The sequence below is a fragment of the Acinetobacter sp. 24-47-39 genome, from assembly GCF_056783825.1.
The window spans coordinates 115,343-173,013 of sequence record NZ_JBWYIP010000006.1; the positions used below are offsets into that span (position 1 = coordinate 115,343).

At 38.1% G+C, this 57,671-nt stretch carries 51 protein-coding genes and 1 tRNA gene; 29 read left to right on the forward strand and 23 right to left on the reverse strand.

What is annotated here, in order from left to right; translation table 11 throughout:
• Positions 1 to 130: 130 nt before the first annotated feature.
• The gene (locus AC1M9C_RS07315; protein ID WP_481953452.1) at positions 131 to 1,030 is read right to left on the reverse strand and encodes an NADP-dependent oxidoreductase; all 900 of its coding nucleotides are present in this window, start codon (positions 1,028 to 1,030) and stop codon (positions 131 to 133) included.
• Between the two features lie 949 nt (positions 1,031 to 1,979).
• Here AC1M9C_RS07315 and AC1M9C_RS07320 point away from each other — a divergent pair.
• Positions 1,980 to 2,276: a hypothetical protein gene (locus AC1M9C_RS07320; protein ID WP_481953453.1), complete on the forward strand. Its 297-nt coding sequence runs from the start codon at positions 1,980 to 1,982 to the stop codon at positions 2,274 to 2,276.
• Positions 2,273 to 2,572, forward strand: coding sequence for a hypothetical protein (locus tag AC1M9C_RS07325; RefSeq protein ID WP_481953454.1), 300 nt, complete (start codon positions 2,273 to 2,275; stop codon positions 2,570 to 2,572). Before AC1M9C_RS07320 ends, AC1M9C_RS07325 begins: the two co-directional genes overlap by 4 nt.
• 40 nt (positions 2,573 to 2,612) lie before the next feature.
• Here the strand turns inward: AC1M9C_RS07325 and gatB are convergent, their stop codons facing one another.
• The 3 genes from gatB to gatC are packed head-to-tail and all read right to left on the reverse strand — an operon-like array spanning position 2,613 to position 5,926.
• Positions 2,613 to 4,088: an Asp-tRNA(Asn)/Glu-tRNA(Gln) amidotransferase subunit GatB gene (gene gatB, locus AC1M9C_RS07330; RefSeq protein ID WP_180028086.1), complete on the reverse strand. Its 1,476-nt coding sequence runs from the start codon at positions 4,086 to 4,088 to the stop codon at positions 2,613 to 2,615.
• Positions 4,088 to 5,566 carry an Asp-tRNA(Asn)/Glu-tRNA(Gln) amidotransferase subunit GatA gene (gene gatA / locus AC1M9C_RS07335; protein WP_481953455.1) on the reverse strand — a complete coding sequence of 493 codons (1,479 nt, stop codon included), beginning with the start codon at positions 5,564 to 5,566 and terminating at the stop codon, positions 4,088 to 4,090. The genes gatB and gatA overlap by 1 nt, the downstream gene beginning before the upstream one ends.
• A 45-nt stretch (positions 5,567 to 5,611) precedes the next feature.
• The gene (gene gatC / locus AC1M9C_RS07340; RefSeq protein WP_035269791.1) at positions 5,612 to 5,926 is read right to left on the reverse strand and encodes an Asp-tRNA(Asn)/Glu-tRNA(Gln) amidotransferase subunit GatC; all 315 of its coding nucleotides are present in this window, start codon (positions 5,924 to 5,926) and stop codon (positions 5,612 to 5,614) included.
• A 133-nt stretch (positions 5,927 to 6,059) separates the two neighbouring features.
• Here gatC and AC1M9C_RS07345 point away from each other — a divergent pair, with 133 nt between their 5' ends.
• The 6 genes from AC1M9C_RS07345 to AC1M9C_RS07370 all read left to right on the forward strand — a co-directional run bounded on the left by AC1M9C_RS07345 (position 6,060) and on the right by AC1M9C_RS07370 (position 10,839).
• A complete protein-coding gene (locus AC1M9C_RS07345; protein ID WP_035269793.1) occupies positions 6,060 to 7,106 on the forward strand; it encodes a rod shape-determining protein in 1,047 nt (348 codons plus the stop codon).
• 30 nt (positions 7,107 to 7,136) lie between these two features.
• On the forward strand, positions 7,137 to 7,994 hold the full coding sequence (gene mreC / locus AC1M9C_RS07350) for a rod shape-determining protein MreC (protein ID WP_035269796.1): 858 nt from the start codon (positions 7,137 to 7,139) through the stop codon (positions 7,992 to 7,994).
• Positions 7,981 to 8,475 (forward strand): rod shape-determining protein MreD, encoded by a 495-nt coding sequence (gene mreD / locus AC1M9C_RS07355; RefSeq protein ID WP_481591637.1) that lies wholly within the window; start codon positions 7,981 to 7,983, stop codon positions 8,473 to 8,475. The genes mreC and mreD overlap by 14 nt, the downstream gene beginning before the upstream one ends.
• A complete protein-coding gene (locus AC1M9C_RS07360; protein WP_035269801.1) occupies positions 8,463 to 9,029 on the forward strand; it encodes a Maf family nucleotide pyrophosphatase in 567 nt (188 codons plus the stop codon). The genes mreD and AC1M9C_RS07360 overlap by 13 nt, the downstream gene beginning before the upstream one ends.
• A gap of 51 nt (positions 9,030 to 9,080) precedes the next feature.
• On the forward strand, positions 9,081 to 10,535 hold the full coding sequence (gene rng, locus AC1M9C_RS07365; protein ID WP_035269804.1) for a ribonuclease G: 1,455 nt from the start codon (positions 9,081 to 9,083) through the stop codon (positions 10,533 to 10,535).
• Between the two features lie 136 nt (positions 10,536 to 10,671).
• Entirely contained in the window at positions 10,672 to 10,839 is a 168-nt protein-coding gene (locus AC1M9C_RS07370; protein ID WP_171076802.1) for a PA1571 family protein, read from the forward strand.
• Between the two features lie 52 nt (positions 10,840 to 10,891).
• Here the strand turns inward: AC1M9C_RS07370 and AC1M9C_RS07375 are convergent, their stop codons facing one another.
• Together AC1M9C_RS07375 and AC1M9C_RS07380 are read right to left on the reverse strand one after the other, a co-directional pair.
• Positions 10,892 to 12,346, reverse strand: coding sequence for a WS/DGAT/MGAT family O-acyltransferase (locus AC1M9C_RS07375; RefSeq protein ID WP_051586630.1), 1,455 nt, complete (start codon positions 12,344 to 12,346; stop codon positions 10,892 to 10,894).
• 166 nt (positions 12,347 to 12,512) lie between these two features.
• Positions 12,513 to 13,247, reverse strand: coding sequence for a phosphoadenylyl-sulfate reductase (locus AC1M9C_RS07380; RefSeq protein ID WP_035269807.1), 735 nt, complete (start codon positions 13,245 to 13,247; stop codon positions 12,513 to 12,515).
• Positions 13,248 to 13,445: 198 nt separating this feature from the next.
• On the opposite strand from AC1M9C_RS07380, the gene thrH reads away from it, so the two are divergent.
• A complete protein-coding gene (gene thrH, locus AC1M9C_RS07385) occupies positions 13,446 to 14,063 on the forward strand; it encodes a bifunctional phosphoserine phosphatase/homoserine phosphotransferase ThrH (RefSeq protein ID WP_035269809.1) in 618 nt (205 codons plus the stop codon).
• Positions 14,064 to 14,114: 51 nt separating this feature from the next.
• On the opposite strand, the gene AC1M9C_RS07390 is transcribed toward thrH, so the two are convergent.
• The 5 genes from AC1M9C_RS07390 to AC1M9C_RS07410 all read right to left on the reverse strand — a co-directional run bounded on the left by AC1M9C_RS07390 (position 14,115) and on the right by AC1M9C_RS07410 (position 20,271).
• Positions 14,115 to 15,302 (reverse strand): OmpP1/FadL family transporter, encoded by a 1,188-nt coding sequence (locus AC1M9C_RS07390; protein WP_481952223.1) that lies wholly within the window; start codon positions 15,300 to 15,302, stop codon positions 14,115 to 14,117.
• Between the two features lie 293 nt (positions 15,303 to 15,595).
• Entirely contained in the window at positions 15,596 to 16,969 is a 1,374-nt protein-coding gene (locus tag AC1M9C_RS07395) for an OmpP1/FadL family transporter (protein ID WP_481587252.1), read from the reverse strand.
• A gap of 337 nt (positions 16,970 to 17,306) precedes the next feature.
• On the reverse strand, positions 17,307 to 18,557 hold the full coding sequence (locus AC1M9C_RS07400; RefSeq protein ID WP_481587251.1) for an OmpP1/FadL family transporter: 1,251 nt from the start codon (positions 18,555 to 18,557) through the stop codon (positions 17,307 to 17,309).
• Between the two features lie 219 nt (positions 18,558 to 18,776).
• Positions 18,777 to 18,852: transfer RNA gene (locus AC1M9C_RS07405), tRNA-Arg, on the reverse strand.
• A gap of 69 nt (positions 18,853 to 18,921) precedes the next feature.
• The gene (locus tag AC1M9C_RS07410) at positions 18,922 to 20,271 is read right to left on the reverse strand and encodes an amino acid permease (protein WP_092767004.1); all 1,350 of its coding nucleotides are present in this window, start codon (positions 20,269 to 20,271) and stop codon (positions 18,922 to 18,924) included.
• A gap of 322 nt (positions 20,272 to 20,593) precedes the next feature.
• Between AC1M9C_RS07410 and prpF the strand changes: the two genes are divergently transcribed.
• The 3 genes from prpF to AC1M9C_RS07425 all read left to right on the forward strand — a co-directional run bounded on the left by prpF (position 20,594) and on the right by AC1M9C_RS07425 (position 24,026).
• Positions 20,594 to 21,781, forward strand: a complete 1,188-nt coding sequence (gene prpF / locus AC1M9C_RS07415; protein WP_481953456.1) for a 2-methylaconitate cis-trans isomerase PrpF — start codon at positions 20,594 to 20,596, stop codon at positions 21,779 to 21,781.
• Between the two features lie 234 nt (positions 21,782 to 22,015).
• A complete protein-coding gene (locus tag AC1M9C_RS07420; protein WP_481593594.1) occupies positions 22,016 to 22,978 on the forward strand; it encodes a GGDEF domain-containing protein in 963 nt (320 codons plus the stop codon).
• Positions 22,979 to 23,114: 136 nt separating this feature from the next.
• A complete protein-coding gene (locus AC1M9C_RS07425; protein ID WP_481953457.1) occupies positions 23,115 to 24,026 on the forward strand; it encodes a polyprenyl synthetase family protein in 912 nt (303 codons plus the stop codon).
• 33 nt (positions 24,027 to 24,059) lie between these two features.
• Here the strand turns inward: AC1M9C_RS07425 and putP are convergent, their stop codons facing one another.
• From putP to AC1M9C_RS07450, 5 genes are all read right to left on the reverse strand, one after another.
• A complete protein-coding gene (putP, locus tag AC1M9C_RS07430; protein ID WP_481610924.1) occupies positions 24,060 to 25,550 on the reverse strand; it encodes a sodium/proline symporter PutP in 1,491 nt (496 codons plus the stop codon).
• Positions 25,551 to 25,718: 168 nt separating this feature from the next.
• Positions 25,719 to 26,573, reverse strand: a complete 855-nt coding sequence (locus AC1M9C_RS07435) for an SPFH domain-containing protein (protein WP_481587249.1) — start codon at positions 26,571 to 26,573, stop codon at positions 25,719 to 25,721.
• Positions 26,574 to 26,597: 24 nt separating this feature from the next.
• On the reverse strand, positions 26,598 to 27,071 hold the full coding sequence (locus tag AC1M9C_RS07440) for an NfeD family protein (RefSeq protein WP_180028098.1): 474 nt from the start codon (positions 27,069 to 27,071) through the stop codon (positions 26,598 to 26,600).
• A gap of 86 nt (positions 27,072 to 27,157) precedes the next feature.
• Positions 27,158 to 28,087: a patatin-like phospholipase family protein gene (locus tag AC1M9C_RS07445; RefSeq protein ID WP_051586590.1), complete on the reverse strand. Its 930-nt coding sequence runs from the start codon at positions 28,085 to 28,087 to the stop codon at positions 27,158 to 27,160.
• A gap of 74 nt (positions 28,088 to 28,161) precedes the next feature.
• The gene (locus AC1M9C_RS07450) at positions 28,162 to 28,779 is read right to left on the reverse strand and encodes a lysophospholipid acyltransferase family protein (RefSeq protein ID WP_481953458.1); all 618 of its coding nucleotides are present in this window, start codon (positions 28,777 to 28,779) and stop codon (positions 28,162 to 28,164) included.
• A gap of 137 nt (positions 28,780 to 28,916) precedes the next feature.
• On the opposite strand from AC1M9C_RS07450, the gene AC1M9C_RS07455 reads away from it, so the two are divergent.
• From AC1M9C_RS07455 to AC1M9C_RS07510, 12 genes are all read left to right on the forward strand, one after another.
• Complete coding sequence (locus AC1M9C_RS07455; RefSeq protein ID WP_481953459.1) at positions 28,917 to 30,203, forward strand: MFS transporter; 1,287 nt, start codon at positions 28,917 to 28,919, stop codon at positions 30,201 to 30,203.
• A 110-nt stretch (positions 30,204 to 30,313) separates the two neighbouring features.
• Entirely contained in the window at positions 30,314 to 31,033 is a 720-nt protein-coding gene (locus AC1M9C_RS07460) for an HAD family hydrolase (protein WP_481953466.1), read from the forward strand.
• A 140-nt stretch (positions 31,034 to 31,173) separates the two neighbouring features.
• Entirely contained in the window at positions 31,174 to 32,082 is a 909-nt protein-coding gene (locus AC1M9C_RS07465; RefSeq protein WP_481953460.1) for an AEC family transporter, read from the forward strand.
• A gap of 125 nt (positions 32,083 to 32,207) precedes the next feature.
• On the forward strand, positions 32,208 to 32,720 hold the full coding sequence (locus AC1M9C_RS07470) for a hypothetical protein (RefSeq protein WP_179998562.1): 513 nt from the start codon (positions 32,208 to 32,210) through the stop codon (positions 32,718 to 32,720).
• A 244-nt stretch (positions 32,721 to 32,964) separates the two neighbouring features.
• A complete protein-coding gene (tatA, locus tag AC1M9C_RS07475; protein ID WP_481953461.1) occupies positions 32,965 to 33,123 on the forward strand; it encodes a twin-arginine translocase TatA/TatE family subunit in 159 nt (52 codons plus the stop codon).
• Between the two features lie 45 nt (positions 33,124 to 33,168).
• A complete protein-coding gene (gene tatB / locus AC1M9C_RS07480) occupies positions 33,169 to 33,567 on the forward strand; it encodes a Sec-independent protein translocase protein TatB (protein WP_051586589.1) in 399 nt (132 codons plus the stop codon).
• Entirely contained in the window at positions 33,560 to 34,300 is a 741-nt protein-coding gene (gene tatC, locus AC1M9C_RS07485; protein ID WP_481587245.1) for a twin-arginine translocase subunit TatC, read from the forward strand. Before tatB ends, tatC begins: the two co-directional genes overlap by 8 nt.
• Before the next feature lie 142 nt (positions 34,301 to 34,442).
• Entirely contained in the window at positions 34,443 to 34,781 is a 339-nt protein-coding gene (locus tag AC1M9C_RS07490; protein ID WP_035268003.1) for a hypothetical protein, read from the forward strand.
• A gap of 94 nt (positions 34,782 to 34,875) precedes the next feature.
• On the forward strand, positions 34,876 to 36,663 hold the full coding sequence (locus AC1M9C_RS07495; protein ID WP_481587244.1) for a cholesterol oxidase substrate-binding domain-containing protein: 1,788 nt from the start codon (positions 34,876 to 34,878) through the stop codon (positions 36,661 to 36,663).
• A 235-nt stretch (positions 36,664 to 36,898) separates the two neighbouring features.
• A complete protein-coding gene (locus AC1M9C_RS07500) occupies positions 36,899 to 38,167 on the forward strand; it encodes an HlyD family secretion protein (protein ID WP_481587243.1) in 1,269 nt (422 codons plus the stop codon).
• A gap of 11 nt (positions 38,168 to 38,178) precedes the next feature.
• On the forward strand, positions 38,179 to 40,311 hold the full coding sequence (locus AC1M9C_RS07505) for a peptidase domain-containing ABC transporter (protein WP_481587242.1): 2,133 nt from the start codon (positions 38,179 to 38,181) through the stop codon (positions 40,309 to 40,311).
• Entirely contained in the window at positions 40,308 to 41,849 is a 1,542-nt protein-coding gene (locus AC1M9C_RS07510; RefSeq protein WP_481587241.1) for a TolC family protein, read from the forward strand. The genes AC1M9C_RS07505 and AC1M9C_RS07510 overlap by 4 nt, the downstream gene beginning before the upstream one ends.
• 58 nt (positions 41,850 to 41,907) lie before the next feature.
• Here the strand turns inward: AC1M9C_RS07510 and AC1M9C_RS07515 are convergent, their stop codons facing one another.
• From AC1M9C_RS07515 to AC1M9C_RS07525, 3 genes are all read right to left on the reverse strand, one after another.
• On the reverse strand, positions 41,908 to 43,245 hold the full coding sequence (locus AC1M9C_RS07515; protein WP_092767019.1) for a CitMHS family transporter: 1,338 nt from the start codon (positions 43,243 to 43,245) through the stop codon (positions 41,908 to 41,910).
• 337 nt (positions 43,246 to 43,582) lie between these two features.
• On the reverse strand, positions 43,583 to 44,905 hold the full coding sequence (gene paeA / locus AC1M9C_RS07520) for a polyamine export protein PaeA (RefSeq protein ID WP_035267989.1): 1,323 nt from the start codon (positions 44,903 to 44,905) through the stop codon (positions 43,583 to 43,585).
• Positions 44,906 to 45,046: 141 nt separating this feature from the next.
• Entirely contained in the window at positions 45,047 to 46,039 is a 993-nt protein-coding gene (locus AC1M9C_RS07525) for a LysR family transcriptional regulator (RefSeq protein WP_035268043.1), read from the reverse strand.
• Between the two features lie 681 nt (positions 46,040 to 46,720).
• Here AC1M9C_RS07525 and AC1M9C_RS07530 point away from each other — a divergent pair.
• Together AC1M9C_RS07530 and AC1M9C_RS07535 are read left to right on the forward strand one after the other, a co-directional pair.
• On the forward strand, positions 46,721 to 48,322 hold the full coding sequence (locus AC1M9C_RS07530; protein ID WP_481953462.1) for an isocitrate lyase: 1,602 nt from the start codon (positions 46,721 to 46,723) through the stop codon (positions 48,320 to 48,322).
• 194 nt (positions 48,323 to 48,516) lie between these two features.
• Positions 48,517 to 49,104 carry a 1-acyl-sn-glycerol-3-phosphate acyltransferase gene (locus AC1M9C_RS07535; RefSeq protein WP_481953463.1) on the forward strand — a complete coding sequence of 196 codons (588 nt, stop codon included), beginning with the start codon at positions 48,517 to 48,519 and terminating at the stop codon, positions 49,102 to 49,104.
• A gap of 31 nt (positions 49,105 to 49,135) precedes the next feature.
• On the opposite strand, the gene AC1M9C_RS07540 is transcribed toward AC1M9C_RS07535, so the two are convergent.
• The 4 genes from AC1M9C_RS07540 to trpS form a co-directional block, all read right to left on the reverse strand.
• A complete protein-coding gene (locus AC1M9C_RS07540; protein WP_481588071.1) occupies positions 49,136 to 49,873 on the reverse strand; it encodes a sulfite exporter TauE/SafE family protein in 738 nt (245 codons plus the stop codon).
• Positions 49,874 to 50,042: 169 nt separating this feature from the next.
• Positions 50,043 to 51,752, reverse strand: a complete 1,710-nt coding sequence (locus tag AC1M9C_RS07545) for a flotillin family protein (protein WP_481588072.1) — start codon at positions 51,750 to 51,752, stop codon at positions 50,043 to 50,045.
• 18 nt (positions 51,753 to 51,770) lie between these two features.
• Positions 51,771 to 52,409 (reverse strand): YqiJ family protein, encoded by a 639-nt coding sequence (locus AC1M9C_RS07550; RefSeq protein ID WP_481588073.1) that lies wholly within the window; start codon positions 52,407 to 52,409, stop codon positions 51,771 to 51,773.
• A gap of 387 nt (positions 52,410 to 52,796) precedes the next feature.
• Positions 52,797 to 53,810 (reverse strand): tryptophan--tRNA ligase, encoded by a 1,014-nt coding sequence (gene trpS / locus AC1M9C_RS07555; RefSeq protein ID WP_481588074.1) that lies wholly within the window; start codon positions 53,808 to 53,810, stop codon positions 52,797 to 52,799.
• A 202-nt stretch (positions 53,811 to 54,012) separates the two neighbouring features.
• Between trpS and AC1M9C_RS07560 the strand changes: the two genes are divergently transcribed.
• From AC1M9C_RS07560 to AC1M9C_RS07570, 3 genes are all read left to right on the forward strand, one after another.
• Positions 54,013 to 54,936 (forward strand): DUF808 domain-containing protein, encoded by a 924-nt coding sequence (locus tag AC1M9C_RS07560; RefSeq protein ID WP_035270406.1) that lies wholly within the window; start codon positions 54,013 to 54,015, stop codon positions 54,934 to 54,936.
• 56 nt (positions 54,937 to 54,992) lie between these two features.
• A complete protein-coding gene (gene ypfJ / locus AC1M9C_RS07565; RefSeq protein WP_035270407.1) occupies positions 54,993 to 55,892 on the forward strand; it encodes a KPN_02809 family neutral zinc metallopeptidase in 900 nt (299 codons plus the stop codon).
• A 205-nt stretch (positions 55,893 to 56,097) separates the two neighbouring features.
• Positions 56,098 to 57,597 carry a cation:proton antiporter gene (locus AC1M9C_RS07570; protein ID WP_481588075.1) on the forward strand — a complete coding sequence of 500 codons (1,500 nt, stop codon included), beginning with the start codon at positions 56,098 to 56,100 and terminating at the stop codon, positions 57,595 to 57,597.
• Positions 57,598 to 57,671: the final 74 nt, after the last annotated feature.

The window sequence follows — 57,671 nt, forward strand, 5'->3', positions numbered from 1 at the left end:
TTTCAATCAATCGTAAGAATATACATAATTTAGCGATTGATGAATGTAGAGTGGCGTTACTCAACATCATAATTCAAACTAGAAAAAAGGCAGGATGTTGTCCTGCCTTTTCACATTGTACGCACAGAAATTATTTGAATAGCAGCACACTTTTACCTTGCGTATGACCCTCTAAAATGTCTCGATAGGCTTGCTGTGCTTCTTTAAAAGGATATTCACGACTGACTGTCCAATTGAAGGTATTATTTGCAACGCCTTCGACCACGTGTTTTAAGTTGGAAACATTACGTTTAACCCAGACCGCTTGTATTTTAGCAGATGAAAGTTTTCGTCCTGCAATCGTACCCATAAATCCGCCATTTTTCACTGTTGCCAATGAGGCTTGAGTGGCATCTTCGTTGCCTGCCATATCAATTGAAGCATCAAATTGATCTGGATGGACTTGTTTCAGACGCTCAATCAATCCTTTGCCGTACACGACAGGAATCGCCCCTAAACTGCGGATATAGTCTTGGTTTTTTGCTGATGCCGTTGCTACGACGGTAATGCCACGACTCACTGCCAATTGAATGGTGATCGAACCCACACCGCCTGACCCACCATGTACCAATAAGCTTTGCATTGGACCAATTTCATCTAAAATAGTCATGGCAGTTTGAGCTGCTCCTGCAATCGAGCCTGCAATTGACCATTCTAGATTTTTAGGTTTTGCGACTAAATTGGCGAGAGGAACGTCTATCACTGTGGCATGGGTAAATGCACCACCTGAACCCAACACTTCGTCACCGACTTTCCATACACTGTTTTCAGGTACTTCTACGATTACTCCAGCAAATTCAGTTCCAAAGGTTTGTGGGAGTTGAGCATGCTTAAATTCGCCTGTCATGCGACGTGCGTCAATTGGATTAATACCTGAGGCTTTGACTTGGATGCGGGCCATGTCAGGGTTTAATGGTGGGAGTGTGTAGTCTGTAAATTCGAGGACTTCGGATTGTCCGTAGCTTTGGGCGTTGAGTACTGTTGATTTCATGATTTGTTTCATTCTTCTTGATGATGAAATCAGTATAGAAGAGTGAAAGCAGGCAAATGAAGATCGAAAAATAGAACAGTGTTTTCTGATAAGAATTAAAAAAATTAGATTTAGCTGTAATTTAAATATAAGAAATAACTGATAAAAAATAGAAGGATCATGACTGGAAAGTAGATTCTGCCTTTTATCCTGTAGCTTTTTTTTCTTTTCAAAAAGAAGTAGAGACTTATAATGATCAATAAGTAAGGAATGAAATATTTTAGTGAAAAATAAAAAACTATAATCAAGGCAAAATGAATGGGAATTGTTGTCATAAGTTTTAGTTTTATGATTTTTATTGGTTTTTAATGATATAGATAAAATTGCATCGAAGTGTAGAGACTTTATACAGTTTTGATGCTCTCCAAAGTTTATAAATAGTAATAATAAATATTAGAACATCTCCCTAGCCCTCAGTTGCACTAAGTTTTAAATCAGTGCTTTAAAACTTGTTCAGGAGAGGGAACACCGCTTATCTAATTAATCACATGACACAGTCTCTCTTTTTTAAAGGTGAGAAGCAAAGCTTCGCAAGGAGAGGGATTTAGAAGTCACGCATAAAGAAGGACTTTGACCGTTGAACACGTCCTAAGTCTTCAAGTTTGGCAATCGAGGATACTTTTTTAATGGTCATTTGTTTTTCGTGTGAAGTGTTTGATTGATTTTATATTTAAAATTTTGAAAAGTTAAATATTAAGCTAAATATTCATCGAATCGAAGAAGCGTGATAGCCAATTTTAACTTAAGAGGGGAGTTTATTTGTTATAAAAAAATAGATTTATAGGTATTAAAAAAGTAATATTAAATCATAACTTAACATGGTTTCTTATCTATGAACCCTGTAAAACATATATTTCAACATGCGTCATCATATGGGGCAAGGTCATCAATCATTAGTCCTTGGATTTGGATGATCGGTACATTATTAGCAGCATTAAGTACATCTGCTATTTTAGGTGCTGCAACATGGGTGTTAATATTCTTTTCCGTATTGACAACAATTGTATTAATTTGTGCAATGGTTGCATACTTCTTTTGTTTATTTAAAGGTCAGACTGACGCGTTGAGAAGTGAAAATTTTAATTTAGAGAAAATGGCTTTAGAAAAACAGATTTCAAGTGATAGTTTGACTGGTATACAACCTCCGCAAACAAATCAGTTGCGTGATGTAACTCAAGTTGAATCAGTGCAGGATGAGCAAGCATGAAGCGTCGATATATAGTCTGCTTTGATGATTTAACTGCGGAACAAAGTAAACTTATTACTGAAGACTTAAAATCTAAAGGATTAGGTTGGTGGCATTGGATTGATGATGTATGGTTTGTTGTCGATAGTTCTGGAAAGTTTAGTGCTAGTGAAATTCGAGATAGCTTAAAAAAGATCGCTAATCAAAGAATGATAGTTGTTGAAATTAATGAACAAGGCGATACATGGGCTGGTGTTCGAGCTGATGATCCTGAACAAAAGATGTTTAACTGGATTAAAAAGATTTGGAAAAAATAAAAAAACCCGCTGTCGCGGGTTTTTTTCAAAACTGATTAGATCAACCAATCAATTTCTTCATCAATTCATTCACTTGCGCAGGGTTGGCTTTACCTTTCGCTGCTTTCATCACTTGACCAACAAGACCGTTAAAGGCTTTCTCTTTACCAGATTTATACTCTTCAACCATCTTCTCATTCGCAGCAAGAACGTCCTTAATGATCGCTTCAATTGCGCCTGTATCAGTTTCCTGTTTCAGGCCTTTTTCAGCAATGATCTCGTCCGCAGTTTTGCCTTCTTCCCACATAAAGCCGAACACTTGTTTCGCAATCTTACCGTTAATGGTGTTGTCCACAATACGCGCAATCATGCCGCCAAGTTTCTCAGCTGTTACAGGAGAGTCAGCCAATTCTAAGCCTGCTTTGTTTAAAGCACCTGAGAATTCACCCATCACCCAGTTAGCCGCAATCTTACCTTGTGCAGCACCGCCAGCAGCCTTAACCACTTCTTCATAAAACTCTGACATTTCACGCGTTAGCGTTAAAACGTGAGCGTCATACTCAGTTACACCAAAGTCAGCCACGAAACGTGCACGACGTGCAGCAGGAAGCTCAGGCATGGTCGCTTTAATCGCTTCGATTTGTTCATCTGCAATAATCACAGGCAACAAGTCAGGGTCTGGGAAGTAGCGGTAATCGTTCGCTTCTTCTTTCGAACGCATTGAACGCGTTTCCATCTTCACAGGGTCGAACAAACGAGTTTCTTGGTCGATGGTGCCATCCCATTCCAAGATTTCCATTTGACGTTCAATTTCAACATTGATTGCTTGTTCAATGAAACGGAATGAGTTGAGGTTTTTCAATTCACAACGTGTACCAAACGGTTGACCCGGACGGCGTAAAGACACGTTACAGTCAGCACGGAAAGAACCTTCTGCCATGTTACCATCAGAAATACCTAACCAACGCACAAGCGTGTGAATCGCTTTAATGTAGGCAACTGCTTCTTCAACCGAACGCATATCGGGTTCAGATACAATCTCAAGAAGTGGTGTCCCTGCACGGTTTAAGTCGATACCTGACATCCCTTCAAATTGGTCATGAATCGATTTACCTGCATCTTCCTCAAGGTGCGCACGTGTCACGCCAATGCGTTTAACTGTACCATCTTCAAGTTGGATGTCGATATGACCCAAGCCCACAATCGGGTTGTCCATTTGGCTGATTTGGTAGCCTTTTGGAGAGTCAGGGTAGAAATAGTTTTTACGTGCAAATACAGACGCTTGGTCGATGTACGCATCGATCCCCAAACCAAAGCGAATCGCAAGATCAACCACTTCTTTGTTCAATACAGGCAGTACGCCCGGCATTGCCAAATCAACAAGGCTCGCTTGTGTATTTGGGTCTTGACCAAATTCAGTTGAAGAACCTGAGAAGATTTTAGATTTAGTCGCAAGTTGAGTGTGAATCTCAATACCAATAACGACTTCCCAACCATCAATCAAATTTGACTTAGGTTTTGCATTATTCTTCGCCATTATGCATTCTCCTCAGCAATTGCAGCGCGTTTGGTGTGCCAATCAGTTGCTTGTTGGTATTGGTGCACCACAGACAACAATTGAGATTCTGACCAGTAGTTACCAATCAACTGTAAGCCAACAGGTAAATTATTTTGATCAAAACCAACAGGCGCGTTAATCGCAGGAAGACCTGCAAGGTTTACCGCGATGGTATAGATATCGCCCAAGTACATTTCAACTGGAGAAAGGTTTGCACCAATCTTATACGCCGTTGTCGGCGCAGAAGGCGCAGCAATCACGTCAACAGACTCGAATGCTTTTAAGAAATCTTGTTGGATTAAACGACGTACTTTTTGTGCTTTGACATAGTACGCATCGTAATAACCTGCAGACAGCGCATAAGTACCAATCAAAATACGGCGTTGAACTTCAGCACCAAAACCTTCAGAACGAGAACGTTTGTATAGGTCCATGATGTCTTTTGGATCTTCACAGCGATAGCCATAACGTACGCCGTCAAAACGTGACAAGTTAGAAGATGCTTCAGCAGGGGCAATCAGGTAATAGGTTGGAACATATGCCTCAGTCATGTTGAGGTCAATTTCAACAAGCGTTGCGCCCATCTCTTCCAATTTTTTTAGAGATTCTTCAACACGTGCTTTAACGTCAGCAGCTAAACCTTCAACATTAAAGTACTGTTTTGGAATACCAATGCGTAATCCTTTTACAGATGTGCCGTTCAAGTTTGCAACGTAGTCATCAGCATCTTTTTGTACAGATGTTGAATCTTTTGCATCATGGCCTGCCATCACGTTCATAAGGTACGCACAGTCTTCTGCCGAACGTGCCATTGGACCACCTTGGTCAAGTGATGATGCATAAGCAATCATACCGAAACGTGATACACGACCATAGGTTGGTTTTAAGCCTGTAAGACCACAGAACGATGCAGGTTGACGGATTGAACCACCTGTATCTGTACCAGTCGCAAACGGTGCAAGGTCAGCTGCTACAGCCGCAGCAGAACCACCTGATGACCCGCCTGGGACACGATCTAAAGCCCAAGGGTTCGCCGTTGCACCGAAGTAAGATGATTCTGATGTAGAACCCATGGCAAATTCGTCCATGTTCACTTTACCTAAAGTCACTAGGCCCGCAGCTTTACCTTTCGCTACAACGGTTGCGTCGTACGGAGAGATAAAGTTGTCTAGCATTTTAGAACCAGCCGTGGTTTTAATGCCTTGCGTACAGAAAATATCTTTATGCGCAATAGGCAAACCCGTCAAAGCGGTCGCTGTACCTGCTTTGATCGCTGCATCAGCTGCGTCTGCTTGAGCCAATGCTTGTTCAGCAGTCACAGTGACATAAGATTTGACTTGCGCATCAATTTTTTCAATACGGTTTAAATAATGTTGCGTCAATTCACGTGAAGAGAATTTAGCGGTTGCTAAACCATCGATAAGTTCACGAACCGATAAGCGATGTAAATCTGTCATGAGAAAAATTCTTAACTAAAATTTAAATAGGGCAAAACTGAACAATTATTCAATTACACGTGGAACAAGATACAAACCGTCTTGCACAGCTGGTGCAACGGCTTGATAGTCATCACGATGGTTTTGTTCAGACACAGCGTCTTCACGTAATGGCTGCGGATGGTCAAATGGACTCTTAAGTGGCTCAACACCTTCGGTATCAATGCCTTTCAAGGTTTCCATCATTCCTAAAATTTTATTCAAACTTTGAGCATATTCAGCAGATTGAGTGTCATCCAAAGACAAGCGTGCTAAGTGTGCAATGCTTGAAACGGTTTGTGCATTTAAATCTGCAGATTGCTGAGCATCTGATGCTGACATGCTGTCTCACCTAATCAGTAATAAAAATATTCAAAATATCATGCGTTATAATAAGCGATTGACTTGTCCAAAGCATCACATTTAGTTAAAGTTGCCATCTTACGTCTATATAACGTTGAACTGAGAACGACCCGTGATTCTAAAACGACTAATTGGCTTGTTTTCGCCAGATCTAGCCATAGATTTAGGCACCGCTAATACACTAATTTATGCGCCAGGACGGGGCATTATATTAAATGAACCGACTGTTGTGGCAATTCGTCACAGTGGTTCACAAAAAATAGTTGCCGCTGTTGGCTTGGATGCTAAGCAAATGCTTGGTCGTACCCCTGCGAATATTTCTGCAATTCGTCCAATGAAAGATGGCGTGATTGCGGATTTCGAAGTCACTGAGACCATGTTAAACCAATTTATTGGTAAAGTGCATGAAAAGCGTCTTTTCCCACCAGCGCCACGTGTTGTGGTGTGTGTGCCATGTAAATCAACTTTGGTTGAACGTCGTGCGATTCGTGAGGCTGTATTCAATGCAGGCGCACGTGATGTACGTTTAATCGAAGAGCCAATGGCAGCAGCGATTGGTGCAGGCATGCCAGTTGAGCAAGCATGTGGTTCGATGGTCGTAGACGTGGGTGGTGGTACAACTGAAATTGCAATCATTTCATTGCAAGGTTGTGTCTATGCAGATTCATTGCGCATTGGTGGTGATGTTTTTGACGAACAAATTATTCATTATGTTCGTAAAGCACACGGTTGCGTCATTGGTGAAACAACGGCTGAAACCATTAAGAAAGAAGTGGGTATGGCGCTTCCTGATGAAGATGGCAAAGTGTTAGAAATCGAAGTTCGCGGTCGTAACTTGGCGGAAGGTGTTCCGCGCGCAATTACGGTGACTTCTGATGAAATTACTCAAGCAATCACTGATCCATTGCAAAGCATTGTATCTGCAGTGAAATCTGCGCTTGAACAAACACCTCCTGAGTTGTCATCAGATATCGCGGAGCGCGGTATTGTATTGACTGGTGGTGGTGCGTTATTACGTAACTTAGACAAGTTATTGTCACAAGAAACAGGTTTGCCAGTAGTAGTTGCTGAAGATCCACTTTCTTGCGTAACACGTGGTGGTGGTAAAGTCTTAGAACTCTTTGACAACCCGAACCATGACATGCTGTTTGTTGGTTAATTTTCTGTAATTTAATTTAAGGACGAGGCGGTGCAACCGAATCTGTTTTCAAGACAACCGCCATCTTTTCGCTCTTTCATCATTGCAGTCATCGTGTGTTTGTTCGTGTTAATGTTTAATTGGCGTGCTCCACACTTGATTCAACCAGCAAGAGATGTCTTGTACGCGGCATACAATCCCATTTATGCCATTGCAAGTTATCCCGTTTTATCGAAAGAATGGCTCAGTCAACAAACCAAGTCTGAAGCGCAATTGCGTCGTGAGAATACTGCGATGCAGGCAGAGCTGCTTCAGGCTCAGGTTCGCCTTCAAAAACTCTCAGAACTCTCCGCTGAAAATACGCGCTTACGTGGATTATTGGATACGCCTTTGATCATTGACGGTCGTATGGAAATCTCTGAGGTGATCGGCACAGATGCTGATCCATTACGTCATATCATTATCATTAACCGCGGTGCTGCGAGCCAACTGCGTGTCGGGCAAACGGTGTTGGATGATAACGGTATCATGGGGCAGATCATCAATGTTTATCCGCACAGTAGCCGTGTCATGTTATTGTCTGATAAAGAACACTCCCTATCAGTACGTCTTGAAAACTCTGGCATGCGTGCCATTGTGTCAGGCACTGGTGATTTAGGTCGTCTGAAAATGGAATATGTACCGACCAGCGCTAACGTCAAAGTCGGGGACAAGGTGTATAGTTCAGGTTTAGGACAACATTTTCCTGCGGGTTATTTGGTCGGAACAGTGTCCAAAGTTAAGCGTGAAAATACCGGTGAGTTTGCGCAGATAGACGTGAAACCTGCAGCTCAGTTGGCCGGTGGACACCATGTAGTGGTACTGTTCTCAGACTCATTAGCCATGGAGCAACCTCATGCTCAGCGCTAAAAAAATATCATCAGTTAAAACACGTGATCCTCTATGGATCATCGTGCTTTCAATCATTATTGGTTCAGTCTTGGTGGTGTATCCGCTGTCTTATTCATTGGCAGGATGGCGACCGCTGATCATGCTGATGATTACGATGTATTGGATCTTGCTTCAACCGACATGGTGTGGTGTTTGGTTTGCTTTTGCAGTCGGATTATTTACCGATTTACTGCTTGATGCACCCCTTGGATTACATGCGTTAAGCTTCGTTTTACTAACATTTAGCATCCGTTGGTTTGTGCGTGAACGCCGTTTAATGACGTTTGGAAATACTTGGGCAATCGCTAGTGTTGCTATATTGGCACATTTGATTTACGTCCTTTTTGCACAAATTATTTCCGATATGCAATTTTCGATAACTCGTCATTGGCAGCCACTAATGAGCAGTATTTTAACTTGGCCCATCTTGTATTATTTGCTTAGAAAATGGCGAATTTAATCCTGGCGTCGAGCTCGCCTCGGCGTAAAGAACTGCTTGCACAGCTTGGACTTAAATTTGATATTTTTAGTCCAGAAATCGATGAGTCTGTACATGATGGTGAGCAAGCACATGATTATGTTCGACGTTTGGCAGAACAAAAAGCTCAGGTTGTTTTAGCACAATTTCCAGATGCGGTGGTCATTGCTGCAGATACAAGCCTCAGTTTAGATGGGCAAATTATTGGCAAACCTGACTCGAAGCAACATGCGTTTGAAATTTGGCAATCCTTGTCAGGGCGTCAGCATGAAGTTCTCAGTGGCCTTTGTGTGGCTTCACAACATAAAACAATAAGTACGGTAGTGAGCACAAAGGTTGATTTTCAATCACTCAGTCATCATGATATGGAAGAATATTGGTCAACTGGGGAACCTGTAGGAAAAGCAGGGGCTTACGCAATACAAGGAATCGCCGCAAAGTTCGTTCCTCGTATTGAAGGTAGCTACACCAATGTGGTGGGTTTACCTTTACATGAAACATCACAGTTACTGAATCAAATATTGAAAAGTGGTTAAGGCACTAAATTAACCTTTTAAAAAATTTTTATAATGTTTTGAGTGTTTTTTATGTCTGACGAGTTGTTGATTAACGTCACACCAATGGAGTGTCGGGTGGCGTTAGTTGAAAATGGGACGGTCAACGAACTATTTGTTGAACGCAACGCTAAACGTGGTTTAGTCGGGAATATTTATAAAGCCAAAGTTGTACGTGTATTGCCTGGTATGCAAGCGGCATTTGTAGACATTGGCTTATCTCGTACTGCTTTTTTACATATCAATGACATGATTTGGCCTCGTAATCAACCGACGCCAAATGTATTTGATCTTCTGCAACCGGGTCAGATTCTGACAGTGCAGGTGATGAAAGATATGTTAGGCACGAAAGGTGCGCGTTTAAGTACTGATCTTTCCATTCCTTCTCGCTATTTGGTAATGATGCCTTATGGACATCATACTGGCGTGTCTCAGCGAATCGAATCAGAAGAAGAGCGTGATCGTTTACGTTCGATCATTGAGCGGATTCAAGCTGAACATAAGTTACCCGGTTCTGTCATTGTGCGAACTGCAGCAGAGGGGATCGAAGAAGCCGCTATTGCGCAAGATATGGCGTATTTGGCAAAACTTTGGGAATTTATTCAGCGCAAACAAAAAAGTGTCGTGGTTCCATCACTTATTTTTGAAGAGCTGCCACTTCCTCAACGCATCATCCGTGATCTTGCAAATGAAGATACGGTAAAAATTCAAGTCGATTCAAGAGAAGTGTTTGGCAAGCTACAAGAGTTCGTGGCTGAGTTTGTACCAAATATGGTTGATCGTCTGAAACACTACCCCGGTGAGTGTCCGATATTCGACTTATACAATGTTGAAACGGATATTCAAAAAGCATTGCAAACACGTGTTGCTTTAAAGTCTGGTGGTTATCTCATGATTGATCAGACGGAAGCTATGACCACTATTGACGTCAATACAGGCTCATATGTAGGTGGACGCTCTCTTGAGGACACCGTCTTTAAGACCAACATGGAAGCGACACAAGTCATTGTGCGTCAACTCAGACTGCGCAACTTAGGTGGAATTATCATTATTGACTTCATTGATATGCAAGAGGCCTCACACCGTGATGAAGTGCTTAAGCAATTTGAAAAAGTCTTAGAACGTGACCATGCAAAAACTAAAATCACCCAAGTGTCTGAGCTTGGCTTAGTAGAAATGACGCGTAAACGGACGCGTGAATCACTTGAGCATTTGTTATGTGAGTCTTGTCCAACGTGTCAGGGACGTGGTTATGTAAAAAGTGCCGAGACTGTTTGTTACGAAATCTTTCGAGAGATATTAAGATATGCTCGAGATTTTGAGTCTCAGACTGACTTTACTGTCGTTGCGCATCCATCGGTTGTGGATCGATTATTAACCGTAGAAGCCGCGGCCGTCTCTGATTTAGAGCATTTTGTGAAACGTGTCATTAAGTTCCAAGTCGAAAATTTATACACGCAAGAGCAATACGATATCATTTTGAATTGAAATTGTAACAGAATATCGTTAAACACTTGTTACAACTGAGATTTTACATTCGATCTCGATTTCTCAATACTTAAGAAATCAAATCGAATAGCCAAAGACAGCGATGTTGTCTTAGCAAAGTGAGGTCAAAGTGGGTATGAATTTAACGGAACAATTAGCGGGTAGTCATCGTCAAATTGTGGATTCAAACAAAAGCGCTTGCTTGATGCTCAATGATCAAGGTCAAGAAGTTCGAGTTACACAAGCGATGGTCGTTTCTCTCTGTCAGCAATTAATCAAGCAGTGTCGTAATATTAAAAATTAAGGGGCCTTTTTAAAGCCCCTTAATTTTTTTGTAAATATCGAAATATACAGCCTTAAGCTGGTTTTTCATTTGCAATTTCTATATCCGCTACTACTTGTTTCTTTGCTGCACTACGCTTAGTAGCCTTTTTCATAATCTGCGGTTTTTCATCTTCAGGTAGACCCACAATTTTTTCAAATCGTTGAATCTCATCTTCTAAATGGGTCAATAAATTTTGCATCTTAGGCAAAGCATTTCGACATGCGGTTAAACCGACTTCTAATTTATCCATATAACTGGTCATTGTGATATTCAACGCTTGACCATCAAGTACGATAGAAGCAGGGTAAAGTGCGTCCAAACGTGCTCCGTTCCAATATAGCGGCTCTTTAGGTCCTGGTACGTTAGAAATAACGAGGTTAAATGCCTGACGTTTAGGTGCTAAACCAGAGATGATATTTAAACCTGCAGGACCATATACGAAGGCACTATAGTTGAGAATCTGATCTGAAGTCATGCGTTTGAATTTTTGTTTCGCATTCATTACGCTACGACGAATAAGATCGAGTCGTTCTAATGGATCGGCTTTATGTGTCGCTAAGTTCGCCAGAATCATCGTAATACGATTTGACATATCAGAATCATCCGTACGAACGGAGACAGGAACCATAGCGATTAATGGTTTTTCTGGTAAAGCACTTTGACTGATTAAATATTCACGTAAAGCACCAGAACAAATCGCAAGCACAATATCGTTAATGGTCACACCCAGTGATTTTGAAATATGGTTGAGACGCTTAAACTCATATGACTGAGCAGCGAAACGACGTGATGAGCTGACTTTTTGATTCAGAATACTACTTGGGGCTTGAAAACTTGATACATAGTCCGGATTACGTCCCATATCTTTAAAGACAGTTTCAGACAGCACTTTGAATACACCCGGTGTAGACTGCACTTGACCTTTCAAATTAGACAATATTTGTTTTGCACGGCTTACTTTAGGTGTTTTAAGTCGCTTAGCACGCGGACCTTCGACACACCATGGCGGAACGATACTTCTTGCATTTGGATCATGAGAGAGTGATTTTTCAATTAAACGCATGCCTGCAATACCATCGACCATCCCATGATGTATTTTGAAATACATGGCGAAACGATTGCCTTCAATGCCCTCAATGATATGACACATCCATAATGGCTTAGCTCGATCAATTAATGAACTGTGCTCTTGGGAAATGTAGGTGAGTAGCTCACGAATACGACCAGGATGTGGTAGAGCAATATGTCTGAAGTGATGATCAAGATCGAATTCAGTGTCTGTGTCCCAAAACAGTCCGTTTAATTTATTATTAAACGGTGGAATTGGAATAGATTTTGAGTTGCGAATATCTGCCACTAAATCTTGAATAAAGGTTGGTGGCGCATCTTCTGGAATTTCAAATAAAAATAATCCGCCAACATGCATGGGCTGTTGTCTTTTTTCCAAAGATAAGAAAATAAAATCAAGCGGGTGTAATGGGCGCATAGTCTAGGTTTGCCTCACTGCAAATTTCTAAAATCGTTTTTTAGAATTATCAATCCAAGAGATCAGTATAGACGTATTTGTTGGAGGGGGCATAAATTTTTTTAATGAATGGTCAGTACAAAAAAGCCACTTTAAATCAGTGGCTTAAAACTTTGTGAGACAGTTTTTACTTTTTTAAATTACCTGAATGTAAACCACATTCTTTATGCGTTGCTTCTTCCCACCACCAACGACCTTCACGCTCGTGCTGATTTGGAAGTACTGGACGCGTGCATGGTTCACATCCAATTGAAATAAAACCTTTTTCATGCAATGGATTATATGGAATTTCCATCATGCGAATATAATTCCAAACGTCAGCACTCGTCCAATTCGCTAAAGGGTTGTATTTAATGAGTTGTTTACCTTCACCTGAAAAACCTAGATCAGCTTGAATCACTGGAATTTCAGTACGTGTACCCGGACTTTGATCTTTACGTTGACCCGTGATCCAACCATCAAGTGTTGCTAACTTTTTACGAAGAGGTTGAACCTTACGGATACCACAACACTCTTTATGATCATCTTGATAAAAGCTAAACAGTCCTTTTTCGTTGACCAGATTCTGAACAGCTTCAGCTTCAGGGAAACATATTTCAATATTGATATTATAGTGCTTACGAACAGTCTCAATAAATTGATAAGTTTCTGAATGCAAGCGACCTGTATCAAGACTAAACACGCGAAAAGGTTTACCTAAATTTGCAGCCATATCAATCAATACAACATCTTCAGCACCTGAAAATGAAATGGCAATTTCACCTGTTTGATTTAAAGCTAAGGCTATAATTTCCGAAGGGGATTTATCTTCATACTCTGATGCAAGTGCATCAATTAAATCTATGCTTGGAATGGTAGTCATGAGAATCCTGGCGATATAGGCTTGGAAACAACAAGTCCTATATTAAAATATTTGATGTATATTTTAGTTGAATTCAGAGATTTATCTTATGAAATAAAAATAAATACTTATGAATAAAATAGATTTAAAAAATTACATCGAAATTCAACAATCTTCGGCTATGATATTGCAAATTTTATTAATGCTGAGGGCAGTATCATGGAAATCGTTTGTCTAGATCTTGAAGGCGTTTTGGTTCCTGAAATTTGGATTAATTTTGCAAAAAAAACAGGAATTAAAGAGCTTGAAGCAACAACTCGAGATATTCCAGACTACGATGTGCTCATGACTCAGCGTTTAAATATTCTTAAACAGCATGGTTTAGGTTTAAATGACATTCAAGCTGTTATTGCAGATATGGGGCCGTTTGAAGGCGCTAAGGAGTTTGTCGAGTGGGTACGTACTCATTTCCAACTCATCATTTTATCAGACACATTCTATGAATTTGCTCATCCATTGATGAAGCAGTTAGGTTGGCCTACGATTTTCTGTCACAAATTAGAAACTGACGAAAATGGTATGATTACAAATTATAAACTACGTCAACCTGATCAAAAACGTAAAGCAGTGCAAGCTTTACACGGTTTAAATTTCCGTGTAATTGCTGCTGGCGACTCGTACAACGATACTACGATGCTCGGTGAAGCAGATCAAGGTTTCTTATTTGATGCGCCGGATAATGTAATTGCAGAATTCCCACAATTTCCTGCGATTAATGGTTATGCTGCATTGAAAGAAGCGATCCGCAACGCTTCTGTACGTGATATTCCAGCCTAAGTTATTACTTTGAAAAAAGGACGCTTTAGCGTCCTTTTCTTATAACAATTGTTAGAATCGATACCCGATTTTCATGCCATAACCTAATGCATAATTGTTGCTGAATTCTCCAACATTTATGCCACCCGTTTGTGCAGTTGCATCGCCTAACCAGAAATATTTAACACCAGCTTGAATAAAGCTTTGCTGTGATGGGTTGAATTGACCACCTAAGCCTACACTCCAATAACCTTCAGTTGGACCTAAAGTGGTTACAGGGTTTCCAGCTCCAGAGTCATAGCCTACAGTTGTGGTTGCTGCCCATTGATCATTAAATTTATGTGCAACACCTAAGGTTGCAGAGTACTGATCATCGGAATACGAAATGAGGTCCTGTCCAACTAATCCAAGTAATTTAGGTGTAACCGTAAATTGATCCCAATGAACCCAACGCAGGTTAGCAAACGCCAAAGTGTTTGTTGCAATTCCAGACTGTAAATCAATATTTACAGATTGTGGAGTAACTGCTTCAGTTACTGCAGCGATCTTATCTAATCTATTAAACTCAGGCTTTTTTAATGCATCGGCGTAAAGTGGAAGGAGCGAGGTTTCATTCGACTGAGCTTTGTGTTTAATCTCAGAGCGATAAGTGATAGATGCTTTTAATGCAATTTTTGGAATTTGGTATGCAGTACCTGCAATCCAGCCGTAGGCTTCTTTTTGGTCTACATGAATGTTATAGCCATTTAAGACTTGGTATGCACTACCTTTTAAATTGATATCAGCTTCAACTGTTTGCCATACTGGACCAGCATAAAAATTCCAATTTTCAGTGGGTTGATAGCCAATGAGTGCAGTTAAATTTTGTGTCTTAACTTCAACTGATGTACCACTTAAACTATTGCCAAATGATTGATTTTTAGCATCGTATAATGCATCTGCACCAAAAGGCTGATCGTAAATTAATCCTAAAGAAACTTGGTCAGTAACCTGTAGTTTAAGAGCAGTGTTTACAAAATAATAATCACTGCCCATATCTGTAATTTTTTCGCCTGTTAAATCCTGACCAGTGATTTTATTAATCACTGTGGAAGAACCTTTAACAGTGGGATCTAAAACAGAAATGCCAGCTTCTGCATAATTACCTGATTGGAGAAATGCTGAAATCGACTGACCTGAACGATCTAATCCTGCGGCGTAAATTGAACTTAATGGGAGCGTAGACAATAAGACTGAGTATGAAAGTACTTTAAATTTCATGATGTTCATCCATGAATGCCATATGGCGAAAAAATTGCATGAAAAATAACACAAATAAAAAAAGAGTAAATACTCAGAAGTGGTTGAAATATAATCAATTTTATATTACTTCATTATCAAATTATGAGGCTAAATAATTATGTCCATGTTTTTAAAAAGTATTATTGAGCAAAAAAGGAATTGTAGTTTGAGTCGTTTTCTTATTTTAAATGATGATATAACAAACAATTAATTTATACTTGTATAAAAATAAAAAAAGACCACAATCATGTGGTCTTTTTATTGACGAATGATTAGAATTTATAGCCGATTTTAAGACCGTAAGCTAAAGCGTCATTGTCTTCAAACTTGCCTGCTGCACTATGTGCACCTGTCTGAGCATCAGCATCACCTAACCAGAAGTATTTAACACCACCTGCAATAAACGTAGCTGGAGTAGGGCTATATTGAAGACCTAAACCTACGTTCCAATAACCTTCTGTTGGTCCAAGTGTCGTTACAGGATTGCCTGCACCGGAATCCCATCCAACTGAAACATTACCAGCCCATTGCTCGTTAAATTTACGACCTACACCTGTTGTTACAGACCATTGATCTTTAGAATAATCAACTAGGTTAAATCCATTAGGTTTGCCAGGGATAAGTCCGGCACTACCAAGTGCATCAGCCAATTGACCGAAATTATTAGGCTTAATTGAGAAACTAGACCAATCCACCCAACGTATGTTTGCAAATGCTACGGTGTTCGCCATAATGCCACTTTGTAGATCTAAGTTGACAGATTGTGGAGTAGTAACATTTGTAGATCCAGGTTTGAAGCCAGCACCTAAAGCACCGATTGCTCCTTGTAGGCTACCTGCTGTATCTTGATCGATTTGTCCAAGTGCAGTCAAAGTTGTAATGAGGTTAATCAATTGAGGAGCATTTGCTGGATTTGCTAATGCGGTTGCAGCAGGAATACTTTCATTTACTTCAACGTCATGACTAATTTCAGATCTATATGTTAAAGAGGCTTTTAAAGCGATTTCAGGAATTTGATAAGCTGCACCGACTAACCAACCGAAGTCGCCGTCTTCTTTAATATCAGCATCGTATCCATTAAAGATACTATACGTCGATCCTCTTAATTTTACATTTCCTTTAACAGTCTGATAAACAGCTCCGCCATAGAAATTAAAATTTTCGTTAGGTTGGAAGCCGATAATAGCGGAAATATTTTGTGTATCTACTTCGACTGATGTGCCACCTGTTACACCAGTATTTAAACCTACACCTATAGGAGCACTTGCTGGCTTTTCACCAAGGTAAACTGGGAGTGCGCCTAAAATTGTATCAGAACCTTGTGTGGTAAAATTATTGTTACCTTTATATGCTGCATCAGCACCGAAAGGCTGGTCATAAATCAAACCAAATGAGATTTTATCAGTCGCTTGAATTTTTAATGCTGCAGAAGGAAAGTAGTAATCACCAGCCATATCACCAGTGTAATTACCAGATAAGTCTTTACCAGAGACAGATGGATCTAAAATTGAGATGCCAGCTTCGAAGTAATTTCCTGGTTGAAGGAATGATGAAATAGATTGTCCAGAACGATCTAATGCAGCAGCAAAAGTGCCTGATGATGCTAAACCGAATAATACAGCAGCTGATAATTTTGTTAATTTCACTTGAATTTTCCCTGATCTTCTTCAATGAATTATTTTGTATTTTCCAATTGAATTGAGGATTAGTTATCTTAAACTGATCCTAAATCTTATGTTCACAAAATAACACATTAAGAATCAGAGTAAATACTCTAAGGAAATAAATTTATAATTGAATTTTAATTCTGATAAAAATAATAGGAATTTTATTATTATATAAATTATTGAATTTATGTGTGATTTAATTTTGAATGACACTATCTTATCGTTAATACTTAAATGAACTATACAGTCAGTCAATGGCATTCATGATTAAATAAAAAAAGAGCACAAAAGTGCTCTTTTGAAAAATAAATGGCATTTAGAAACGATAACCTATTTTTAGACCATATGCCCAAGCATTGTTATCTTCAAACTTACCCACTTCACGACCAACAGATCGACCATCAGCATCTCCTAACCAAAAATATTTTACACCGCCACCGATAAAGGTTGCAGGAGTAGGGCTAAACTGAGCACTCAAACCTAGATTCCAGTAGCCTTCTGTTGGTCCAAGTGCGGTTACTGGATTCCCAGCTCCAGAATCCCAACCTGCGGATAATGCACCGCCCCATTTTTCATTAATCTTACGACCAACGCCAACCGTTGCAGACCATTGATCTTTATCATATTCAATAATATTTTGTCCTTGACCAGTAACAGCTTGTGTTAACAATCTAAATTTATCAATATCAATTTTTAGACCTCCCCATTCAACCCATCGAACATTTGCAAAAGCAACGGTGTTTGCCATGATGCCTGTTTGAAAGTCTAAATTAACTGATTGTGGAGTGCTGATTTTAGTATTCTGAGAAGGTGTATTTAATGCCCCACTCGAATCTAAATTTTTAAGATTAGTTAGTACTTGAGCTACTTGAGGTCCAACTATGCTCTCAACAATAAAACTAGGATAACCAAAATAACTTGAATAAGCGTTTATCAAACCATTGGCATCTTCCGTAGTTTCCAAACTATGGTCAATTTCAGATCTATATGTTAAGGATGCTTTTAACGCTATTTCAGGGATTTGATATGCAACACCAGCTAACCAACCATAACCTTCATCTCTTTTAAAATGAGCCTGATAATTCGCTAAACTAGATAAAGTTAAATTACCTCTCACATCCTGATATACACCACCGCCATAAATATTCAAATTTTCATTAGGTTGAAACCCAACAATAGCTGATATGTTATTTGAATTTACTTTAACCTCTGTTGAAGAGAGAGGAAGTGTACTATCTGGCAGTAATCCTGGAAGTAATCCATCTGTGTAATAGGCTGATGCTCCAAAGGGTTGATCATAGAGTAAGCCGAAAGAGAATTTTTCATTTAATTGCAGTTTTAATGCAGCACTTGGGAAGTAATAATCCTCAGCCATATCACTAATTGGACCCAATTGATTTTTTCCAGATACATCAGGGTCAATAATGGAGATACCTGCTTCAAAGTAGTTATTTGGTTGTAAAAATGCTCCTATCGATTGACCTGAGCGATCCATAGCGGCTGCATAAGCCCCAGAAATCGGTAATAAAGCAAATAATACAGATGCACTGATGGTTTTTAATTTCATGTTATCTATCCTTAGATAATTTGAATTTTTAATTTAATAGAATTTTTTTAGTTATTTCCTTAAGAGCTGATAAATAAACGATTTATGCTTAAATGTTTATTTTTTGCTCTACAAACAACATATCATAAAGGTAATGAGATGCAACAAAAATTTGACTGAAATGACATTATTTTTTTTATTTTGGGTCAATTTGTTGATAAGTGTATTAATCTAAGAAAATGGTGCGCCCTGCGGGACTCGAACCCACGCCGGTCACTTAGGAGGCAACTGCTCTATCCAGTTAAGCTAAGGACGCATACTAATCTGATCAAAAAATTTTTGAAAAAAAGTTATTGCTTAGCAATAACTTTTTTAATGCGTCTTACTATTTTCGGTAAAGTAATTTAAATAATACCAACATCAGGATAATCCAGATCGGAATCATGATCACAGCACCGCTTAAGCCCTGAGTCCACATGATGTAAAGCACGACAATAATAAACCCAAGAACCAAATAGTTACTGGCTGGTGACCATAGAGCAGGAAATTTTGAAGTGGTATTTGACAGTTTCATCGCTTGTTTAAATTTCAAGTGAGTCAACGCAATCATCGCCCAGTTAAGTACTAGAGCACCAACAACAATATAAATTAAATTACTTAAAGCATCTTCAGGTGCAAAATAGTTTAATAAAACACATCCGAAAATTAACACCGCTGACAACAATACTGCTGGAACAGGTACACCTTGTTTATTGGTTTTTTCAAAAATTTTAGGGGCATTACCTTGTTTTGCTAAACCAAAAAGCATACGGCTATTCGCGTACATTCCACTGTTATATACCGATAGCGCAGCAGTCAAAATAATAAAGTTGAGCAGGTGAGCAGCCCAATCAATACCCAGTTGACTGAAGATCATTACGAATGGGCTTTTATCTAGACCACCAAGTTGCAGTTGATTCCATGGAACTAAAGAAAGAAGAATTGTAAGCGACCCAACATAGAAAATCAGAATACGGAAAACAACTTGATTAATTGCTTTAGGAATCGTTTTCTCTGGATTTTCAGCCTCAGCTGCCGCCATACCAATCAGTTCAATACCACCAAAGGCGAACATCAGGAATGCCAACATGAAGAATAAACCTTCGAATCCATGAGGGAAGAAACCACCATGAGTCCAAAGATTACTGAATGATGCAGTAGAGTCAGATCCTGCTGTAAACAACAAGAATAAACCGAAGATAATCATCGACACGACAGCTGCTACTTTAATAATAGACAGCCAAAACTCTGATTCTCCATAAAATTTAACATTACAGAGGTTAACTAAGGTAATGATAATAAAGAAGAAAAGAACTGATGACCAAGCAGGAATGTGAGGCCACCAATAGTTAATATATTTTGCAACAGCTGTTAATTCGGTCATCGCGACCAAAATATAAAGAATCCAATAGTTCCAACCTGCTAGGAATCCAGGAAACTTACCCCAATATTTATTTGCAAAATGACTAAATGATCCTGCAACAGGTTCATGAACAATCATTTCGCCTAATTGGCGCATAATTAAAAAAGCGATTAAACCACCAATTGCATAACCCAAAATAATAGATGGGCCGGCAGATTGGATCACGTGTGCGGAACCTAAAAATAAGCCTGTACCAATTGCACCACCCATAGCGATTAATTGGATATGACGATTCTTTAAGCCACGCTGAAGTTGTGAAGACTTGTTATTCAAAGTATTCAGCCCGACGATTGAAATAAGTTACAAGATTGTAATAGATCAAATTGCATTAGCCTAGTACGTCAGCGTTCATGAATGTTTTTTATGAATTAAATAAAATAAAATTATTATAGAAAAATGATTTAATTATTTTTTAATCAATCATTTAATTTTATTAGAGTTTATTTTTGTTAGAGTGAATTAAATTTAATCTATCGTAATTGATGGAAATTCATACCATAGTGTTAAGTGCTCATGTTCACATAAAAAATCATTTATACTGTGTTGAACTAAAAATCACGATTGATAACAAATATTAAAAGAGAAGGAATGAGCTATGAGTTCAACACCACAAATTAAAATTCCAGCCACTTATATGCGTGGAGGAACGAGTAAAGGTGTTTTCTTTAACTTAAATGATTTACCCAAAGAAGCTCAAGGTCCAGGTAAAGCAAGAGATCAAATCTTATTACGTGTGATAGGAAGCCCTGATCCTTATGGCAAACAAATTGATGGAATGGGTGGTGCTTCATCTAGTACCAGTAAGACAGTCATTCTCTCTAAAAGCGCTCAATCTGATCATGATGTAGATTATCTTTTTGGACAGGTTGCAATTGATCGACCATTCGTCGATTGGAGTGGCAACTGTGGCAATCTTACGGCAGCAGTAGGCTCATTTGCGATTTCAAATGGTCTCGTGAGTGCAGAAAAGATTCCAGAGAATGGAATTTGTACGGTAAAGATTTGGCAGGTCAATATTCAGAAAACGATTATTGCGCATGTCCCAATTACAAATGGTCAGGTTCAGGAAACAGGTGATTTCGAGCTTGATGGGGTAACATTTCCAGCTGCAGAGGTGCAAATAGAATTTTTAGATCCCGCAGATGATGGAGAGGATGGGGCTGCCATGTTTCCCACAGGAAATGTGGTTGATGAGCTGGAAGTCCCAGATATTGGTCGCTTTCAGGTGACGCTGATTAATGCGGGTATTCCAACCATTTTTATGTGTGCTTCAGACTTGGGGTATGAAGGAACTGAACTTCAGGATCATATCAATAATGATGTCGAGGCCTTGGCCAAGTTTGAAAAAATTCGTGCTTATGGTGCTGTAAAGATGGGTATTATTCAGCATATTGATGAAGCGGTTCAACGTCAGCATACACCTAAAATTGCATTTGTATCTGCGCCTAAAAATTACATTTCATCTAGCGGAAAAGCAGTACACGCTGATGAGATCGACTTGACGGTTCGTGCTTTATCTATGGGTAAACTACACCATGCAATGATGGGAACCGCAGCTGTAGCGATTGGAACCGCCGCTGCAATTCCTGGAACATTAGTCAATTTAGCCTCAGGTGGTGGTGAAAAAAAATCAGTCAGATTTGGGCATCCTTCTGGAACACTCAGAGTGGGCGCTGAAGCGGAAAAAATTAATGACCAATGGACGGTAAAAAAGGCCATTATGAGTCGCAGTGCTCGAGTACTCATGGAAGGATGGGTGCGAATTCCTGGCGATACGGTTTAAGATAAAAAAACCACTTTCGAGTGGTTTTTTTACGCGCTTAAAATATGTGATAAGTATACTAAATTAGCCTGAAAGCATTACTAACAGTACGATTCACTCATAAATAATTGAGACTATGTCAATTTTGACATGTTATATTAAGGAAATAAGTCAACGTGATTATATTCACCGAATTCATAAAATTAAGTTGCTGAATAGCCTTCGCTCCACGAATAATTAAAATGAGAAAGACCAATGAAGAAGGATAATAATTTTGAGCAGGATACGCCCAAGATTGATCAAGAGTTTCTAAACCAAATTCATGCTACAAATAAATTAGATTTGGTATCTGTGATTGCCAAAATCCCTGTGCCTGTGGCGCTAGTTCAGCATGATGGTGTATTTATTAGTGCAAATCAATTATTTGCTGATATCTATGAGAGTGATGCACTCTATTTACTCGGAAAGAAATTAGGTTTCGTATCAACGACGGTTTACCAATTATTTCAAGATGCGCTGCAATTGTTTCGACATGATTCACGCTTATACAAAATTGAAAATGAGTTCTATTCAAAAGGGCATTTTTTTCAAATTTATTTTAGTGCTTTAAGAGATAAATCAACCTCTTTGGATTGCGTGTTGATCGTATGTGCAGATATAACAAAATTGAAAAGACGTGAACGTGTCTTGATCCAAAATAATAAAAGGTTGTTTGAAGAGCTATATTTGGATCCTGTGACTGGGATGAACAATAAGCTGGCATTTGAACAGTTTTTAAAAGATCGCTTCCTTATTCAAGATCGGAAAAATTATTCTTTTATCAAGTTTGAAGTCGAAAATTTTAAAAAGTTTAATCAGCTCAATAGTTATACCATTGGCGATGAAATTTTGAGTCGTATTGGATCTCTGATTAAAGAGGAGTTGAATCAAGATTTAGCAGAAGTCTATCGTTTGAATTCTGCAAGTTTTATCTTGGTGATTCAAGAATCGACTCCTTGGAAAATTCTCACCATTGCTGAACGCCTAAAACAAACATTGGTCCGTGAAAAAATTTATTTCGATCCTCAAGAGGATGAGGTACTCACGTGTGCGATTGGGATTTTTCATCCTAATTGCCAGAAAATGTACTCAGAAAAGCAAATATTAGAAACCTTAGATCGTGCGGTTGACATTGCACATGTATTGGGTCGAAACTCGATTCATGTGTTAGATGAATAGTCACTCTTCATTTAAACCTATCACTAAATAAAACAAATCAGCATTGTGTTTTGTAGCAATCACAATTGGTTGTAGAATAAGGACAATTTTATATATACCGACTTGAAACGGTATAACTTGAGGTTCAAAGACGGCAGTGACAGTACATATCTCTGTGAATAGTGAAGTATTACAACGTGCTCAACAGCAAATCCAACAGGATCTGAAAATTGCACTAGATGCATTTTTCATTCCAGAGCCTTTGAAAAGTGCTGTAAATCATGCAGTCATGTTAGGTGGAAAACGGGTTCGTCCAGCTTTAGCGTATGCAACAGCAGAATTAAGTGAATTTCATAAAAATTTTGCTGCTGTGCGACGTGCAGCAGTTGCAGTCGAGTTAATTCATTGCTATTCACTTGCTCATGACGACTTACCATGTATGGATAATGATTTGTTGCGTCGTGGTCAACCAACTTGCCATGTTGCATATGGTGAAGATACAGCACTACTTGCGGGAGATATCTTGCAGTCGATGGCATTTGAGGTTTTAGGAAGTCGACTTTTTGATACACAAGTGACTGTAGATCCTTCTATTGTGTTGAAGCAAATGCAGATATTGGCGACATCATCTTCTAAGATGGTTTGTGGTCAAGTCCTAGATTTGCAAGCAGAAGGCAAGAAAATTGATCAGGAAGCATTGGAAAATATTCATCGTAATAAAACTGGTGCACTGATTCAGGCGGCAATCATGATGTCAGCAGTGACAGTGATGGACGGTGTAGATGCAGGAATACCGAAATTGCGTGAATTTGGTCAAGCATTAGGTTTAGCATTTCAAGTACAAGATGATATTTTAGATATAGTTTCGGATACTGAAACGCTTGGAAAGACCGCTGGAAAAGATGAACTTGTAGAAAAATCGACATATCCAGCTTTATTGGGTTTAGATGCTGCAAAAGAATATGCAAATAAGCTTCATCAGCAAGCGATTAGTGCTTTAGATTATTTTGGTGATTCGGCATCTGAACTTAAGCAGATTTCAGCTTTTTTGCTTGCTCGAAAAAGTTAAAAAAAGAGGACAGAAAGTCCTCTTTTTCATTTGTTATTTTGTCGCTTTATATAATCGGTCTGCTTCGTCAAATCGGTCAGTAACATCTGAGTTGGGTTGCTTACCTAATAAACTCACAACAATGATTGCGATGAGAGAGCAAATAAAGCCAGGAATGATTTCATAGATTCCAGTATCAGCCCAAATATTTTTCCATACAATAACGGTCACTGCACCAATGATCATCCCCGCCAAAGCGCCATTTAATGTCATGCGTTTCCAGAATAAAGACAGAATAATGAGCGGGCCAAATGCTGCCCCAAAGCCTGCCCAAGCGTAGGCAACTAGACCAAGTACTTTAGATTCAGGGTTTGACGCTAAAACAATCGCAAGTAAAGCTATCAGTAGCACCATCAAGCGACCCACCCAAACCAGTTCTTTTTGAGAAGCAGTTTTACGGATGAAAGATTTATAAAAATCTTCGGTTAAAGTGCTTGAACATACAAGAAGTTGACAACTCAATGTACTCATTACCGCAGCCAAAATTGCAGCTAATACAATGCCGGCGATCCATGGGTTAAATAGAACTTTCGTTAACTCCATAAATACAGTTTCAGGGTTAGCATTCACAATATTAGCGAACTGTGGATTTTGTTGAAAATAAGCAATACCGACATATCCAGCAGCCACTGCACCACCAAGGCACAGAATCATCCAAGTCATACCAATACGACGAGCATTAGGAATCGATTTAACTGAATCAGCAGCCATAAAACGTACGAGAATATGAGGTTGTCCGAAATAGCCTAAACCCCAAGCCAGTAATGAAATAATTGCGACGGTACTTAAGTTACCCATTAAACTGCTTGCTTCTGGTCGCGCTGCTTCAAGGGCTAAATTCACTTGAGATAAATCTGAAAAAGTCAGTAAAGCCACGATGGGGGTAAGCAATAAGGCAAAAATCATTAATCCCGCTTGGATGGTGTCTGTCCAAGAAACAGCTAAGAAACCACCAATAAAAACGTAACTGATCGTTGCAATTGCACTAATCCAAAGGGCAGTGCTATAAGGCAGATCAAACATACTTTCAAATAATCGAGCGCCTGCCACCATGCCTGAAGCACAATAAATGGCAAAGAAGATTAAAATGACAAATGCAGAAACGATTCGTAGAATTTTTTTCTGATCATTAAAACGATTAGAAAAGTAATCTGGGAGTGTAAGGGCATTGTGTTGAACTTCAGTATGAACTCTGAGACGTCCTGCCACTAACAGCCAGTTGAGCCATGCACCAATAATTAAACCAATTGCAATCCACATTTCTGATAGACCAGAAAGATAAATAGCACCTGGCAAACCCATAAGTAACCAGCCACTCATGTCAGAAGCACCAGCTGAAAGGGCTGTTACAAAACTTCCCAAGCGTCGTCCACCCAAAATATAATCTGAAAAGTTCGTGGTCGCTCGATACGCGATTAAACCAATCACGACCATGGCGACAATATAGAACAAGAAAGTGATTAAGGTGGGATCAAAGGTGCTCATACAATTTCCATGATGCAGTTAGACGATAGATTGTTTTCATGCAATCTTTCAGGATGCGAAATTTAACCATAAATTTAAAATAAATGCTGAAGAATTGAATCTTGAGTCATATCAATAAGAAAGGCAGCCGAAGCTGCCTTTTTAAATTTTGAAGAGTGTTTGAGCGATTTAAGGATTATTACGACCCATTACCCCACGAATCGTATTCATGATGTCAGCAGGCAATACCACAGTTTTAGCATTATTAGATTTAGCCATATCCTGCATTGCTTTTACATATTGTTCACCAAGTAGATAAGCGACAGGGATCTCTTTGTCGCCTACAGCATTGGTAACCATATTAATGGCTTTTTCTGAAGCTTCAGCGAGTACAACTTGAGCCTCAGCATCGCGACGTGATGCTTCAAGACGACCTTCAGCTTCAAGAATCGCAGCTTGTTTTTCACCATCAGCACGTGTCACTGTCGCACGACGCTGACGTTCAGCTGCGGCTTGGGCTTCCATTGCAGATTGCATTGTACTCGATGGTTGAATATCTTGGATTTCAACCGTCTTAAGCGTAATTCCCCAATCTGAAATATCATCAGAAATTGCTGCTTTTAGCTTCGCTTTAATGTGATCACGTGAAGATAAAGCATCATCCAAGTCCATTTCACCTACAATCGAACGTAGAGAAGTTTGGACAAGGTTTTGGATTGCCCAAGTATAGTTTTCGATACCGTAGACTGCTTTTTCTGGTGTAGTAATGTTGATATAGGCAACAGCGTTCATTAAAAGAACTGCGTTATCTCTTGTAATCACTTCCTGAGATGGAATATCGAGAACGATATCTTTTGTCGTGACTTTATATGCGACTTCATCAACATAAGGAATCACAAAGTTTAGACCTGGACTTAAGGTTGTATGGTATTTACCCAGACGTTGTACGATCCATTTATAGCCTTGAGGAACAATACGAACCCCTTTAAAAATAGTGATCCCGACGAATGCCAAAAATGCGATGGCAATAATTGAACCAGACATTTCTACTCCTTTAAGAATTATTGTTTATAACGGTGAGTTGAGGTTATTGTGCGCTTGAACGACCAGCTCATTACCTAAAATATCTGTAACTCTGACACGATCACCGACCTGAACAGGGCTCAGTGTTCTGCAATTCCATTCGTCAGAGCCTAGAACTGGAAGCTGAAAACGAACTTTGACTAATTCAGGTTCATGACCAATTTGAATCACCATCCCAACTTGTCCGATGGTCGCTTCACGTGAGAGACCCGCTTTAGTCTTATCAACGGAAAGTGGTTTAATAAATTTAAACCAAACCACCGTACATGAAATCGATAGGACAACCCATAAAATAATTTGAGTTGGAAGCCCCATAGAAGGAAATAGCCACACCAGTATGCTAATAATGACAGCAGCTATACCAAACCACAGTGCAGCAAAGGCCGGTAAAATGAGCTCAGACAGGATGAGCAAAATACCTAATACAAACCAATGCCAAGGTTCAATCAATAAGTCCATACATCTACTCTAATCGTTATCTTGTTATAGACGAAAACATCTATATCAAGATAACAGACTAGGGCAGAGAAGCCTATAAAAAATGCTTAAAAGCGAGCTGTTGGTGCAGGTTTGAAAGCAGCAGGAGATTTTTTGAAATTGGCAATTGCGGTATCTATTGATTTAATTTTCAGTTGCGCTGCTTTCTCACCTTCAAGTATTGCCTCATTGCTGGCTTTCAAATCCAAAGTTCCTAAATGGCCAACTTTTGGCTGAATCACGACTGTAGCTGCATTGAGTTCAGTATTGATACTTTGTTGACCCATAATATTAATCGTTTGATCCAACAGTCCCCACATGCTCATCGGCTTATTGCCTGCAGGGCGTGCAGAAATATCAACTGCTATCACAATATCTGCACCCATATTTTTGGCAGTTTGAACTGGAATTGGACTCACGAGTCCACCATCAACATATTTGGTTTTGCCAATCGTTGTTGGAACAAAGACGTTAGGGATACTACATGACGCTCTTACGGCTTGACCTGTATTACCTTTGACGAAATCAGCGCGTTTACCATTATCTAAACGTGTGGCAACTGCAGCAAATCGAATCGGGAATTGTTCTATCGGTTTGTTCCCAACCTGTCGATTGACATAATCTTGGAGCTTTTGACCGAGGACCACACCCTGTCGATTTAAAGTTAAATCACGAATATCGGACTCTTTCAGTTGAAGTGCAATTTGCTGTAGTTGATAGGGAGATTTGCCTGAAGCATAAATACTACCGACAAAACTTCCAGCACTTGTACCCGTAACAATTTTGGGTTTTATACCATGAGATTCTAAAACCTTTAATACACCAATATGCGCAAAACCTTTTGCACCACCACCGCCTAGAGCAATGGCGATCACTGGCTCGCGTGCTTGAATTTGAGTGGATTGTGTAGGATTTTTTACAGTAGAGTTACAGCCTGATAGCGCCAATAAACTCAGGCCAATGAAGCTGATTTTGGGAAGATTGAGGAGCAATGACATAGACATTAATCTGCTAAAAAGTGTCAAAATTTTAGGCATATCTCAACAGATTGCTGTCTATTTTTCTAGCATTTTTACAAAAGTTCTTTAAAGGGTAATGCTATACGACTCATATTTTTAGGAGAAATTTTTCCACGATAATATTCTAATATTTTATGCAGATCAGATTCATAGTCTCCCGTCATTTCGAGGCTTCCTAAACATCGTATGACTTTATGATCATAGTCAAATGCAAACATTACCACTGGTATATTTGCACCTAAAGCAATGTGATAAAAACCGCTGCGAATCTTTTCAGCACTTTTTCGTGTACCTTCAGGTGCCATTGCCACCCAAATTTTATCTCGTTCATGAATAGCTTGAACAATTTGTTGAGTCAAGCCTTGGGGGGTATCTCGTTTTACCGGAATCACCCCGATCCATTTGAGTAAATGTTTGAGTGGAGATTTGAACAGACTATCTTTTCCAAAGATTGTGACTTCAATGCCAATGCCAAGCATCGCGAGAAAGGCATACAGTCCATCATAATTTGATGTATGGGGGGACACAATTGCGACAGCTTTGGGAAAATTTGGAAATTCTCCTTCAAAAGACCAGCCTTGTCGAAGATAAAGCTGTTTGAACGCTGCTCGACTCAACTTTGAACCGCGTTGAGGAACTTGTGATGGTAATTTTGGAAATCTATTGTTCATTGTGCGTTGTATAATTGCTTTTTAAACTTATTATAAAGACCTTGTGTATGAGATACATTGGCAGAATAAGAATCAAGTGACAAGGACATCTCAATACGGATTGATTAAGAAAACATCAGTTGCAGGATACCTCTTTCATGTCACCAAATACCAAAATGTATGTGCTTTTATTTTCACTCTATTGGGCGCAAGGATTGCCAGTAGGATTTATGACACATGCTTTGCCCGTGATTCTGCGTGCTGAAGGTGTTTCCTTAACGCATATTGGTGGATTTGGATTGCTGATGGCTCCGTGGGCACTCAAAGTTTTATGGGCTCCATTGGTTGATCGCCATCATTTGTTCAATCAAGGGCATTACCGCAGTTGGATTATACCCACTCAGTTACTCACAATTATCACATTGATTATCTTATCATTTATCCCCATTCAATCACTGAATCAACCTCAATATCTCTTTGGATTTTTCGTGGCATTGTTGATGATGAATAGTATCGGAGCGACTCAAGATATAGCAACCGATGGCTTAGCTGTGAATATTCTAAAAGGTGAACAACAGCATCTAGGCAATATGTTCCAAGTGATTGGTTCAAGGTTGGGATTTATTGTGGGAGGCGGTGCGATATTGTGGGTATTAGATGCATTGACTTGGCAAACCACTTTTTTATGCTTGGCTATTTTGGTGGCATTTAATACGCTACCCGTATTATTGCATCGTGAGCCTCAACATACTTCACAAAGCATCAATAATCATCAAGATGATGATTCATCATCTAAAACTCAAAGTTTCGTGAAAGCTTTAAGTCATTACTTAAAATATTTTTTTCAAAATCGAGAACTCAGACTTTGGTTTTTTGTATTGTGTAGCATTAAAGTGACGGATGGATTGTCTGGACCTATTCTTAAACCATTGTTGGTCGATTTAGGACTATCTAAGACGCAAATTGGTGTCAATGTGACCATGCTTGGAGCATTTGCTGCTTTGATCGGAGCAGGTATTGCAGGTTGGCTACTTAGGTTTTATTCGCGTCAAAGTGCTTTAATTACTTTTTCACTGCTTAAATTATTGAGTCTCATTGGATTTGCATGGTTATCGCATTATGAGGCGCGACCTTCTGAATTGAACGTCGTGTGGATCTATATCATCAATGCTTTAGAAGATATGTTCGCTGCGATGTTATTGGTGATTATTCTAACCTTGGTGATGCAATACAGTCGGAAAGAATTTGCAGGAACAGATTTTACTTTCCAAGTCGCATTGATGGCTTCCATTGCGGGAGCACTGTATACCTTGAGTGGCATATTAGGCGATTGGCTTGGTTATACCTCATATCTCATTTTGATCTGTATATTAGGATTATTTTTGTTCATACCAATTTTAGTATGGAGTCGGTATACAGTTCAAAACAAACATCAATGGAATTAGTCTGTAATCTATCTTTTATTCATTTTCATGCTTAGGATGAAATAAAAATGAATAATCGAGATTGCGGAGAGTTGATAGCATGGGCAAATGAATACACTCCTCTAAGCACTATGAAAATTCAAGCTGTTATTTTTGATTTGGACAATACACTGACACACCGAGATTTAAGTGTTCAAACTTTTAGTCGGGCATTATTTAATACTTATAAACAGCAAATCGATCAATCTGCCTCGTCTGCGCAAGCTGAGATTCTCGAAACGATTCGATATATTGATCATGGTGGCTATCCCATCCGAGAAAGAATGACTGCACCTACCATTGGTGGTTCAGTTGCTCATGCATTACTCAAGCAGTTGAAATGGATAAAAGCACCAGAATTAGATGAATTAAGTGACTATTGGTTTAATCAATTTGGACTAAACGCAGTCATGATGCCAAATGCTATTCAGACGCTTGATCAGCTTAGAAGCGAAAGATTTAAGTTGGCAATCATTTCGAATGGAGGACATTTCACTCGACACAAAATTATCGAAGGTCTAGGAATCGCGCATTATTTTGATGTGATCATGAGTTCTGAGAAGGCAGGTGTGTCAAAGCCTCAAGCAGAAATATTTCATATGACTTGTCAACAATTAGGAATTGCACCTGACCATTGTCTTTATGTTGGTGATCATCCAGTGAATGATTATTGGGGTGCTACTCAGGCTGGATTAGATGGACTATATTTGGCGGGGTTTCACCAATCCTTAGCTGAACATCAACCGACGTTAAATAAAACAATTCAGACTTTGCCTGAAATTTTAGCGTATATAAAACAAGTCAATGCATGATGTAAATGATGAATTTTTGAGACGATCAGCTTGATGCAGTGTAATATAAAATGATCAGTTCAAAAGGCATGCAATAAACCCCTGTGGTTGATTGAGCATATTAGGACTGAGCGATCTGCACTCGATTAGGCTCATCATTTATGTACAGTATTGTTTTATCCTTAGTGCCGCTGATAGGGCTCATATTAATTGGATATTTTCTTCAACAGAAATCGTATTTAACAGACGAGTTTTGGGCGGGTGCAGAGAAACTTAACTATTTTGTGTTTTTTCCTGCCATGCTTTTTGGTAATTTGGCTCAAGCTGATATTCATATGGAGATGGTGAGTAAAATTTTAGTCATTTTACTCGTGGTCTTTCCAATTGCTTGTGCAGTTTTATATATTCTAAAAAGAATTTTTCAGACCCCAACACGAAGATTTGGAGTCTATGTTCAAAGCAATGTACGTTTTAATACCTATATTGGTTTAGCAGTAGTTGCTTCGCTTTTTCCAGCAGAAGGCATGACAATTTTTGCATTGCTGTTGGCGATCAGTATTCCTGTTGTGAATATCATCTCGGTATTGGCACTGACCGATCATGAAAATATGAATTTTCGAGCAGTGATTATATCGTTACTCAAAAATCCTTTAATTTTGGGTTGCCTGGTTGGTGTGCTCTACAATGTATCCGGGCTACCATTATGGAAAGGTGCAGAGTCATTAATTTACCAACTTGCGATATGTAGCTTACCTATGGGACTAATGTGTGTCGGTGCTGCATTGCAATTTGTGGCTCTTAAAAAAGAATCATTTCCTCTAATGATCAACACGCTATCGCGTTTATGTTTAATGCCGATTTTGGCTTGGCTGGGCTGTAAAATGCTGGGCTTCAATGCTTTAGAGACGCAAATCTTTATTTTATATTTTGCATTACCAACGGCTTCAGCTGCTTATATTCTGACAAAAGTATTGGGTGGTGACAGTCAATTAATGGCTGGCGTAATTAGTCTGCAAATTATCGGTGCTGCAATCACACTACCCATCGTTTTGACTTACATATTGCACTAAAACTCAGAAGTATAATTCCAAATATTTAGAATCATTTGAAAGCTTATCGATTCAATTTGAATTAGATTATGTATTTGTGTTGAATTATGAGAAAATGCAAGATTAAGTTGAATTGAAGTACTCCCATGACACACCACAATGCTGAATCTTTAAGTGATATCGAAATTTTAGATATTTTACAGTCTATGAAATCTGACGAACTTAATGTTGAGGCGAATAAATTGATTCGTAGTGGTGGTAAAGAGGGGCGTCAGGAAGCACATAAAAAAGCCTTGGTTGCATTACATCAATCTTTTGAAGAAAAGTTTGTTGAAGCAGTGACACTTGCTTTAGGTTTAAATGAAGCACAAGCAAAAAAAATTAAATATAAAAAAGACAGAATTCGTATTCTTAAAGCGCGTGGTATTGATTATCTTGAGATTGATGGTGCTGAAACAGCGCAAGTTTTATCGCAGGTTGCACAGGCGATTACACGCGAAGAAGCAATCGTAACGCATGATCTACACAATATTTTTCCGTTTTGGAAAGAAGGCTGGCCAATGGTTCAGTTAGATAATGCGTATGCTATTTTAGCTGAAGATATCGATATTCATTATCAAGCAACCTTAGATAAACTTTTAGAAATCTATGGTCGTTAATCCTTTATTATTCAAGTTAAACAAAGAATTGAAAACGTAGTTCAGCGAACCAAGTGACTGAAACCGATTTAAGCAAAGGCTTAAATCGGTTTTTTTATTTTTATCTGTAGCTTATATTTTGAAAGCAGAATAAAAAATCTAAACAGACTCAAATATATATGCTGAGATTGTTAGACATTTCAAGAGTTCTATGCATTGTTGGTCTGTTAGTATTAAGCAATATTAAAAAATAAGGATAACTATAATGATGGGTCTTTCAATTGGTCATATCGCACTGTTTGCCATAATTATTTTGGTCATTTTCGGTACAGCTAAATTAAAGAGTTTTGGCAAAGATGTCGGCGGCGCTGTAAAAGATTTTAAAGATGCTGTTCGCGAAGATAAAAAAGACACTCATCAATAATCTTTTTTAAACGATATTCAAAGCAATATTGTGGTGTTTTAACCTATGTTTGATGTTGGGTTTGGAGAACTACTCTTTCTTGGACTGATTGTAATTGTGGTCTTGGGTCCTGATCGTTTACCCGATGCGATTCGTTTTGCGCTTCGAAGCTTGAAAAAAATAAGTGAAATAAAATCCGATATTAAACAGAAAGTAGATCTTGAACTTGAGCTTCATCAACTTCGTGAAGAATTAAAAGACGAAATTCAGAATGTTAAACAGCTTGAAACTCAAATGCAGGAATATTTCGCGCATCTAGATGATCAAATTGATCAGAAACAAAAACAATATTTCCCAATCCAAAAGTTTTATGTGCCAGCACCTTATAAAACAGATTTTCTAATGACTCATTTAGCGCATTGGTCGTGTGTTGATATACATGTAATGGGAGTGAGATATGTCTGAAACTTCCGACCTCAAAAAAACACTGAGTCATTTTTCTGATTATTTTGAAGAATTTAGGCGAAATTTAATTCATGTCGTTATCGGCTTTTTAGTTATTTTTGTTGGATTAGTGCCATTCGCGAACAAAATTTATAACGCAATCGCACTGCCTCTACAAGCTAAATTACCTGCAAATGCGCATATGATTGCGACAGATATTACCAGTACATTTGTAGCACCCATTAAGTTGGTATTTTTTGTCACGCTGATCATCCTTTTTCCTTTTATTTTTTATAAATTATATGTTTTTTTAAAACATGCGCTTTATCTGAAAGAACGTAAAATTTTCTTTTTCTTTTTTCCATCAAGTATTGTGTTGTTTTACTCGGGCATTGCACTGGGATACTTTTTTATTCTGCCCGCTGTATTGGGATTCTTTATTGGAGTTTCTCCAGATAGTGTGACCCCTATGACAGATATACAACAATACTTATTGTTTTGTATTAAGTTTTTCTTCGTCTTAGGGCTGATTTTTCAAGTGCCATTGGTCATTATGATCACGGTGTATTTTGGATTAGTAGACATTGAGACCATCCAAAAAAATAGACCTTACATTTTTATCTTTTGTTTTTTTATTGCCATGTTTGTAACGCCGCCAGACATATTATCAATGGCGATTGGGGGCACAATGATCTATCTATTATTTGAAATTGGGCTGTTATTTTCAAGAATATTGAGTCACTCGAATTATTAAAATTAATGTTAACTAAATCACAAAATAATTAAATAGTGTCCTACATTTTTCATTATTGATACACAATTCATTCTGTATATTAAAAGTGCTTAACAAAAGTTAGGTGTATCTAACATAAATTCTTTATAACGAGGTTTTAATCATGAGCTTAGTAGAATTAAAGCAAGAAGAAATCAATGAAGTATCTGGTGCTGGAACATTGATTGGTGACTCAATCATCCACGGTGTGAACTTATTCAATCAAACACTTAATTCAAAACTGATTTCATCAGTTGGTGTTGTATTCAGTGCAGTAGGTTTAGGGCTAGTACACCAAGCTGCTGATACTACTGGTTTAGTGGCATCAAAAACATTAATTGGTCTTGGTCGTGCACTTGGTGGCGATGTAGCTGAAACTCCAAACCATTACGAAAAAGAAAAGGCAGAAGGTCAATATAAACTTCTTCCGACTTTAAATGGCGTTCGTGCTTGGCTTTCATAAGTTTTAAATAAAGTGTTAAAGGCAGACTGGTCATGAGTACTGGTCTGCTTTCAGTAACAGAAATAATAAAGCTAAACTTTTGGTGGCTATAACAATGCAGAATTCATCAGAACAAATAGATCACGATAAAAGAAACTTTCTAAAAACAATGGGTAGCTTAGCTGCTGTTGGTGCTGTTTCAGCATGGCTTCCAACACAAAAGGCAGAAGCTTGGTTTTTTCCTTTACAAGAAAGATTAGTAAATTTCCCAACTGAAATCTCAATTTTTAAACAGAAATATGAAAATTGGTCTGGGGAATCTCGTTATGAAAATGCATGGACAGCATCACCGAGAAATCAAGAACAAGTTTTAAAAGCCATTAACTGGGCTTATCAAAATGGCTATAAAGTCAGACCCAAAGGGATGTCACATAATTGGTCACCTTTATTGTTGGATGATCAAGACAAGATTACTAAAATTTTATTGATTGATATGCCAACGCATATCAACAAAGTCAGTATTGATGCAAAAGGTATTGTGACTGCCGAAGCAGGCATTCAAATGGAAGCATTGTTAACCGCAATGGAATACCGTAATCGTGGATTTGTGGCAGTACCAGCACCTGGAGATTTAACTTTGGGTGGTGTGTTGGCCATTGATGGTCATGGCACAGGTGTACCTGCCGTAGGGGAAATAAAACAAGAAGGTCAAACTTATGGTTCGATCAGTAATTTAGTGGTATCGATCACTGCTGCTGTTTTCGACCAACGAGAAGGTCGATATGTTGCGAAAACCTTCCTGCGAAATGATCCAGAAATTCGTGCATTTTTAGTTCATATAGGTCGTGCATTTATTTTATCTGCACAATTACAAACGTCAAAAAATCAATATATTCGTTGTGAAAGCTATACCGACATTCATATCAATGAGCTATTCGCTCAAGATAAGCATGCTGGACGTACCTTCTCTCATTTTCTGGATAAATCTGGTCGTGCAGAAGCAATTTGGTTTCCATTCACCGATTATCCTTGGTTAAAAGTTTGGACTGTTACTCCGTATCGTCCTTTGACTGCTCGACAGACAGTCAAACCATTCAATTATTGGTTCTCAGATAATTTGATCAAACCTATTACTGATTTGATTCATAAAATCATCGTCAATAAAAGTACTTATCTCACGCCAACCTTCGGTTTTACTCAGTATGAAATCTCTAAACTAGGTTTAAATGGTACGCCATTATCTGGAATCACGACGATTTTGACTGGTGGTTTGGCTTCTACTCAAACTTATGATTTATGGGGGACGTCAAAAAACGTTTTACTGTATGTCAAACCAACAACTTTGCGTGTTACTGCAAATGGCTATGCTGTCATTACCAGTCGTGCAAACGTTCAACGGGTTATTGCTGATTTTTGTGATTATTACGGCATTAAGATGAAGCAATATCAAAAAATGGGTCGTTTCCCAATGAATGGACCTGTTGAAATTCGAGTTACGGGCTTGGATCATCCAGAAGATTCAATTGTTCACGGCGCTCAAACAGCAGCATTATCAGCCATTAAACCTTGTCCTGATCATCCTGAATGGGACTGTGCCGTTTGGTTTGATATTTTAACCTTGCCAGGTACGCCATTCTCAGCGCAATTTTACACAGAAGTTGAGGAGTGGATGTCACAACGTTATCAAGGTGATTCTTTGATGCGACCAGAATGGTCTAAAGGGTGGGGCTATACCAATCAAAAAGCTTGGGATAGTTCAACTTATATCGATTACGAAATTCCACGCGTCCATGCTCAGGGTCAATCTAATCATTTAACCATTCAGTCGAGTAGTCATATTTTAAAGCAATATGATCCTCATGCTTTGTTCACAGCACCTTTAGTCAATCGAGTTTTGAAATAAAACAAGATGAACGCTTCGTTTTTAATCTATTGAAATCAGTATCCAACTGAGTTTATTCAAAGCAGATTTAGCTGAGCGAAGTGTGGGATAGAACAGGAGACAACACAGATCATGACTATTTTATTGAAAACTTTTGGTTTGTGTTTGTCTCTTTTAAGCACGCTGTTGAAATGTAGTCAACTTGATGAAAATTCAATATAAAAACCCGTACTTGAAAAATTAATTACAAATATATATGACAAATAAGCTGTTTAGAGACAAAGCGATTGATGCACAAAAGTCAAAGTGGATTGGTGAAGTCATTTTGATTCGACCATTTTCATTTACGGTACTCACGATTGTTGTCGCCATTTTTACTGTTTTATTAGTGAGTTTTATTTTTTTTGGAAGCTATACGAAGAGGACGAGTGTTAAAGGATTATTGATTCCTAATACAGGTTTAATCCGAGTTTATAGTGCTGAAGGGGGTACAGTCAGTGAAAAATTCGTCAAAGAAGGTCAATTAGTGGAGAAAGGGACACCATTAATTACATTAAAAATGACGCGTTATAATAGTACAGGTAACTATAATGAGTCTGTACAAAAACAAATTGAGTTAAAAAAACAAAGTTTAGATACTGAAAAAAATAAACTAAAAGACTTACATTTAAATAATGTTCAACAATTAAATGCAGAAATTCAATCTATACGTTTAGATTTAATAAAATTAGATGGCTTAATTGCCGAGCAACGCCAACGTCTAGCACTTGCACAAGAAAATGCACATCGTTATCGAGATTTAAAAGATAAAGAATATATTTCGATTGAAGAATATCAACTGAAGCAAGATAACTATATCAGCCTAAAAGTTGCTTTACAGAGCTATGAGCGAGAAAAAAATACTAAACAAGCTGAATTAGAAAATAAATTATTGGCTCAGCAAGGACTAGCATCGAAGTTGGAAAGTGAGCTGACTTTGGTCGATCGTCAATTAGCTTCGAATCAGCAAGAATTTTTAGAAAATAAAGCGCGGGATAGTTTGCTATTACAAGCCAATGCGACAGGAAAAATAGCATCGATTAATGCAGAGGTTGGTCAGTTTATTTCTCCTAATATTCCTGTCATGAATATTGTTCCGACGCCTTCTTATTTAGAAGCACATCTTTTTGTATCCAGTTCAGCAATTGGATTTATAAGGACTGGTCAAACCGTAAAACTTCGTTTTCAAGCCTATCCTTACCAAAAATTTGGTCAAGGTGAAGGTGTGATTCATTCAATCTCAGCGACGACGATGAACCCACAAGAACTGACCAATTTAGGCGAGTTAAGTCAGGGTGTAACACTTAACCAAAGTGAACCTGTGTATTTAGTCAAAGTCAAATTAGAACAACAGTTTGTAAAAGCCTATGGTGAAAGTAAGCCTCTTAAAGTGGGCATGGCCTTTGATGCAGATATCATGCAAGAAAAAAGAAAACTATATGAATGGGTACTCGAACCGTTATATAGCATCACTGGCAAGATATAAGAAGAAATAACATGCAGATATTAGACAAAATTTCTCTTGGATTTGGACGGAAAATTCCAACCATTTTACAGACGGAAGCGACAGAATGTGGATTAGCCTGTATTGCGATGATTGCGCATTATTATGGCTATGAGTCTGATTTATTAACGTTAAGACGTCGTTTTTCAGTTTCTCAAAAGGGTTCAAATCTCAATCAGCTGATCAAAATTAGTAATCAGTTGAAAATGGTAACACGCCCATTAAAGCTGGATTTAGAAGATTTAGATCAGCTTAAAACCCCGTGTATTTTACATTGGGATTTCAACCACTTTGTGGTATTGCAAGAAGTCAGTGCCAATAAAGTCACGATTTTAGATCCAGCATTTGGTAAACGTGTACTGACACTCAATGAGGTATCTGAACATTTTACGGGTGTTGCATTAGAGCTTTGGCCAGATACTGAATTTGAAAAAAAGGAAGATAAAAATCAGATTCAGCTTAAAGGTCTAATCGGTCATGTTCGTGGTTTATGGAAGTCTCTCGGGCAAATTTTAATTTTGGCCTTAGCTTTGGAAGTTTTTTCATTAATTAGCCCATTCTTTATGCAATGGGTGATAGACCATGTGATCGTATCTGCAGATCGAGATCTCTTAACGATTCTAGCTATTGGCTTTGGCATGCTGATGTTACTTCAGCAGTTTATCGGGTTACTCCGTTCCTGGATCATGATGTATATGAGCACGCATTTAAGTGTGCAGTGGCAAGCCAATGTCTTTAATCACATGATTAATGTTCCTGTATCTTATTTTGAAAGACGATCCCTCGGTGACATTGTTTCGCGATTTGGATCAATTGGTAACATTCAAACCACACTCACCACAACGTTCTTAGCTGCGATTCTTGATGGATTAATGACAGTATTTACGTTGATTTTAATGTTTATATACAGTCCAAAGTTAGCTTGGATTGCAATTTTTACGATGGGCTTGTATGCCTTAATCAGATGGATTTGGTATGCACCTTTAAAACGAGCGACGGAGGCGCAAATTATTCATGCGGCGAAGCAAAGCAGTCATTTTATGGAAACCGTGCGTGGGGCAAAAACCATAAAACTGTTCCAACGACAAGATGTTCGCCGTTCGACATGGTTAAATCTTATGGTCAATCAAGTTAATGCTGGATTAACGACCCAAAAGTTAGGTTTAGGTTTCTCATTGGCAAATGGAGTCTTATTTGGTATTCAGAACATTCTAATTATTTGGTTAGGTGCCACATTGGTATTGGAGGGTAATTTTACAGTCGGTGTACTGATGGCTTTTATGGCCTATAAAAGTCAGTTTGATGGCCGAGTCGCAGGTTTAATCGATAAGTTTATCGAAGTTAAAATGCTTCAAATTGATGTAGAGCGTTTATCCGATATTGTGTTAACAGAACAAGAAAAATTATACGGCGATGCTGAAATCACAAATGTAGATCAGGTTGAGAATGCAATTGAGGTCGAAAATCTGCACTTTAAATATTCAGAAAATGACCCTTATGTACTCAAGGGGATTAGTTTCAAGATACCCCAAAATCAATCTGTCGCCATTGTGGGGGCAACAGGTTGCGGTAAGACCACATTGCTACATGTTCTGTTAGGTGTATTTAAACAGAATGAAGGTGAAGTCAAAATTATGGGGCGTGATTTTGAACAATTAGGATTAAATGCTGTACGAGATCAAGTTGCCACAGTGTTACAAGATGACATTCTATTTGCTGGTTCAATCGCAGAAAACATTTGTTTTTTTGATTCAAATCCTGACATGCAATGGGTACAAGAATGTGCAGCCTATGCCGCAATTCATGATGACATTAGCCGTATGCCAATGGGATATCAAACCCTAGTGGGGGATATTGGTAATATGTTGTCAGGAGGACAAAAACAACGAATTTTATTGGCTCGTGCTATCTATAAAAAACCAAAGATTTTATTTATGGATGAGGCGACCAGTAGTTTAGACGTATTAAAAGAACAAGAGGTCAATGCAAACCTCAAGCATTTGAATATTACCAAATTGATTATTGCACATCGTCCAGAAACGATTTCATCTGCTGAGCGGATTATCGCTTTACAAGATGGCGTGATCGTCCGTGATATGTTGACCAAGGATTTGCAACCTAAATGAAAATTACATACATCGCTTTCATTGTTGTTGCTGGGTCGCTATTCGGACATAGTTCGTTGGCTTATGCAGAGAGTTGGTTGTCAAAACTGACTCCAAATCAAAAAAAACAACGCGAGACTTTATGGTTTGATGAGCTCACGGCTCAGCGTAAAGCCCGCGAGAATGAGACAAAACGTAAGCAAATAGAACAACAACTCAATCAAAGTGTGTCACTTGATCTTCAAAATCAGAAAATGTTAAGTCAACCTCAACATTGTTTATCTCAAAATAGTCTCAAGAATGAACAGCCAATAGAACTCATTGATGCCATTGAACGTGCAGTTTGTCGTAATCCTGAGACAAAAAGTGCTTGGGTACAAACGCGTATTCAAGCTGCTCAGCTTAAAATCTCTAAAGCAAATTATTATCCTCAAGTGAATAGCACCTTGAATTACGATTGGTCACGTGATGATAATCAAGTAAAAGATCGTCCTGTTTTGAGTTATGACACTGACTTACGCCGTTACGGACTTGGAATAAGAGCCAATTGGCTACTTTATGATTTTGGTAGTCGATTTTATCAAGCAGAAGAAGCCGAAAAATTATTAGCGATGTCTTTGGCACAGCATGATGTTGCTTTGCAAAATATGATCATCAAAACGATTTCGACTTATTATCAAATTATTCAGGCTGAGTTAAAATTAAACAATATTAATGAGTTGGTTGTACTTGCAGAAAAAAACTATGAAATTGCAAATGCTCGATATCGTGCAGGTGTAGGTATCAAATCAGATGCATTACAAATGTCCGCAAATTTGGCGAAAGCAAAGTCAGATCAAACTAAATTTTTAGGTGATTTAAAAATTGCAAAAGGACTTTTAGCATCATTAATAGGTGAGCCTGCATACCAAAATTTCAAAATTAATAATCAGTTAAAAATTCCAAAAGAGCTAGATCTTAAACCGATTGAAATGCTCATTCAGGATGCTGAAAAAATGCATCCAAAGTTTAAAGCTGCACAGTATGATTCACTCGCAGCTGAAAATAAAATTAAGGCAATACAGCGGTCTAGATATCCATCTGTTAGTTTTAACGGTATTTATGATCAGCAAAAACAAACGAGTGACAGTTATGGCAGTGACAGCCAATCTCTACAAGCGGGTGTGCAAGTCAATTTCCCATTGTTTGATGGTTATAATCGAAAAAATCAAATTGTCGTTGCTCAAGAAAACCTAAAATTAAAGCAATTAGAGCAAGAAAGATTGAAGCTTGAAATTAATGCTGAAATCTGGAAAAGCTATAATGAGCTAAATGCAATCCATGACAATATTAAGGCGCTAACGATATTGAATCAAAGTGCTTCAGAAGCCTATGAAGCCGCCCAAGGACGTTATAAAGCGGGTGTAGGAAATTTACTCGAAGTGCTTAATGCTCAGAATGTGTTGAATGAAGCAAAAATGAATTATTCCACCTTGTTGACAGAGTTTTTAGTGGTGAGGTATCAACTTCTATCTAACATGGGGAACTTGAATATTTGGAATGAGACTCAAGCTCAATAAGCCTTTATAAATAAGAGATTGGAGTGATCAAAAAATCACTCCGAAACTAGAGATACGATTAAATAGCAGAATAGAATGGGAACATCCCAAATATTAATCCACTTGCAAGCATCACTAAGCACGTAATAATCGCCCATTTAATGGTAAATTTTTGGTGTTGACCAAACTCAATCCCAGCAAGCCCGCAGAGTAAAAAGGTAGATGGAACTAAGGGTGAGAGCAGATGAACGGGTTGACCAACAATCGATGCACGAGCCATTTCCACAGGAGAGATGCCATAATGTGCTGCAGCTTCAGATAAGATGGGCAGAACACCATAGTAAAAAGCATCATTTGACATAAAGAACGTTAAAGGCATGCTTAAAACGGCTGTGATTGGTGCCAAATATGGACCCATACTATCTGGAATAATCGCTACTAACTCTTTTGACATGGCATCGACCATACCCGTGCCAGTGAGTAAACCTGTAAAAATACCAGCGGCAAAAATAATACCAACGACATTTAAAGCACTACCAGCATGATGAGCGACTAAGCTTTTTTGCATATCAATATCACGATAGTTCACGACTAAAGCAATACACAATGCAATCATAAATAAAATAGGCATAGGCAAAATACCCATGACTAGGCTGGCCATCAGTGCAAGAGTCAATAATCCATTGAACCATCTCAAATGCGCTCGATTTGCCTCTGGGTTTGATGAAATTTGAATATTGTCGCCATGGCTAATATCCAATTCCATGATGCCTAATCTTTTTCGCTCCATTCGGCCATACATGGTTCCTAAAAAGTACAACCAACCAATGGCGAACAGCATCGGTAAAATCATAGGAACAAACACATCGCTAGGATCTACATGGAGTGCACTTGCCGCACGTGCAGTAGGTCCACCCCATGGCGTTAAATTCATGATTCCACTGGCTAACATCATGAGACAGGCCATAATTAAAGGGCTCATGCCTAATCGCTTGTAAAGCGGTAACATGGCAGCAACACAGATCATATAAGTGGTAGAGCCATCACCATCTAAAGACACGATCAATGTTAAGGTAATCGTACCTAATACTACTTTGAGGGGATCACCTTTTACCAATCTGAGAATAAATTTCACTGATGGATCGAATAAACCTGTATCAATCATGATGGCAAAATACAAGATAGCAAATAGCAACATGACGCCGGTAGGTGCTAACTTTTTAACACCATCTAACATCATTTCACCAAGTTCATTAAGTTGAATATGGTTCAAACTATCTACAAAAAAACCTAATCCATATGCAATTAGCGCAAAAAGAACGGGAATAAGCGTGAGTGCGACGAGGGGAGTCATACGTCTAGACATAATGAGGTACATAAAGCACAAAATCATGCCCAAACCAAGCAAGGTCAACATGGATCTATCCTTAGATTAGCGTTTTAATCAATATTGTTTCTATTACAGTATTTGTTATCTTCGAAAACGCCGACCATCTTAGAGAAATTTATGATTAAACTAAATATTGTTTAGAAAATATTAAAATAACCATAATTTTTATAAAAAATAGTAGTTAAAATTCATAAGTTTAGAATTTATATTTTGTGATTGGAGACATTAAACATGATTTTTAAGTGTGATAGTTGTAATAAAAATTGAGTATAAATTCTAATTTTAATAATTTTTGAAGGTGAAAAATCTCAAGTTTAATTAGATAAACTGAATAAAAAAATCCACCTGAGTGGTGGATAGTGTCTTATTCAACAGTTGATTCTAATTCTGCTTTTTCATCAAGTAATCTGGTCACGAGTAGTTGGTCAATTTTAAAATGGTCAACATCGACCACCTCAAATTTGTAACCATTAAATACCACACTATCAGCAGGACGTGGAATCTTACGAAGTTTAAACATCATAAACCCAGCTAAAGTTTCATAGTTTTCATCATCAGGCATTTCATCAATTTCTAATGCATGCTTGACATCTTCAATAGGTGTACTGCCTTCAATCAGCCAAGAATGATCATCCCGCTTGATAATTTGAAGATCTTCATCCGTTGGCGTAACCCAGTCACCCATCACGGTAATCATAATATCAGATAGGGTAATAACACCAACCACCAAGGCATATTCATTGATGACTACGGCAAACTTTTCTTTACTAGATCTGAAGCGATCAAGTAATTCTGATAGTGTAAGTGTATCTGGAATCGTTAATACATTACGGATAGTGGATTCATTCAACTGATTAAATTTTTGATTATTTAAAATACGAATCAAGATATCTTTAGCATCAACATAGCCAATCACTTGATCAATATTTTCATTGCAGACTAAATATTTTGAATAGGGAAATTCAGCCAGTTTTTGACGAATACTTTCTTCTGATTCATTGATGGTAAAGAAAACCACGTTTTCACGTGTAGTCATACTCGAAGGAACATTTCGCTCTTCAAGCTCAAATACATTTTCAATAAAGTGATGTTCTTGTTTTTGTAAGACACCTGCTTGTGCCCCTGCATCCATTACCGCAGAAATATCATCAAAGGTGATATTATCATCACGAGTAGTATTTACTTTGAATAAACGGAATAATAGGTTGGCAATTGCATTGATAAACCAAGCTAATGGACGACAAACAGTAATGAATACCTGAATAGGATTAATTAAAGAGACAGCGATTTTTTCAGGTGCAATCATTGCCAATCGTTTAGGCATAAGATCAGCAAATAAAATAAACAGTGATGTCACTAAAGTAAATGACAATGCAAAACCAATTGATTGTGACCAAGGACCATCATAGAAACGATCGACCAAAATCACAAAATAAGGTCTAAATGCAGCTTCACCTAAAATCCCCCCCAAAATTGCAATAGCATTTAAGCCGATTTGAGAGGCAGCAAAGAAATCAGCTGAATTCTCTTGAAGCGTAAGCACTTTTTGTGCACGATCATCACCAGACTCAGCCAAAATTTTCAGTTTCACTTTACGTGATCCTGCAAGTGCGATTTCACTTAATGATAAGAATCCAGCTCCAGCAATCAAAATCATAATGATCACGAAATTCTGAAAGAGGCTCACACGAACACCTTTGTTTTTAAATTATTTATGAGGAAAGTTTTATCACAAAAAACATAGAGGTAGTGAATTTTTACACTACCTCAATATCATAGTTATTGAGTAAAAAATTTTAAAGTATTGATTTAAATCAGCTCTACTCAATCAAAATTGTGAGAAGTGGGTATTGTTATTTGAAAGAAATTCACGATTTTCTTCCTCAGTCATTTGACGAGCAACATATAAAATCAACTGACGTAACCAACGATGAGCAGGATGATGATGTAATAGAGGGCACCACGCCATTTTGAGTTCAAATTCAGGAATGTAAAATGGAGGGTCTTTGAGCATCAAGTTTTGACTTTTAGCTTGTAGGCGAGCGATTTTCGTCGGTAATGTCGCAATGAGATCGACATTAGACGCTAATAAACCTGGCATTTGATAATGACGTGTAAATACCGAAATTTTGCGTTTTTGACCAATACGCTCTAAAGCTTGATCAATCCAACCTAAACCGGCTTGTTTCTCTGGGTTAACACCAAATCCTACACCCATCCCAGTTTTAGAAACCCAGATATGTTGCGCATCTAGATAACTTTTAAGATTCAAATTATTTACGGCAGGATGCTTATTATTCAGTAAGCAAGAAAAGCTGTCACGCCACACCAGAACCTGATGAAAACTTTGTGGTATTTCGTTGAAACGGTTGATGGCAAGATCAACTTTACCTTGTTCCATATCACGATAAGATACATCACTCGGTGTTAGAAAATCTAAAACAACATTTGGTGCTTCTGAACGCAGAGCCTTAACTAAGCGAGGCACAAGTGTAGCTTCAGCATAATCTGAAGTCATGATGCGGAAAACACGATTTGACGTATAAGGTCTAAATTCTGTTCGTGGTTCTAAGATCATAGATAGATCAGAAAGAGCATCACGAATACGAGGCTGTAGTTCTAAAGCCCTTTCTGTAGGAGTCATTCCTTCAGAAGAGCGAATTAAAAGCGGATCATTAAATAAGTTACGAAGACGACGTAAAATATTACTCATTGCAGGCTGAGTAACACCCAATTGTTCTGCTGCACGTGTAACATTCTTCTCTCGCAAAAGAACATCTAAGTAAATTAAGAGATTGAGATCAACCCGCTCAAGATTCATAAAAAAAATACCGAAAATAAATTTTTGAAATCGTGGGGAATTATGCCATAAGCGCTTAGGTTTGTGTGTTTTTATGCTGATTTTTTCAGCAGAATTTAACATATATTCATCAAATTTACGTTTTTTTTGTCATAAGACAGACCCTATACATTTATTTAAGAAATAGGGCTTTAGTTGTTTTTGAAATTACCATGCTATGTTCTAAATTGTCTTTAGGTTTATCTCAATTTAAATGCTTTATTGGTAATTCCATCAATATGGTTCACAGTTTAAAAAATATTCATTTAAAACTAACAGTTTAATAACGATGCTCTGTCAGAAAAGTCAATTGAAGGTTAAAATATAAAGATGTTTGAAGAAAAATTAAACGTAATTGTGAGCTTGATACTTAAGTCTAATGAATAAGAATCACTCAAATTGTGTTAAAAGTGTACAAATATTTATTTTATAAATTTTATTAAAATCAATAATTTATAGAATGGTATTTCATTTATATTACGACTTTAATCTACATATTTTTTAAATAAATACTGAGAATTAAACGAAAATATTGGATTAATTTCTAGAGTCAATCTAAGCTAAGTCTATAGCAACGAAGCGCTCTAAATCTGAACAATTAATACCGAGTAGATTTAGTCCTTCGATTGATAAATCCTAAAATTATATACAGGGTAAAATATCATGACTACATACCAAACAGCGATTGATGCAATCCGCGAATTAAAAGCAAAATTCGGCAACACTTGGGCAGACATCAGTCCTGAAGATGCTGCACGTATGCAACTTCAAAACCGTTTCAAAACTGGTTTAGATATTGCGAAATACACAGCTGCGATTATGCGTCGTGATATGGCTGCTTATGATGCTGATTCTAGCAAATATACTCAATCTTTGGGTTGCTGGCATGGTTTCATCGCACAACAAAAAATGATTGCGAACAAAAAATACTTCGGCACTACTGAACGCCGTTACATCTACCTTTCTGGTTGGATGGTTGCTGCACTTCGTTCTGAGTTTGGTCCACTTCCTGACCAATCTATGCACGAAAAAACTTCAGTTCCTGCATTGATCGAAGAAATCTACACATTCTTACGTCAAGCAGACGCAAAAGAATTAAACGACTTATTCCGTGCACTTAAAAAAGCGCAAGAAGCGGGTGAGACTGCTAAAGCTGCTGAAATCACTTCACAAATCGACAACTTCCAAACTCACGTTGTGCCAATTATTGCCGACATCGATGCTGGTTTCGGTAACGAAGAAGCAACTTACTTACTTGCGAAGAAAATGATCGAAGCGGGTGCATGTGCACTTCAAATCGAAAACCAAGTTTCTGACGCGAAACAATGTGGTCACCAAGCAGGTAAAGTAACTGTTCCACACGAAGACTTCATTGCGAAAATCCATGCACTTCGCTATGCATTCTTAGAAATGGGTCTTGACGACGGTATCATCGTTGCACGTACTGACTCTGAAGGCGCTGACTTGACTCAAAAAATCCCAGTGGTTAAAGAGCCAGGCGATATCGCTTCTCAATACATCAGCTACTTAGACACTACTGAAATTGATATTTCAGAAGCGCAAGAAGACGAAATCCTAATCAAACGTGATGGTAAATTACACCGTCCTAAGCGTTTAGCTTCTGGTCTATATCAATTCCGTGAAGGTACTCAAATTGACCGTGTTGTACTTGACTGTGTAACAAGTTTACAGAACGGGGCTGACCTTCTTTGGATCGAAACTGCAACGCCAAACGTTGAAGAAATCGCTCACATGGTGAACCGTGTACGTGAAATTGTGCCAAATGCAAAACTTGTTTATAACAACTCACCATCATTCAACTGGACGTTAAACTTCCGTCAACAAGCTTACGACCGTTGGGTTGCTGAAGGTAAAGACGTATCTGCTTACGACCGTGCTAAGTTAATGAGCGCTGAGTATGACAATACTGAATTAGCTGCTGATGCTGATGCGAAGATCCGTACGTTCCAAGCTGATGCTTCTCGTGAAGCAGGTGTATTCCATCACTTGATTACACTTCCGACTTACCACACTGCTGCGCTTTCTACACATGAGCTTGCAGAAGGTTACTTCGGTTCTGAAGGTATGTTGGCTTATGTTGCTGGTGTACAACGTAAAGAAATCCGTGGTGGTATCGCTTGTGTTAAACATCAAGCAATGGCTGGTTCAGACATCGGTGATGACCATAAAGAAATCTTCGCTGGCGACAACGCGCTTAAAGCGGGTGACGATGCGAAAAATACAATGAACCAATTCTCTGCATAAGCATTGAACTAATTCAAAAAAACCCTGCGTAAGCAGGGTTTTTTTATTGTTAATGAAATTATTTAACTAAATACATGAGCCAATTTAATTGATGTATAGATAGAAAAACAGCGGTAGTAAAACCTAATACATATTTTGAATAAAAGTAATGCCAAAGCTGTTACAATCCCGAAAATTTACATTTGTATATTTATATGTTTGAAAAATTTGCTGAACAGAGTTTAAATGCATTAGGTTGGGAAATTGATAACCATTGGCCCTTAGATTTAGACCAATGTGTCATGATTGCTGCACCACACACCAGTAACTGGGATGCTTTATACGCGCGATTAGCGCTCAAAGCTTTAGGTGTAAATGTCAGAATTACAATTAAAGACAGCTATATGAAGTTTCCATTTGGTCCTTTTGTCCGGGCTATGGGAGGGATCGGAATTAATCGCCGACCGAAGAAAGAGGGAGAGGAAAGACCAAGCATGGTGCAATTAATGGCAGATCTTTTTAAAGATCATCCAAAATTGGTCATGTTGGTGACGCCAGAGGGAACAAGGTCAAAACAAGAAAAATGGAAAACGGGTTTTTACCATGTAGCAATTACAGCGAATGTCCCAATCGCTTTAGCATATATGGATTACAGTCAAAAAAAATGCGGTGTAGGTAAAATTATTTATCCTACTGGAGATATAGAAGTGGAGATGGCAGAAATTATGGAATTTTATTCAAAGATTTCAGCTAAATTCCCCGAAAAATTTAGTGTTGACCAACGATATTCACACAACAGTTAATATATGGAGAAGGCAGAACAATCTGCCTTTTTTAATACAAGAAAATTGCGTTTAGGGTTAAAATAAAGCCTGAAAAAAACAATAAAGTTAAGACAATCGATTTAAATTTTTGCTCAGATATTTGATAAAAAATTTTTGCACCAATGATCGTAGGTAGGCTAACTGCAAAGATCAAAATCCACAAATAAGACAAGTGATTCACGTTAATGGTCTGGTTAAATAAATAGATGATCAAAGTAAACAGTTGGATGGCAAAATTAAAATGTCGAAGAATGTTGCGTTGCTCATGTTTAGGAAGTTGTTTAAGCATCACCCAAGCCGAGGGAATTGCACCACAGAATCCACCGAGCCCACCTAAAATTCCACCCAAAAAACCAATCAAGCCGTCCATCCTGAGTCTGGTATCTTTTAAACAATGTAGTTGCGGATTAAAGAACATGAGTGGGCACCAAATTAATAAAAATATCCCAAGTAGTAATTTGAACGTGTCTGCATTGATATAATGAAGCAAAAAAGTACCCAAAGGTACTCCAATTAAGCCAGCGATAATATAGACCCAAACGATAGAAGGCTTTATAAAGGTTCTTGGTTCTTTATACATTGAAATGATATGACACCATAGTGATGCACAAACGACCAAGGGGGCGGTGATCTGAGGCGGTAGAATCCATACCCAAAAAGACATCGCAATAAGAGCGAAGGCAAAACCTGTGAGTCCTTGAATAAATCCAGCAAAAATTGCGCCTAGAATAAAGATACATAATGTCATAAGGTGACTGCATCAATTGCTAAAGCAGGAGTAAAAGAAAAATGCATGAGATCGTCGGATAAGGAAAACTGATCAATCCTAAAATAATATTTGTTATCTTAAAAATAATAAGAACAGCAATAGCTAGCAGTAAAGCGAATAAAAGCCCTGAAAATCAGGGCTTTTATTATTAATTGGAGTTAGGTTTTAGGTTTTGTGTTAGACCGTTGATGTCCCCACCCTGAATACCAAGTTCACTCATTAAGCTGTCAATAAGAGGTGCTTGCGAACGATATCTAAGTGCGCTATTCACCACTTGATCTGAAAGTGCAACGGATTGTGATTGATCTGCTTGATCAGCTGAAGTTGTGGCGCCAGTAATGCCACCAAGACCATTCACTTGTAATATCTTGATATCATCAATATTTTCCATTGGTTTAACACTTTCACGGATGATTTCAGGCAAATACTTCAAAAGTGCCAAACGAATTTGCATCTCAACTTGTTCACTTGACAAAATATTATTTGCTTCATTGACTGCGCGTGTCCCTTCAGCATCGACTTGGTATTGTTTTTCTAAAGCTTGAGCCAAAAGAATTTTAGCATCAGCTTCACCTTTAGCTTTCAAGCGGACTTTTTCAGCTTCTGCTTCAGCCGCAGTACGAACAGCTTCAGCCTCATCTACAGCAGCTTGTTTTGATGCCTCGGCAGCCACAGTAATTGAAATAGCATCAGTTTCTGCAGCCTGTTTTGCAGCAACAAGTTCAACCGCTTTAATACGCTCAGCTCGCTGTGTTTCACGAACAGTCACAACTTCTTCCTCAGCTTTCACTGCTTGCGCACGAGCTTGGTCAGCAAGTGCTTTGGCTTCAGATTCAGCACGAGATTTCTCGGCAATCGCGATTGCGCGATCTTGTTCCGCAAGTTCAATGGTTTTCTTTTGTTCTACTTGCGCTTGTTCAATAATTTGTGCTTTTTGAATATTTTGATTTTCGACATCACGTGCAGCTGAAATACGTTTTAATTCAATTTCACGTTCTGCAGCGATTTGGGCTTCTTCTGCCTCACGCTTTTTGGCAGCTTCTTGTGTTGCAATTTCAGCAAGTTGTTCAGCTTTTCGAATCGAAATTTCACGCTCTTGTTGCATCTTTGCGTATTCTTCTTCACGCAGGATTTGAAGGCGTGCTTGTTCAGCCTCTAAATTTTTCGCTTTAATGGCTAAGTCAGCATCTTGTTCAATATCGTTACGTTTTTTTCGACGATCTTCAATAGTTTCTGTTAATTTTGTTAAACCTTCTGCATCAAATGCATTTTGTGGATTAAAAAATTTAAAGCTGGTCTGATCAAGACCTGTTAAAGATACAGTTTCGAGTTCTAAACCATTTTTGAACAGATCTTCTGAAACAACTTGTTGAACTTTCTGAACGAAGTCGACACGTTTTTCATGTAACTCTTCCATAGCCATTTCTGCTGCTACTGCACGCAGGGAATCTACAAATTTACCTTCAACCAAATCTTTTAATTCATTTGGTGACATGGTTTTTTGACCCAAAGTTTGTGCCGCGGTAGCAATCGATTCAGCTGTTGGCTTAACACGAACATAGAACTCAGCCATCACATCTACACGCATTCGATCACGCGTAATCAAGGCTTGATCAGCTGCACGTTTAACTTCTAAGCGAAGGGTATTCATATTGACAGGAATGACTTCATGTAAAACAGGGAGTACAATTGCACCGCCCCCTAATATAACTTTTTCCCCACCAAAACCAGTTCTGACAAATGAAACTTCCTTGCTAGAGCGTTTATATAGTCTTGCAATAATGGTTCCGATTACAACCAGCGCAATGAGAATAAGTCCTGCAATTATAATAATTTGATAAAAATTTGAACTAAACATTTTTTTCTCTAAGTTGATTTATTGTGAAATTGCTTGAAAGCCTTTGAGACTACGTTGTGTAAGTAAGACTTGCTGACCTTGTACGAATATTTCGTCAGCTTCAGGTTCGACTAAAATGTAATGTGTTTGACCAAAGCGATCTTTGAGTTTTGCTTGCGCAGGATAGTGCAGTCGAGCAGTGCCTAAAATGATTTCTGCTCGAAGTCCAATTAGATCGTCGCTATGAATTGCTGTGGTTTCATCTTTAGGGATGATCTGTGCTATCCATCTTGAGAATAGACGTACGAATGGCATACAGACCACAAGAACCAGTGAAGTAATGAGCCAGACTGTTAAAAATGATCCAAATACATGATGGATGATAGATTGGGCTAAGAAGCCAACAATTGAAAAGGTCGTGAGAAAGATGATCAGCCAAATTAATACAGGAATACGTCCAAGATAAAGCCAATCTAAAAATTGAATCCAAATACTAGATTGATGGTCAACGATCATTTCAGGAGAAGAATCTAATGAACTAGGTAGAAATTGCTCTAAAAATCCTTGACTACTGAGACCTGTTATTAATAGAAAGACTTCAAGAATGCCTATAAAAAACATCAAGCAGATACTAATACTGAAGAATAGGTTCGACGGATGTATAAACATGTCCCACATGGGTAGTCTCTTATAGATATTAGAATTTTTATCAAATTTTAATCAAAATAATAAAATAAAGTGACGTAATTATCAATTATATAATATTGATTTCATTTTGAATGGATTCAACATAAAAAAATACGCAGTGATTGGGGTGATCACTGCGCAGAACAACGAATCTGCTTACACAGTTTCGGTTAAGGAGAAATGTTATGAATTTTGGGGGTATTCATAACAGTAATTAAATGATATTCAATTTCATTTAGCAACTCATTGGTAGTCGGGTTAAAACGTGTAAGATTACGTTAATAAGTTTGATTGAAGGTTAATTTTAAATAGGCTAATAAATAGCCATAAAAAAAGCCGCAATGTGATGCGGCTTTAAGTGTGCTTATTTTTTAGGGATTAAAATTTAAAAACACCTAATCCAGCTTTAACTTCATCTAATGTTGCTTGCGTAATATCACGACATTTGTCAGTACCAGTTTTTAAGATATCCATAATATAATCAGGATCCTTAGCAAGCTCCATACGACGTTCACGAATAGGCGTGATCAACTCTTTTAGAACACCTTCAAGGCGTTTTTTGACTGTACCATCACCTAAACCACCACGACGATAGTGATCTTTAAGCTCTGCTACTTCTTCTGGTTTTGGATCGAAAGCATCTAAATAAGTAAATACAACATTACCTTCCACCTGACCTGGATCTTCAATACGAAGATGGTTAGGATCTGTATACATAGCATTTACCGCTTTTTTAATGTCTTTATCAGAAGCATCTAAAACAATTGTATTGCCCAATGATTTAGACATTTTAGCTTTACCATCAAATCCTGGTAATCGACCAACATTCGATAGCAAAGCTTTACATTCAGGCAAAAGCTCTTGCCCAATCTGACGATTTAAACGACGAACAATTTCATTTGTTTGTTCAATCATTGGAATTTGGTCTTCACCTACGGGCACAATCGATGCTTTAAAAGCAGTGATATCAGCTGCTTGAGCAACTGGATAGCATAAGAATCCAGCTGGGATGTCACGCTCGAACCCACGCATTTGTATTTCAGACTTAATCGTAGGATTTCGTTCTAGTCTTGAAACTGTGACAAAGTTTAAATAAAGCATGGTCAGCTCATTCAAAGCTGGCAAGCTTGATTGAACGCAAATTGTTGTTTTTGTCGGGTCGATCCCAACAGCGAGATAGTCAGTTGCAACTTCAATAATATTACGTCTAACTTTTTCGAAGTTATCAGCATTGTCTGTAAAAGCTTGTGCATCAGCCAATAATAGATGTTGGTGATGGGAATCTTGCAAACCTACTCGTGAACGTAAAGAACCGACAAAGTGGCCTAAATGAAGTTGTCCAGTTGGACGGTCACCTGTCAAAATAACAGGGCGATTATCTTGATTACTCATTTTCTATACCAAAGTCATCAACACTAGGGCTGAATTTTTAAAATTTCGCAATATTGTACGGCATTATTTTTTTTTATGTCAGCATAAAGCATCGAAAGAATCGAATTAAAAACGCCTTATTTGAGATAGTATTAATAATGTTGATACAGAATAAATTGAAATAGAAGAATAAAATTCCAAAAAACAAAGAAGGATAACAATAATGGCAAATAGTTTATTGGTGCTATTAGATGATATAGCCACCATTCTTGATGATGTTGCGCTGATGAGTAAAATGGCTGCAAAAAAAACGGCCGGTGTATTGGGTGATGACTTGGCACTCAATGCTCAACAAGTTAGTGGTGTGAAAGCCGACCGTGAATTGCCTGTCGTTTGGTCTGTTGCAAAAGGCTCATTTGTTAATAAATTAATTTTGGTTCCATTAGCATTATTAATTAGTGTGATTGCACCTTGGCTTATAAATCCTTTATTGATGTTAGGTGGATTATTTTTATGTTATGAAGGTGTAGAAAAAGTAATTCACTCATTACACCATAAAAAAGCTAAAACATCTGAACAGGCCGAAAAAGAACTCGAAAACTTAAATGTAGATCTAGCAACTTTTGAGAAAGATAAAATCAAAGGCGCGATACGAACAGACTTTATTTTATCTGCTGAAATTATCGTGATTTCATTGGGTACAGTTGCAGCAGCTACTTTTGGAATAAAGGTTGCAGTCTTGTCAGTCATCGCAATTTTAATGACGATTGGTGTTTATGGTTTAGTTGCTATGATTGTTAAAATTGATGATTTGGGATTTTATCTCGTCAAACAAACGTCTACATTGAAACAAAGAATTGGTCAGGGCTTACTTGCTTTTGCACCTAAACTTATGAAGACACTAACCATTGTCGGAACAATCGCGATGTTCTTGGTCGGTGGTGGTATTATTAATCATACCATCCCATTATTTCATCACTTTACTGAAGATTCAGTCGATTATATTGAACATATTCCAAATGTAGGCAGTATCATCGGTGCTTTAACCCCGACGTTCTTAAACTTTGTCATAGGTTTTATTGCAGGACTTATTGTTTTGGTCGTTGTTTCAGGAATACAAAAACTTTGGAACGCTAGAAAAGTTTAGAGTTTGGTGAAATAACGTATTATAAGAAGTTATATGATTAAAAAAGGGCTGAGATTATGCGTTGGAAAGGCCGGAGAGTAAGTAGTAATTTAGAAGATCGCCGTGGAGGTGGTGGGGCTAAAGCTGGTGGAATTAGTATTCTCGGTTTAGTTGTTGCATTTGTTGCTTGGAAATTTTTTGGGGTTGATCCACAACAAGCCTATCAGGCAACTAAACAAGTGACTTCTAATAATCAGCAACAAGCGATAGGGATTGAAAACCCAACACCCGAGCAACAAGAAACAGCGGCATTTGTTGGTACGGTACTCGCTGATACTGAAGATACATGGACCACCGTTTTTCAAAAACAGGGAATGCAATACCAAGCACCGAAACTTGTGATGTTTAGTGGTGTAGTCAATTCAGGCTGTGGAACAGCTCAGTCAGCGATGGGGCCATTTTATTGTCCTGCAGACCAAAAAATCTATATTGATACTGATTTTTTTAAAGATATGCGTCAGCAAATGGGTATATCGGGTGAAAGAAATCAATCAGAATTATCTACACAAAATGCTGCTGGTGACTTTGCACAAGCTTATGTGATTGCGCATGAAGTCGGACATCATATTCAAAATCTCTTAGGTATTTCAACTCAAGTCCAACAAGCTAGACAACGAGCTACTGAAGCTCAAGGGAACCAATTATCAGTTCGTTTGGAACTGCAAGCTGATTGTCTAGCTGGTGTGTGGGCAAAAGATACACATCAACGAACTCAATTCTTGGAGCAAGGTGATGTTGAAGAGGCAATGGATGCCGCACATAAGATTGGTGATGATTATCTTCAGAAAAAGGCTAGAGGACATGTGGTTCCTGATAGCTTTACCCACGGCACAAGCCAACAAAGAATGTATTGGTTCGATCGTGGCATGAAAACAGGTGATGTGAATCAATGTGATACATTCAATGCCTCAATCTAAATCTACCAAGCAGAATCGATTGATTTTTTTGCAAAGTTAAAACATGTAGCCTGCTAATGGAATAATTTATTAGGAAGGCTACACATCTTTAAAAAAAAAGGGATTGCGAGTAATCATTCTTTATATAAAATAAATAAATGGCTATAGTTTTTTCATTTAAAATTTAAATGATCTCATTTAAATAAAACATATCATAGAGTGCAAAATGGGCAACTTTTTTTTTCTCCAAGTATTTACAGTGGTTTTTGCCCTCTCAATTGCCACCACCATATTCAATAAACGAATTCTAGGTTTTCCCCAAGCGATAGGGGTGCCAATTGTTTCAGCAATTTTTGTCTTTATTCTACAATGGGCCGCCAATTTATTAGGGGATAATCGTTTTATCACCATTAATTTGGCGAATATTGAAGAAGCAGTACGTCATATTGATTTTTATGATTTTCTCGTAAATGGTGTTATTTGCTTCATTCTTACATCGTCGGCATTGAAATTTAAAGTGTCTGATTTAAAAGTATATTGGAAGCCAATTAGTATTCTTGCCACTATTGCTTTGGTTTTGTGTGCAGCATTGTTTGGTGGATTATTATTTGGATTTCAATATTTGATTGGTAACCCTGTACCAATACTCGTACTTTTATTACTCGGTTCTGCTTTAGGTGCTACAGATCCAATCGGAATCAAAGGGGTACTCAGTTCTGTACGTGCACCACATCATCTAATGGTGAAATTGGAGGGTGAATCACTTTTCAATGATGCAATGTGTATTGCTGTATTTATGACGTTGTTGAATGTGCTTGAAGGCGAGCATTTTAGTCTGTTGCTGACACTACAAACACTCCTTTATGAAATTGTGGTAGCTGTAATTATTGGTTTGGTATTTGGTTGGGGGATTTTACGATTGCTTCGCGGGAAGCATGAAATGGAATCATTAATCCTAACGACAGCTTTACTGGCTTGTGGTTCATATTTGGTTGCTTTATTTGCTCATGCATCAGCACCAATCGCATGTGTGATTGGTGGACTTATTGTTGGTAATAAATGGAAAGAAATTTTACAAAATCGTGAAATCCAAGAAGTAAATCACTTTTGGCATACAGTTGAAGGTATCATTAATTCTTTTTTATTTACTTTAATTGGTTTAGAGCTGTTTATTCTTGATCTTAATGCCAGCATGATACTTGGCGGTATTATCGCATTTGTAATTTTACATATTTCACGTTTTGCTGCGAACTTTCTGGCTTTTGCATTCTTCCCATCGTTTCGTAAGAAAAGCTATAACGGTAGCCTAGCAATTTTATCATGGGGGGGGGTAAGAGGAGGGATTTCATTGGCTCTAATTCTTGCGGTTGCTAATGTCCCAGAGTTAAGGCAATACAGTAGTATCTTGATTGGTTATACCTTTATTGTTGTTTTATTATCGGGCGTAGTATGTGGTTTAGGTTTGCCAGCAGTTATGAATGCTTTCTATTACAATCCTAATGAGGAAAAAGAGGGCTTAAAGGGACTATATCAGCGATTATGTAATAAGCTTAATCGTAAAGGATTTAAATATATTGTTGGTGAAGATAGTAAAGGTAATGAGATTATTACGATTTATAATCCTGAAGTGATATTAGATCGGACTTCTGATGATGGTGTGGCAATCGTCCATCATCCAGCTAAAGCTGAAGAGGTGAAAAAATTAGAAAATCCAGAAAATTTCTAAAAAATTATATTTAATTGAAGCAAGCATGATAGTGCTTGCTCTTTTTTTTATGAATTAAGCATGATCAATGCAGA

Bases quoted from the DNA above. Each gene is read 5' to 3' on its own strand.
- AC1M9C_RS07315 (WP_481953452.1), bottom strand. From the start codon at position 1,030: ATGAAATCAACAGTACTCAACGCCCAAAGCTACGGACAATCCGAAGTC.
- AC1M9C_RS07320 (WP_481953453.1), top strand. From the start codon at position 1,980: ATGATCGGTACATTATTAGCAGCATTAAGTACATCTGCTATTTTAGGT.
- AC1M9C_RS07325 (WP_481953454.1), top strand. From the start codon at position 2,273: ATGAAGCGTCGATATATAGTCTGCTTTGATGATTTAACTGCGGAACAA.
- gatB (WP_180028086.1), bottom strand. From the start codon at position 4,088: ATGGCGAAGAATAATGCAAAACCTAAGTCAAATTTGATTGATGGTTGG.
- gatA (WP_481953455.1), bottom strand. From the start codon at position 5,566: ATGACAGATTTACATCGCTTATCGGTTCGTGAACTTATCGATGGTTTA.
- gatC (WP_035269791.1), bottom strand. From the start codon at position 5,926: ATGTCAGCATCAGATGCTCAGCAATCTGCAGATTTAAATGCACAAACC.
- mreD (WP_481591637.1), top strand. From the start codon at position 7,981: ATGCTCAGCGCTAAAAAAATATCATCAGTTAAAACACGTGATCCTCTA.
- AC1M9C_RS07360 (WP_035269801.1), top strand. From the start codon at position 8,463: ATGGCGAATTTAATCCTGGCGTCGAGCTCGCCTCGGCGTAAAGAACTG.
- rng (WP_035269804.1), top strand. From the start codon at position 9,081: ATGTCTGACGAGTTGTTGATTAACGTCACACCAATGGAGTGTCGGGTG.
- AC1M9C_RS07370 (WP_171076802.1), top strand. From the start codon at position 10,672: ATGAATTTAACGGAACAATTAGCGGGTAGTCATCGTCAAATTGTGGAT.
- AC1M9C_RS07375 (WP_051586630.1), bottom strand. From the start codon at position 12,346: ATGCGCCCATTACACCCGCTTGATTTTATTTTCTTATCTTTGGAAAAA.
- AC1M9C_RS07380 (WP_035269807.1), bottom strand. From the start codon at position 13,247: ATGACTACCATTCCAAGCATAGATTTAATTGATGCACTTGCATCAGAG.
- thrH (WP_035269809.1), top strand. From the start codon at position 13,446: ATGGAAATCGTTTGTCTAGATCTTGAAGGCGTTTTGGTTCCTGAAATT.
- AC1M9C_RS07390 (WP_481952223.1), bottom strand. From the start codon at position 15,302: ATGAAATTTAAAGTACTTTCATACTCAGTCTTATTGTCTACGCTCCCA.
- AC1M9C_RS07400 (WP_481587251.1), bottom strand. From the start codon at position 18,557: ATGAAATTAAAAACCATCAGTGCATCTGTATTATTTGCTTTATTACCG.
- prpF (WP_481953456.1), top strand. From the start codon at position 20,594: ATGAGTTCAACACCACAAATTAAAATTCCAGCCACTTATATGCGTGGA.
- AC1M9C_RS07420 (WP_481593594.1), top strand. From the start codon at position 22,016: ATGAAGAAGGATAATAATTTTGAGCAGGATACGCCCAAGATTGATCAA.
- putP (WP_481610924.1), bottom strand. From the start codon at position 25,550: ATGAGCACCTTTGATCCCACCTTAATCACTTTCTTGTTCTATATTGTC.
- AC1M9C_RS07435 (WP_481587249.1), bottom strand. From the start codon at position 26,573: ATGTCTGGTTCAATTATTGCCATCGCATTTTTGGCATTCGTCGGGATC.
- AC1M9C_RS07440 (WP_180028098.1), bottom strand. From the start codon at position 27,071: ATGGACTTATTGATTGAACCTTGGCATTGGTTTGTATTAGGTATTTTG.
- AC1M9C_RS07445 (WP_051586590.1), bottom strand. From the start codon at position 28,087: ATGTCATTGCTCCTCAATCTTCCCAAAATCAGCTTCATTGGCCTGAGT.
- AC1M9C_RS07450 (WP_481953458.1), bottom strand. From the start codon at position 28,779: ATGAACAATAGATTTCCAAAATTACCATCACAAGTTCCTCAACGCGGT.
- AC1M9C_RS07455 (WP_481953459.1), top strand. From the start codon at position 28,917: ATGTCACCAAATACCAAAATGTATGTGCTTTTATTTTCACTCTATTGG.
- AC1M9C_RS07460 (WP_481953466.1), top strand. From the start codon at position 30,314: ATGAAAATTCAAGCTGTTATTTTTGATTTGGACAATACACTGACACAC.
- AC1M9C_RS07465 (WP_481953460.1), top strand. From the start codon at position 31,174: ATGTACAGTATTGTTTTATCCTTAGTGCCGCTGATAGGGCTCATATTA.
- AC1M9C_RS07470 (WP_179998562.1), top strand. From the start codon at position 32,208: ATGACACACCACAATGCTGAATCTTTAAGTGATATCGAAATTTTAGAT.
- tatA (WP_481953461.1), top strand. From the start codon at position 32,965: ATGATGGGTCTTTCAATTGGTCATATCGCACTGTTTGCCATAATTATT.
- tatB (WP_051586589.1), top strand. From the start codon at position 33,169: ATGTTTGATGTTGGGTTTGGAGAACTACTCTTTCTTGGACTGATTGTA.
- tatC (WP_481587245.1), top strand. From the start codon at position 33,560: ATGTCTGAAACTTCCGACCTCAAAAAAACACTGAGTCATTTTTCTGAT.
- AC1M9C_RS07490 (WP_035268003.1), top strand. From the start codon at position 34,443: ATGAGCTTAGTAGAATTAAAGCAAGAAGAAATCAATGAAGTATCTGGT.
- AC1M9C_RS07495 (WP_481587244.1), top strand. From the start codon at position 34,876: ATGCAGAATTCATCAGAACAAATAGATCACGATAAAAGAAACTTTCTA.
- AC1M9C_RS07500 (WP_481587243.1), top strand. From the start codon at position 36,899: ATGACAAATAAGCTGTTTAGAGACAAAGCGATTGATGCACAAAAGTCA.
- AC1M9C_RS07505 (WP_481587242.1), top strand. From the start codon at position 38,179: ATGCAGATATTAGACAAAATTTCTCTTGGATTTGGACGGAAAATTCCA.
- AC1M9C_RS07510 (WP_481587241.1), top strand. From the start codon at position 40,308: ATGAAAATTACATACATCGCTTTCATTGTTGTTGCTGGGTCGCTATTC.
- AC1M9C_RS07515 (WP_092767019.1), bottom strand. From the start codon at position 43,245: ATGTTGACCTTGCTTGGTTTGGGCATGATTTTGTGCTTTATGTACCTC.
- AC1M9C_RS07525 (WP_035268043.1), bottom strand. From the start codon at position 46,039: ATGAATCTTGAGCGGGTTGATCTCAATCTCTTAATTTACTTAGATGTT.
- AC1M9C_RS07530 (WP_481953462.1), top strand. From the start codon at position 46,721: ATGACTACATACCAAACAGCGATTGATGCAATCCGCGAATTAAAAGCA.
- AC1M9C_RS07535 (WP_481953463.1), top strand. From the start codon at position 48,517: ATGTTTGAAAAATTTGCTGAACAGAGTTTAAATGCATTAGGTTGGGAA.
- AC1M9C_RS07540 (WP_481588071.1), bottom strand. From the start codon at position 49,873: ATGACATTATGTATCTTTATTCTAGGCGCAATTTTTGCTGGATTTATT.
- AC1M9C_RS07545 (WP_481588072.1), bottom strand. From the start codon at position 51,752: ATGTTTAGTTCAAATTTTTATCAAATTATTATAATTGCAGGACTTATT.
- AC1M9C_RS07550 (WP_481588073.1), bottom strand. From the start codon at position 52,409: ATGTGGGACATGTTTATACATCCGTCGAACCTATTCTTCAGTATTAGT.
- trpS (WP_481588074.1), bottom strand. From the start codon at position 53,810: ATGAGTAATCAAGATAATCGCCCTGTTATTTTGACAGGTGACCGTCCA.
- AC1M9C_RS07560 (WP_035270406.1), top strand. From the start codon at position 54,013: ATGGCAAATAGTTTATTGGTGCTATTAGATGATATAGCCACCATTCTT.
- ypfJ (WP_035270407.1), top strand. From the start codon at position 54,993: ATGCGTTGGAAAGGCCGGAGAGTAAGTAGTAATTTAGAAGATCGCCGT.
- AC1M9C_RS07570 (WP_481588075.1), top strand. From the start codon at position 56,098: ATGGGCAACTTTTTTTTTCTCCAAGTATTTACAGTGGTTTTTGCCCTC.